This is a genomic window from Pseudomonas sp. NPDC089734 (genome assembly GCF_044748865.1).
GTDB lineage: Bacteria > Pseudomonadota > Gammaproteobacteria > Pseudomonadales > Pseudomonadaceae > Aquipseudomonas.
On record NZ_JBIVGV010000022.1, the window covers coordinates 1 to 57671 of the forward strand.

Below are 57671 nucleotides of genomic sequence, written 5' to 3' on the forward strand. Positions count from 1 at the left end.
CCGGAGTACATGGTGCCGACCCATTTCGTGGTGCTGGACGCGATGCCGCTGACCGGCAACGGCAAGCTGGACCGCAAGGCCCTGCCGAAGCCGGATGCCAGCCAGTTGCAGAACGGCTACGTGGCACCAGAGAGCGAGCTGGAGCAACAACTGGCAGCGATCTGGGCGGACGTGCTGAAGGTCGAGCAGGTCGGTTTGAACGACAACTTCTTCGAGCTGGGTGGTCACTCGCTGCTGGCGACCCAGGTGATTTCCCGCATTCGCCAGCAACTGAATGTCGAGCTGTCGTTGCGTCACCTGTTTGAAGCCCAGAGTCTGGCCAGCTTTGCCCAGGCGGCGGATCAGGGGCAGGGGAGTCAGGCTCCCGGTTTCGTGAAGGCGGACCGCAACCAGCCGTTGGGCCTGTCCTACGCTCAGCAGCGCCAGTGGTTCCTCTGGCAACTGGAGCCGGACAGCACGGCCTACAACATGCCGGCGGCCTTGCGCCTGAGCGGCGCTCTGGATATCGACGCGCTGGAGCAGAGCTTCACGGCCCTGATCGCGCGTCATGAAACCCTGCGCACCACTTTCCGCCAGGACGGTGAGCAGGCGGTGCAGGTCGTGCATCCGGCCTCGGTATTCACGCTGCCTGTCGAGCATGTACCGGCGGGCCAGACACTTGAAGCCTGTGTTCAGCAGGAAGTGCAGCGTGCCTTCAATCTGGAGCAAGGGCCGCTGCTGCGGGTCAAGCTGCTGAATCTGGCCGAAAACGAGCATGTCCTGATCCTGACCCAGCACCATATCGTGTCCGATGGCTGGTCGATGCCGATCATGGTCGACGAACTGGTGCGCCTCTACGAAGGTTACAGCCAGGGGCGCGAGATCGATCTGGGGGAGCTGGCGATTCAATACGCCGATTACGCCCTGTGGCAGCGTACCTGGATGGAAGCCGGCGAGCAGGCCCGACAACTGGCGTACTGGAAAGAGCAACTGGGCGACGAGCAACCGATTCTGGAGTTGCCGACCGATCGTCCGCGCCCCGTGGTGCAGAGTCATGCCGGAGCACGTCTGGGCATAGAGCTGGACAATGCTCTGGTCGACAGCCTGAGAAACGTGGCACGCCAGGAAGGCGTGACGCTGTTCATGCTGTTATTGGCCTCGTTCCAGAGCCTGCTGCATCGTCATTCGGGTCAGAACGATATCCGGGTGGGCGTGCCGATTGCCAACCGCACCCGCGCCGAAACCGAAGGGCTGATCGGGTTCTTCGTCAACACGCAGGTGCTGCGTGCCGAGTTCGATCTGCACACCACGTTCAGTGAGCTGTTGCAGCAGGTCAAACAGACGGCCTTGCAGGCCCAGGCTCATCAGGAGCTGCCGTTCGAGCAACTGGTGGAGGCCTTGCAGCCACAGCGCAGTCTGAGCCACAGCCCGTTGTTCCAGGTGATGTTCAACCACCAGACCCAGAACAGCGCCGACGTTCACGAGCTGTCGGGCCTGAGCATCAGAGGCCTCGAGTCGGACAGCCATGCGGCCCAGTTCGACCTGAGCCTGGGCACGACCGAGCATGCAGAAGGGCTGAGCGCGGGGTTGACCTACGCCACGGCGCTGTTCGACAGCACCACCATCGAACGCATGGCCGATCATTGGCTGACGTTGCTGCGTGCCATCAGTGCCAATGCCCGTCAGCGGGTGGCCGAACTGCCGATGCAGAGCGAGGCCGAGCGCCAGCTGATTCTGCAGGGCTGGAATGACAGCGCGGCGGCTTACCCGAGCGAGCAATGCCTGCCAGCCCTGATCGAGGCTCAGGTTCAGGCCACGCCGGACGCCCCGGCGCTGCTGTTGGGCAACGAACAACTGACCTATCGCCAGCTCAATGCCCGCGCCAATCGCTTGGCCCACAAGCTGCGCGAACTGGGCGTCGGCCCGGATGTGCTGGTGGGCGTTGCGGTTCAGCGCAGCCTGGAACAAGTCATCGGGCTGCTGGCGATTCTCAAGGCAGGCGGTGCCTATGTGCCGCTGGACCCGGATTTTCCTCAGGGCCGCCTGGCTTACATGATTCAGGACAGTGGCCTGCAGTTGCTGCTGACCCAGATCGCTCTGCGCGAACGTCTGCCGATTCCGGATAGCGTCCAGAGCCTCTGTCTGGATCAGGGCGATGAGTGGCTTGCAAGTTACAGCGACAACAACCCGATCAGTCAGGCCCGGCCGGACAATCTGGCTTACGTGATCTACACCTCGGGTTCGACCGGCCTGCCCAAGGGCGTGACCATCGGCCATCGGGCACTGGTCAACTTCCTCGTCAGCATGGCCGACCAGCCGGGGCTGAAGGCCGAAGACAAGGTCTTGTCGCTGACGTCGCTGTCGTTCGATATCGCCGGGCTGGAGCTGTACCTGCCGTTGTTGCGTGGCGCTTCGGTGGTGTTGCTGCGTCCCGATGAAAACAAGGACCCGCAAGCCTTGCTGGCGGTGATCCGGCAACAAGGCGTCAGCGTGATTCAGGCCACGCCTTCGACCTGGCGCATGCTGCTGGACAGCGCGCCGGCAGGTGCCTTGCACGGCAAGACCGTGCTGTGCGGCGGCGAGGCCTTGAGCGTCGAGCTGGCCCAGCGACTGATCGATCAGGCCGGGCATGTCTGGAACGTCTACGGCCCGACGGAAACCACTGTCTGGTCGGCGCGCCACTACCTGACCCGTAGCGACGATATCTGGCTGGGTCGGCCACTGGCCAATACCCGACTGCATGTGGTCAGCGACGCGATCGATGTGTTGCCGATCGGCACGCGGGGCGAGTTGCTGATTGGTGGCGACGGTCTGGCTCGCGGCTATCACCAGCGACCTGCGCTGACCGCCGAACGTTTTATCCCCGATCCGTTCGGGCCGCCCGGTTCGCGCTTGTACCGCACCGGCGACCTGACGCGCTATCACGCCGATGGCGTGATCGAATACGTCGGGCGTCTGGACCATCAGGTGAAGATCCGCGGGTTCCGCATCGAGCTGGGCGAAATCGAAGCCAGGCTCCTGGAACACGCCGATATTCACGAAGGGGTGGTCATCGATATCGACGGTCCGGCCGGCAAGCAACTGGTGGCCTATCTGGTACCGGCAGAGGGTGCTCAGTCCCCGGATGCCCTGCGTGACGAACTCAAGGCGCATCTGCGTGCCGGCCTGCCGGACTACATGGTACCCAGCCACTTTGTCTGGCTGGAGCAGATGCCGCTCACGCCGAACGGCAAGCTGGACCGCAAGGCGCTGCCCAAGCCCGATGCCAGCCAGTTGCAGCGTACCCATGTGGCACCAGTCTCCGAGCAGGAGCGGCAGATCGCCGATATCTGGGCTCAGGTGCTCAAGGTCGAGCGGGTTGGCCTGACCGATGACTTCTTCGAGCTGGGTGGCCACTCGCTGCTGGCGGCTCAGCTCATTTCCAGAATCCATTCAAGCCTGGGGATCGATGTACCCCTGCGCCTTATTTTCGAGAAACCGCAATTGAACGAATTTATCCAGGCATTTGAGCACAGCGGTTTGTCGCTGACCGAGGACGGTTTGTCCGATATCGAGAAAATGATGAACGAAATGGCGGGTATCTGACATGGAAAAGTCTGCAGCAGAACGTATCGCCCAGCGCTTCGTGGGCCTGCCGGTGGAGCAGCGTCGCCAGATCCTCGCCAAGATGAGCGAGACAGGTCAGAGCTTCAGGTTGCTGCCCATCGCCGTGACCCGTCATGACGTGCCGCGCATCCCGCTGTCCTATGCCCAGCAGCGCATGTTGTTCCTCTGGCAACTGGAGCCGGGCAACATCGCCTACAACGTACCGATGGCGGTGCGCCTCAATGGCCCGCTGGATGAGCGCTGCCTGGCCCAGGCCCTCGATCTGTTGGTGCAGCGTCATGAAACCCTGCGTACCCGGTTCGTGTCCGTCGACGGTGAATTCCATCAGGAAATCCTTGAGCAGCCAGCGGTCGCGCTGGAAGTGGCAGCAGCCACCTCCAGCGATGTCGAGGCTCAGGTCAAGGCCGAACTGCAGGCACCTTTCGACCTGCTGAGCGGCACGTTGCTGCGGGTCAAGCTGTTCCGCCTCAACGAGGCCGAGCACGTACTGACCGTGTGCATGCATCACGTGGTGTCTGATGGCTGGTCGGGTGAGCTGCTGATTCGCGAATTCGTCCAGCTTTATCAGACCCAGGTTTCGGGGCAGGCAGCACAATTGCCGCCCCTGGCGATTCAATACGCCGACTACGCCATCTGGCAGCGCGCCTGGCTGGAAGCCGGGGAGGGCGAGCGTCAACTGGAATACTGGAAACAGCAACTGGGCACCGAGCACCCCTTGCTGGAACTGCCGCTGGATCATGAACGTCCGGTCCAGCCGAGCTATCGCGGAGCGGTCGTGCGGGCCGATATGCCGGAAAGACTGTCTGCCCAGCTCAAGACCCTGGCGCGCAACAACGGCCAGACCGTCTTCATGCTGACCCTCGCAGCACTGTCGGTGGTGTTGTCGCGTTACAGCGGCCAGGCCGATATCCGCATCGGTGCGCCGAATGCCGGCCGTACCCGCAGCGAGCTGGAAGGGTTAATCGGTTTCTTCATCAATACCCAGGTGCTGCGCATCCAGGTGGATGAGCGCCAGACCTTCGTCGAGTTGCTGGATCAGGTGAAAAACGTGGTGATGGGCGCGCAGTCCCATCAGGAACTGCCGTTCGAGCATCTGGTGGACGCCCTGGCACCTGAGCGTAACCTGGGTCACAACCCGCTGTTCCAGTTCAAGATCAACCAGCACGTCTATTCGGGCGACGAGGGCGATACCGGTTCTTCCGTCGCCGGGCTGACCGTGGCCGAGTTCCCGATGGGCGGCGGCGATGCGCGTTTCGACCTGGCCTTTGACTTCACCGACACACCATCCGGGCTGCGTGGCTATTTCACCTATGCCACCGACCTGTTCGAGGCTTCGACCATCGAGCGTATTGCCGCATCGCTGCACAGCGTACTGGAGACGCTTGTGGCGCATGCGGACGAGCGTCTGGCCGATCATCCTCTGGCCGTTGCAGCCCCGGTTACACCTCGTGCAGCCGACTTCGTCAGCACCGATTTCCTGAGCCTGTGGCAGAAAGGTCTGCAAACCGGTCAGGGTAAACCGGCGTTGCGTGTGGGCCAGCAACTGCTGAGCTATGAAGAACTGGAACAGCGATCCAACCAGCTCGCCCGTTACCTGCAAGGCGAAGGCATTGCCGCGGGCATGACCGTTGCGCTGTGTCAGGATCGTTCGGTGGAGTGGGTGGTCAGCCTGCTGGCCGTGCTGAAGCTGGGCGCGGTGTACTTGCCGCTGGACACTCAGCAGCCGGCCGAACGCTTGCAGCAATTGAGCAAGGACAGCGCTGCCGTGCTGCTGATCCATGCCCGTGGCGATGACAAGGCCGCGAACCTCGGCGTCTGCCCGGAGCTGGCCTATGACGCCAGCCTGTGGGCCGATGTCGATGCAAGCCCGCTGAACATTCGGGTGCTGCCGGAACAACCGGCCTACATCATCTACACCTCCGGTTCCACCGGGCAGCCCAAGGGCGTGGTCATCAGCCATGGCGCGCTGGCCAACTACCTGCAAGCGGTGCTGGAGCGCCTGTCACTGAGCGCCGGGGCGAGCATGGCCATGGTGTCCACCGTGGCGGCGGACCTGGGGCACACGCTGCTGTTCGGCGCCCTGGCGTCCGGTCGTCAACTGCACCTGTTGTCCCACGAACAGGCGTTCGATCCCGATGGCTTCGCCGCTTACATGGCCGAGCATCGGGTTGACGTGCTGAAGATCGTCCCGAGCCATCTGCAAGGTTTGTTACAGGCCGCGAAGTCGGCCGATGTCTTGCCGGGCCAGTTGCTGATTCTGGGTGGCGAAGCCAGTTCCTGGGCTTTGATCGAGCAGATCAGGAACCTCAAGCCGGGCTGCCGGATCGTCAACCATTACGGCCCGACCGAAACCACGGTCGGTATCCTGACCCATGAAGTGCAGGAAAAACTGGATGCCTGTCGCAGCGTACCGGTGGGGCAGCCGCTGGCCAATGGCAAGGCACGGGTACTGGATGCCTGGCTGAACCCGATGGCCGAGCGTGTCGCCGGTGAGCTGTACCTGGGCGGTCGCGGTCTGGCGCAGGGGTATCTGGGGCGGGCAGCGATGACCGCCGAACGTTTCGTGCCGGACCCTGAGGGCGATGGCGAGCGTCTGTACCGTGCCGGTGACCGGGCGCGTTGGGTGGACGGTGCTCTGGAGTATCTGGGCCGTGCCGACGATCAGGTGAAAATTCGCGGTTACAGGGTCGAGCCAGGCGAAGTCGGCCAGGTCTTGCAAGGTCTGGACGGCGTGGCCGAAGCCGTGGTGCTGGCGCTGCCGCTGGAAAGCGACGAATCGCGCCTGCAACTGGTGGCCTATTGCGTGGCGACGGCAGGCACGACGCTTGAAGTCGAAACACTGCGCGAGCAACTGACCGCCTGCCTGCCGGAGTATCTGGTACCGGCGCAGTTCGTGGTGCTGGAGCGCCTGCCGCTGACCGCCAACGGCAAGCTGGACAAGCGTGCCCTGCCCAAGCCGGGTGTGGTCAAGCAGCGTTACACCGCACCGGTGGGCGAGATCGAGGAAAAACTCGCGGCGGTCTGGGCCGACGTGCTGAAGCTGGAGAAGGTCGGCACCACCGACAACTTCTTCGAGCTGGGCGGCGACTCGATCCTCAGCCTGCAGATCATCGCCCGGGCCAAGCGTCAGGGCCTGAAGCTGAACCCCAAGCAACTGTTCGAGAAACAGACCATCGCCCAGCTGGCGACGGTGGCCAAACTGATCCAGAAGAAACCGGCTACGGTGGTGGAGCAGGTCAGCGGCACCTTGCCGCTGCTGCCGATTCAGGCGCGTTTCTTCGAGATGGAGATTCCCGAGCGCCATCACTGGAACCAGGCCGTGATGCTCAAGCCGACCCGTGCTCTGGAGGCCAGCCATCTGCTGGCGGCCTTGCAGGCCCTGATCGAGCAGCATGACGCCCTGCGCCTGGGCTTTGCCCAGCAGGACGGCCAGTGGCAGGCGACCTTCGGGGCGCTGAACACCCGTGACCTGCTGTGGGAACACGAACTCAATGACCTGTCGCGCCTGACCGAGCTGGCCGACGAGGCGCAACGCAGCCTGGACCTGAAGAACGGCCCGTTGCTGCGTGCGGTGCTGGTCAACCTGCCTCAGGGCGAACAGCGTTTGCTGCTGGTGATCCATCACCTGGTGGTGGACGGCGTGTCATGGCGGGTGCTGCTGGAAGACCTGCAACAGGCCTATGTCGCACTGAACACCGGCAAGGCGTTGGCGCTGCCGGCCAAGACCAGTTCGATCAAATCCTGGGCCGAGCAGTTGCATGCCTACGCCCAAAGCCCGGCGCTGGAGCAGGAACTGGCGTATTGGCAGGCGCAGTTGCAGGACGTCAGCGATGCCTTGCCGAGCGATCATGCGGACGGTGGTCAACAGCAGAAACACGCCACTTCCGTAACCACTCAATTGAGCAGCGAACTGACCCGCCAGTTGTTGCAGGAGGCCCCCGCGGCCTATCGCACCCAGATCAATGACTTGTTGCTGACGGCACTTGCCCGTGTGATCAGCCGCTGGACCGGTCAGCCGGATGCCTTGATCAAGCTGGAAGGTCATGGCCGTGAAGACCTGTTCGATGATGTGGACCTGAGCCGCACCGTGGGATGGTTCAGCAGCCTGTATCCGGTAAGACTCACTCCGCATGCAGCGCTGGCCGATTCGATCATGTCCATCAAGGAGCAACTGCGGGCCATCCCGAACAAGGGGATTGGTTACGGCGTGTTGCGTTACCTCGGTACGGAATCTGCCCGGCAGAGCCTGCAACAACTGGCGCAAGGCAGCATCGTCTTCAACTATCTGGGCCAGTTCGATGGCAGCTTCGATGCCAGTGACGCGCTGTTTGCACCGTCCGGCGAAGGCAGTGGCGCCTCCCAGAGCAGCGAGGCTCCGCTCGCGGCACCGATCAGTATCAATGGTCAGGTTTACAACGGTGAACTGCGCCTGAGCTGGAGTTTCAGTGGCGCCGTTTTCGAGCGTGACACCGTGCAGCGTCTGGCCGACGAATATGCGCAGGAGCTGCAACAACTGATTGCCCACTGCACCACTGAAGGGGGAGCCGGGGTGACGCCGTCCGACTTCCCGCTGGCGGGCTTGAACCAGAAGCAACTGGCTCGCGTGTCGATCAACCCTCGCGATATCGAAGACATCTACCCGCTGTCCCCGATGCAGCAAGGCATGCTGTTCCATACTCTTTTTGAAGAAGAGGCGGGCAACTACATCAACCAGATGCGGGTCGATGTCACGGGGCTGGACGTCGGACGCTTCCAGGCCGCCTGGCAGGCGACCGTGGATGCCCATGAAGTGCTGCGCAGTGGTTTCGTCAGCCATCTGGAGCGCTCGCTGCAAGTGGTGCAGCGCCAGGCTGTCGTGCCATTTGTCGAGCTGGATGCCCGAGGCCAGTCCGAGGCCTGGCTCAATGACTGGGCGCAGGCTGACCGGCAGAAGGGCTTCGACCTGGCTCAAGGTCCGCTGTTGCGTCTGGCGGTCCTGCGCACCGGCGACAACACCCATCATCTGATTTACACCAGCCACCACATTCTGATGGACGGCTGGAGCAGTTCCCGCCTGCTGGGCGAAGTGCTGCAACGCTACAGCGGCCAGCCGATGCCGGCGCAGAACGGTCGTTATCGCGACTACATCGAATGGCTGCAACGCCAGGACGCCCAGGTCAGCGAACGCTTCTGGACTGCCCAGGTGGCCGGGCTGGACGAGCCGACCCGCCTGGTTCAGGCCCTCAAGTCCACGGCAGGCGGCCAGGGCTATGGCGATTATTTCCACCTGATCGATGCGACAGGCACCCAGCGCCTGAGCGACTTTGCCCGCGAGCAGCGGGTGACGCTCAACACCCTGGTGCAGTCGGCGTGGCTGTTGCTGTTGCAGCGTTATACCGGTCAATCCAGCGTGACCTTCGGTGCGACCGTGGCAGGGCGTCCGGCGGACCTGCCGGGTGTCGAGGAACAGCTTGGTCTGTTCATCAACACCTTGCCGGTGATCGCCAGCCCGCGCCCCGAGCAGACGGTGGCCGACTGGGTGCAACAGGTGCAGGCCAAAAACATTGCCCTGCGCGAGCATGAACATACGCCGCTCTATGAAATCCAGCGTCTGGCCGCCACCGCAGGCGAAGCGCTGTTCGACAATATTCTTGTGTTCGAGAACTACCCGGTGTCTGAAGCCTTGCAGCAGGCTTCTCCGGACGGACTGGCTTTCAGCGGCCTGATCAACCAGGAACAGACCCATTATCCGCTGACCTTGGTGGCGAACCTGGGCGAAGCGCTGTCGTTGCGCTTGAGTTATGACCGTCAGCACTTCAATGACGAGGCCGTGACCCAACTGGCCAGCAACTTCCAGCACCTCTTGCAGGCACTGGTTCAGGACCCGACTGCGGCGATTGGCGAGTTGTCCTTGCTGGACGCTGAACAACAGCGGCAGATCCTGCGCGAATGGAATGCCACTGCCGCCGAATTCCCGGGCGATCAGTGCATTCAGGCACTGATCGAAGCTCAGGTGGTGAAAACGCCTGATGCTCCGGCGTTGATCTTCGGCAGCGAACAACTGAGTTATGCGCAACTGAACGCCCGGGCCAATCAACTGGCCCACAAGCTGCGCGAGCAAGGCATTGGCCCGGATGCGTTGGTGGGCATCTGCATCGAACGCAGCCTGGAACTGGTGATCGGCCTGTTGGCGATTCTCAAGGCCGGTGGTGCTTATGTGCCGCTGGATCCGGATTATCCGCAGGATCGTCTGGCCTACATGATGGAGGACAGCGGCATTGATCTGTTGCTGACCCAGACGTCATTGCTGGAGCGCCTGCCGGTGCCTGACCGGGTGCAGAGCCTGTGTCTGGATCAGGAGGGTGACTGGCTGGAGGGTTACAGCCTTGATAACCCGGTCAATCGGACTTATCCGGAAAACCTGGCCTATGTGATCTATACCTCCGGCTCCACAGGTCAACCCAAGGGTGCGGGCAATAGCCATCGGGCTCTGGTCAACCGTCTGCACTGGATGCAGAAGGCCTATGGGCTGGATGCCAGCGATACCGTGCTGCAGAAGACACCGTTCAGTTTCGATGTATCGGTCTGGGAGTTCTTCTGGCCGCTACTGACCGGCGCACGCCTGGCCATGGCCTTGCCGGGAGATCATCGGGATCCGGAGCGTCTGGTGCAGACCATCGCCCAGCACAACGTCACGACCCTGCACTTTGTTCCTTCGATGTTGCAGGCGTTCATGACCCACGAACAGGTGGAGAGTTGCCACAGCCTGCGTCGTGTCGTGTGCAGTGGTGAAGCCTTGCCGGCCGAACTGGCATCGCAGGTTCTCAAGCGTCTGCCACAGGCAGGCCTGTTCAACCTGTATGGCCCGACTGAAGCAGCCATCGACGTGACTCACTGGACCTGCACGCCGGAAGACACCCTGAGTGTGCCGATCGGTCAGCCGATCGATAACCTCAAGACACATATCCTGGATGGCGGCCTGTTGCCTGCGGCGCGTGGTGCCGCGGCCGAGCTTTATCTGGGCGGTGTCGGCCTGGCACGTGGTTATCACAACCGTGCGGCCCTGACGGCCGAGCGCTTCGTTCCCGATCCGTTCGACGAGCAGGGTGGCGGGCGTCTGTATCGTACCGGCGACCTGGCCCGTTACGACGAGGAGGGTGTGATCGACTATGCCGGGCGGATCGACCATCAGGTCAAGATCCGCGGGCTGCGCATCGAACTGGGTGAGATCGAGGCACGGTTGAACGAGCATCCAGATGTGCGCGAGGCGCATGTGATCGATATGGACGGCCCGAGCGGCAAGCAACTGGTGGCCTACTGGGTCGCCAGCGACGCTTCCCGCGATGCCAATGGGCTGCGTGACGCATTGAGGGAGCATCTCAAGGCGGTATTGCCGGATTACATGGTGCCAGCTCATCTGGTACCCGTGCCGGTCATGCCGCTGACGGCCAACGGCAAGCTGGATCGCAAGGCATTGCCCAAGCCCGATGTCAGCCAGTTGCAACAGGGTTATGTCGCACCGCGCACCGATCTGGAAGAGCGTCTGGCCCGTCTCTGGGCGGATGTGCTTAAAGTCGAGCGGGTTGGCCTCAATGACAACTTCTTCGCACTGGGTGGCCATTCGTTGCTGGCGGTCACGCTGGCGGGAAGGATTCGCGAGGAGTTCGAGGTGTCCATCAAGCTGCATGACTTCCTGTTGATGCAGACCCTGGGCGAACTGGCCGATTTCCTGCGTGCAGGCGAGGCGAAGGTCAAGTCGGCGGTGATCCGCATGAACGCTTGCCAGTCCGATCGGGCGCCGTTGTTCTGTCTGCCGCCGGGTGGCGGTGGCACTTACTCCTACTACCCGCTGGCCGGCAGGCTGAGCGAAGAGCGCCCGGTGTACGGTCTGGTCAACAAGGCTTATGTCGTGCCGGGCTGGTTCGACCGGTCATGGGACGAAATGGTCGCTTACTACGTCGAGCAGATCAGGCTCACCCAGCCTGCAGGCCCATACAACCTGCTGGGCTGGTCGCTGGGTGGTGCCTTGGCCATCGATGTTGCCCATCTGTTGGAACGTGACGGCGACACCGTGAACTTCCTGGCGTTGGTGGATTCGATGTTGCCCGCGTCGGCAGGCCTGACCTGGATTGAAGAAGATCCTGAAGTCCGGGCCCGGAATCAGGATCAGAACCTCTTCCAGAGCCTGATCCAGAGTCTGGTGGCATTCGTGCCGGGCCTGGCCCGTGACAGCGTCGTCGCATTGATCGAAAGCGCCAGGGCAACGCTCACGGATGAGCGCGAGATCGCTGACCGGGTCATCGATCAGGTTGCCCTGGATGCCGGTATCGATGCCGAAAAACTGCGCAGTGTGTTCCAGGACATTGCCATTCAGGACGAGATCGAAACCGGCTACAAACTGTTGCATGCCAACGCCGTGTTGGGTGAGTCTTTCACCCTCAAGACGCTGGATGTGAAGGTCGATTGCTGGTGGGCAGGGCAGAGCCGTGAGCAGGATCAGATCCTCAAGGCTCAGGCCGTGGTTCAGGCGCAGTGTTCGGTGAATGGCCTGAGTTGCTCGGTTACGGTGGGTGAGCGTCACGACAATATCGTGATTGCGGATGAGTTTCTGGAAAGCGTCTGTGCGCGCTTGAAAGCGCATCCGTAGATAACGTCCCGGGGCGAGTAGGAGCGAATTCATTCGCGAGAGGCCGGTGAATGTTCATGGCCTTCTTCGCGAATGAATTCGCTCCTACTGTGGTTAAGCCTAGAAATCTCCGCGCAATGTCAGCATGAAGTTGCGCGGATCTCCGTAGTAATTACCCCGGTCAATATCTCCCGTCGCCTTGTAATACTTGCGATCCAGCAGGTTATTGCCGTTGAGGGCTACGCTCCAGTTTTCATCGATCTTCCAGGACGCCCTGGCATCCCAGATTGCGCGGCCGGGGTTTCTGATGGCGACTGTCGATTCGGACTCCGAATAACCACTCTGGGCCGAGACACCGGCCCCCAGCGTCAGGCGGTTCCAGTCACCGGGGAGGGTGTAATTGCCGGTCATGCGGAACAGGTGTCGAGGCGTTTCCGAAGAGATGGATTGCCCGTCGCTGCCACGGGTCATATTGAAGGTGTAGCCTGCCACGGTCTGCAGGCCGGGCAAGGGTTCGCCGCTGGCTTCGATCTCGAATCCCTTGCTGCGACGGATGTTGCCATTGGTATAGCAGGTACCGTAAACATCATTGCTCAGGCATTCGCCCTCATTGGCGGAGTCCTCCACCGCAACGTCCTTTTGCTTGATGTAGAACAGTGCCAGAGAGACGTTCAGGCGCTTGTCGAACAATTCCCCCTTGATCCCTGTTTCATAGTTGGAACCTATGGCGGGATCGAGCAGAGCACCGGATACATCCCGATAACCGCTTTGTGGCAAAAAGATGTCGGTGTAGCTGGCATACAAGGACCAGTTGGCGTCCAGGTCGTAGATCACGCCGGCAAAGGGGGTGAGCTCATGTTCTTCCTTGGCCTTGCGTGTCACGCCTGCGGCCTGGGTCTGGTAGTCATACCAGCTGACGCGTCCACCCAGGACCAGGCTCAGCGACTCCGAAAGATGCAGGCGCAGATTGGTGTAGGTGCCATAGCGTTTGTCGCTGAAGTCGGTAATGGAACTCCAGGCCGGGCGTTGAGGTTCGGCCACCGCATCATGGTCGGGGTTGAAAATATCGATTGCCCGATTGATCGTGACGGTGGCTTGTCGGGAGCGGCGCTCCTGTTCTGACCAGTTGGCACCGAGTGTCAATTGATGTTCCAGGCCGAAGGCGTCGAAATGGCCATCCAGATGGGTATCGATGCCATTGCTTTGCAGAGTGTCCGAGCGGAACAGCGCTCTGGTGATGCGTGAGCCGGTCAGTGTCGTGGGGTCTACGGCCCCCTGGGCATAGGCGACCTTTTGATCGAATGAGCCTGTCGAGTGGGTTGTGGACAGTTTGCCTGTCCAGGTGTCGTTGAAGTGATGCTCCAGCTCGCTGAACACTTCATCGGTCTGTGTCTGGTGACGGTTCCAGTCCTGCGCCAGCGATGTTGAGCGTGACAGGTTTATGGCACTGCCATCGCTGTAGCGGGGCAGGCCGAAGATCGAAAAGCCCTTGATATCGGCGCTCTGGCGGCGCAGGCCCACGGCCAGGGTCGTATTGTCGTCCAGATCGGTTTCGAGAATGCCATAGAGCAACGGTGCCGAGCGCTTGATGTCATCGATGAAGTAGCTGCGGTCGGAGTAGGACGCCACGAAGCGGCCACGAATGCTGCCCGAATCGTTCAGTTTGCTGCTGCCATCCAGATCGACCCGGTAGTTGTCCCAGGTCCCGGCGCGGGTGGTGATGGAGAACTGCGGGATGGCCGTCGGTCGTTTGCGAATCAGGTTCACGGTTCCACCCGGATTGCCCGCGCCGATCAGCAGCCCGGCCGCACCTCTGAGGATTTCCACATGGTCGTAGATCTCCATGTCGGGCGTCATCCAGCCGGTCACGCTGTAGCCCTGGCCCGATACGCCGTCGATGGTGTAGCTCTCGTCTTCCATGGCGAATCCACGGGAGCTGAAGACATGGGAGCCGAAATTGCGTTGTGAAAAGGTAATACCTGTCGCCTGGGCCATCACTTCGTCCAGGCTGTACAGGTTCTTGTCGTTCATCAACTGGCGGGTCACGACACTCACGGATTGAGGAATTTCCCGCAGGGACTGCGCACTTTTGGTGATGCTCACGGCGGAAGAGGTGTAAGACCCCGAGCCTTCGGTGATCAGGCCTGCCGGTGGCGCCTGGATCGACATGGGTTTCAGGCTGAGCGGTTCTGGCACAGCGGTGAGTGTCAGGGTGTTGTTCTGAAGGCTGTAAGGCAGCCTGGCCTGTTCGAGCAGGTATCTGGCGGCCTGTTCGGGCGTGAACCTGCCGTGCAGGGCCTGGCTGGTCTTGCCTTGTATGGCGTCCGGGTTGTACAGCACTTGAAGGTCACCCTGACGGCCCAGTTCGTTCAAGGCGCTGTTCAAGGGTTGTGCCGGGATGTCGAATTCGATTTCCTGAGCTTCGGTGCCTGCGGAGAACGTCAGGATCAGAGTGAAGCCGATCATCCTTATTGCAGGCCCGGACTTGAACGGCAGACGGATCGGCAAGGGATGCCCGGGGCTTGATTGCATGGTGATGGCTCTTTCAATCGGTAACGCAGGGTAAACCATACCGTGGTACGGAGGCACTGCCCGAATCATCCTTTACGGGGCGTTTTTTCAGCGTGGCGTGTCATCTGAGTCGATACGAATGAGGGCGCTGATTATTTAATGAATTCTCTCAATCGAAAGAGGGTGATGACTTGAGAAAGGCGAGTGCCCGTCAATAAAAAAGACCAAGGGTTGCCCCCTGGTCTTCAGGTCTTGCGGCGGATCGGTTCATCCGCAGGCCTTGTACGGGATCAGAAGTCGCCGCGCAGGGTCAGGACGTAGCTACGGGGTTCGCCGTACAGGTTGGAGCGATTCAGCGCCACGGCGGTGGTGTAGTACTTGCGATCAAACAGGTTCTCGGCATTCAGGGCAACGGTCCAGTGCTCATCGATCTTCCAGGCAGCACGTGCATCCCAGACTGCACTGCCTGCAACGCCTAGCTGATTGTTGGAGGGAACGCTGTAGCCGGAGTCCGCAGAGACGCCTGCGCCCAGAGTCAGGCGGTTCCATTCACCCGGCAGGTTGTAGCTGGTGTTCAGGCGCAGCATGTGTTTCGGCGTTTCATAGGCGACCTCCATATCGGAGCTATTTTGCAACCGGTTGAAGGTGTAACCGCCGAAGACCTGTAAGCCAGGCAGCACTTCGCCGCTGGCTTCGATATCGATACCTTTGCTGCGTTTGATACCGCCCTGGATGTAGCAGTAATTGTCGGAGCCTCCGGTGGCGCAATTTTCTCCGCTGGCCAGATCGGTGTAAGCAACGTCTTTCTGCTTGATATAGAACAGGGCCATCGACAGGTTCATGCGCTTGTCAAACAGCTCGCCCTTGATGCCTGTTTCATAGTTGGAACCAACCGCCGGGTCTAGTGGCGCATTGTTGATATCCCTGTAAGAGGCTTGCGGAGTGAAGATATCCGCATAACTGGCATACCACGACCAGCTATCGTTGATGTCGTAAATCAGGCCAGCGAACGGAGTAAATTCTTGAGTCTGTTTGGAGTTATACGGAAGAGACGGACCGTATTTGACATTGTAGTCATACTCGTACCAGCTGAGTCGTCCGCCCAGTACAAGGCTCAACGGTTCGCTCAAGTGAATGCGGGCGTTGGCGTAGAGGCCAGCTCGCTCTTCAGTCGATACATAGTCGGCCGTCCAGGCTGGACGTGCCGGTTTGGCAAATGAGTTGGCGTCGACATCAAAGACATTGACGGCGTTGGTGCCGGGGGCAGGCGTTACAGAGACTGTTTTGCTGTCGGCTCGTTGTTTCGACCAGTCGGCCCCCAGGGTGACCTGATGGGACAGGCCGAAAGCGTCGAAATTGCCTTCCAACTGGTTGTTAAAGCCGATGCTGTTGACTTTATCCCGGCGGAACAAGGTTCTGAGGAAAGTGGAGCCGGTCAGTGTTGTCGGGTTAATGGCTCCTTGTGCATAGGCAATGGCCTGATCGAATCCACCTTCTGAGTAGGTCATCGAGGTCTTGTTGAGCCAGTTATCGTTGAAGCGGTGCGAGACTTCAAAGAAGGCTTCAGTCATGTCGTTTTCGAGGCGGTTCCACTTGGGAGCCAGGTTCGTCGAGCGCGAAAGATCCAGTGACTGCCCAGTGCTATAGCGTGGTAGGCCGTAGATCGAGTAACCGTTGATGACCTTTTCCTGGCGGCGCAGGCTCATGGTCAGGGTGGTGTCGTCGCTCACGTCGGCTTCGAGGATGCCGTAGAGCAGAGGTGTACGGCTGTTACGGTTATCGATATATGAGCCGTTGTCTTCATAGGCCGCAACCATGCGCCCACGTACGCTACCCGAATCATTGAGCTTGCCGCTGCCATCCAGATCGACGCGGTATTGATCCCAGGAGCCGGCGCGGGTGGTGATGGAGAACTTGTTCTCGGCAGTAGGGCGCTTGCGTACCAGGTTGACCGCACCGCCAGGCTGGCCTGCGCCGACCAGCAGGCCGGAGGCTCCGCGCAGCACTTCGACACGGTCATAGATGGCCATGTCCGGCTGCATCCAGCCGGTGATCTGGTAGCCCTGACCGCCCATACCGTCGACCAGGAAGCTTTCCGCCAGCAGCGAGAAACCGCGGGAGGTGTACACGTGACCGCCAAAGTTGCGGTACTGGAAAGTGATGCCTGGTGTGTCTTCCAGCACTTCGCTCAGGCTGGTCAGGTTTTTGTCGTCCATGACCTGACGTGTGACGACAGTAACCGACTGCGGTGTTTCACGCAGCGATTGCGCTGCACCCTTGCTGATGCTGGTCGCTCCAGTGGTGTAGGAGCCAGTACCTTCCGTGGTTGTCCCCAGGTATTGCGAGTCAATTGCGGTCGGGGCCAGGTTGATGGCTGCCGAAGCACTTTGAGCGCTCAGGGTCAGGACGTTGCCTTGCAGGCTGTACGTCAGGCCCGCTCCGGCAAGCAGTTTCCCCGCTGCTTGTGCTGGAGTGAACTTGCCCTGTACGGCACCGCTGGTCTTGCCTTCTACATCCGCCGGGCTGTAGGCCACGCGCAGACCGCCCTGGCTTTCCAGTTGACTCAGAGCGCTGCTCAACGGTTGAGCCGGAATGTTGAACTCGATTTCCTGGGCCTGGACCTGGGCTGCCATGGGCAGGCTCAGTGCAAGGCCGATGGCCGCCATGGCGGGCCTTGGGCGGAACATCCTGCTGATCAGCAGGGCCTTGCTGAGCGGTGTGAGTCGTGACGGTGTGTACATGGATTGGCTCTTTCTAGTTGGTATTGGCAAGGAGATAAAGAGCGTTGTTCAGGTCTGCCGGGGCAAACGATGTTCAACTTATCGGGCGCAAGGCGTGAGGACGGATGCACGCACAGGTTGCTGTAAGAGAGAACGAAAATGTCTCTCGTTTATTTAATGAATTTTTCACATTTGCCCTGAGAAAGATGGCGCAAGGCTATTATCGGTAAGGCCCTTGATGCCGGGGCAAAAAGAAGCCCCGCTCACGGTGCTACCCGGGCGGGGCTGTTCAGTGTCGGGGAATAGGTTTTATTCAGGCCGATACCTGTTCGGGCTGCACCTGCTCCACCTCGATCTTCCCGGCCTGCATGCGCACCAGTTGATCGGCGATCGGGAAATACCGGTCATCGTGGGAGATGACGATGATGGTCTTGCCCTGCTGTTTGAGTTCGGGCAACAGCTCGGTATAGAACACGCGGCGGAAGGCCGGGTCCTGATCCGCTGCCCACTCGTCGAACACCAGTACCTGGCGCTCATCCAGCCAGGCATTGATCAGGGCCAGGCGCTTGCGCTGTCCGGTGGACAGGTCAGTGGTGGTGAAGGCGCCATCGCGGATGCTGACCTTGTGCGCGATGTCCAGGCGTTCCAGGTATTTACCTGCGTCGGCAGGGACCTTGGCTTCGCCCGGAAGCGGTTCGTCGAACAGGTGGTAGTCCGCGAAGATCGTGGTAAACAGTTGGCGATAGTCGTCCAGCTCCTGAGGCATGACGGCCTTGCCATTGAGGCGGATCTCGCCTTGCTGGGGTTTGTACAGGCCCAGCAGCAATTTGATCAGGGTGGTCTTGCCGCAACCGTTTTCGCCGACGATGAACACGATATCGCCCTGCTTGATGCTCAGGTTGACCGGGCCAAGATGGAACGACTCGCTGCCTTCGACAGGGGGGTAGTCATAGCGCAACTGGTGCAGCTCCAGCGTCTGCATGTTGGTCAGTGAGTTGGGGCGGTCGCTGACCAGCAGATGCGGCTCGGGGCTGGAGAATTTCCACGACAGTTCGGCAATACGGCGCATGGCGATCTGGGCGCGGCTGATGCCGGGCAGGGCGGTAATCAGGCGTTCCAGAGGGCCTTTCATGTACAGCATGACCAGCACGAAACCGCCCAGCACGGTTTTTTCGGTGGAGGGCCACAGGGCCTGAAAGGTGATGGCAATGCCGATGACGGCAAAGAACAGCATCGATCCGAAGGTTTCGGCGCTGATGAAGATATTGGCGGCACGCACGTTCGACTTGCAGATACGTTCGGTCGCGCCGTGGATCTGGGCGTCGAGCATGTGCTGGCGACGCTTGCGCTGGATGCGCAGTTCCTTGGCACCTGCGGACAGGGCCTGATAGTGCTTCTGCAACTCGTCCTCGCCGTTACGTGCGGCGATGATGCTGCGGGTTCCGATATGGTGAGCCAGGTACTGTGCGCCGGTGCCCAGCGCAACGGTCAGGACGGTCAGTGCCAGAATCTGCCAGGACAGCAAGGCCAGGTAGGTCAGGCAGCCCAGGGTGACGGTGAACGAAATCACCATCGGTGCCACCGACAGGGCAAAGGTGCTGATGGTATTCACGTCATTGAGCAGCACCGGAATCAGGCGATGCGAGCGATAACGTTCCAGTTGCTCGATGGGGGCGACCAGCACCTTGGCGGCCAGCTCACGGCGCAGGTTGGCGACCACGCGCTGGCCGACATAGTTGGTCGACAGGTTCGAGACGGTGGAGCAGCCCAGGGTCAGGACGCACAGGCCGGCAAACAGCAGGGCAGTCCGGGTGTCGGGGCCGTTCGGCATGTTCATCGCGTTATTGATGGTGGCCAGCAGGGCGGTCACGCTCAGGCCGCTGACAACCCCCAGCACGGTCGAGAGAGCCACCAGCCACCAGAATGGCTTGAGGATCCTCAGGGTTTCCCTGGCGAGGCTTTCTGATTTGAGGGTCATGGTGTCTCTCGTGGTTGTCCGTTGAAGCGGCCCTTGTCTCCGGACGCGGGCCTGAAAGAGGCGTCAGAGTTCGCGTGCGACCCGGAAGCCCAGCCAGTCGCCCCGTACATCGGGCTTGCGGCTGTTGCGGTTGCCGGAGCGCGAGAAGATCGGCGCTTCGGTCCAGTCGTTGCCGCGGATCATTTTCCAGCTGCAATCACCGGCCAGCCAGGCACTGCCATCGGTCGGTGCGCCGTTGTAGTTGCTGGTCTCACAGTCGGCGGTCCATTCATACACGTTGCCGTGGGCGTCATAGATGCCGAAGGCATTGGGGCTGTAGCTGCCGGCCGGTGCCGTGAAGCTGAAACCGTCTTCCGGGCCGTAGGTGTTGGCATGTTTGGCGATGCCGTATTGCTTGCCTTCATCCATGGGGAAGGGGAACGGGCCGGTGCTGCCGCCACGGGCTGCATATTCGCGTTCGGCTTCGCTCACCAGACGGTAGGACTTGCCGGTTTTCTTCGAGAGCCAGGCGGCATAGGCCTTGGCTTCGTTCCAGTCCATGCACACCGCAGGCTGGCGGTCGGTCAGCGGATAGCGCGGCTTGCCGGCCTTGCACTCGCGACCCGGGCGGGTGTCGCCATCGGGCATCTTGTAGCCGGTGCTTTTGAGGTAGGCATTCCACTCGCCGCTCAGCACCTGGAAGTGGCTGATGGCGAACGGCTTGGCGAAGGTGACTTCATGCAGCGGCCCTTCATCCGGCTGGCGGCCCAGTTCGCTTTCCGGTGCGCCCATGGTGAAGGTGCCAGCGGGCAGTACGACCATTTCCGGGCAATCCTTGCAGTCCTTGAACACCTTGCCCGGTTCGGGCGTGGCGGCCATGGCTGCTCCGGGCAGCAGCACGCCCAGCAGTGATGTCAGGGACAGGGTGTACAACATGTTTTTCATAACGGGCCTCAAGGCAGAAAACTGAAAACGGGTGACGGGCATCTGCTGCGGATGCCTGTCATGGGCGTTGGCCGAGAATGGCCAGAAAGCGGTCTATCTCGGACCGGGTATTGAGCAGGCACGGAGCGGTGCGTACCACCGGGCCGATATCGCGATCCACGGCATCGACCACGATGTGGTTCTTCATCAGCCCGGCCGCCACCTCGTCGCAGTTGCGACCCTTGACCCTGAAGAAGCTGAAGCCCGACGACAGTTCTGGAGCCATGGGTGTCACCAGTTCGATGTCCGGCAGTTCTTTCAGGCGTTGTTTGATATAGGTGTTGAGTTCATGGATGCGGGTCTGAACATCGGCCTTGCCCAGTTGTAGGTGCAGCTCGAAGGCCTTGTCCACCGCCCAGCGGTGCTCGAAGGAGTGGAAGCCGCCCGGGGTCATGATCGTGCCGAAGTTGGTGGCCTCCGAAAAACTCGGAATCAATGGCGTGACATCCTTCAATTGTTCCGAGCGGGCACAGATGATGCCGGTGCCTCGCGGGCCGAACAGCCATTTATGGGTTCCAGCAACGAAGAAGTCGCAGTTCATGGACGGGAAATCGACGTTCTCCACACCAAAACCATGCACGCCGTCGATCACATAGAGAATGCGGTCCTTATCGTCGCGGTTGCGGTTCTTTTCTGCGACCAGAGCGCCGATCTCACCGATGGGCAGTTTGACGCCACTGCCCGACTGCACCCAGGTCATGCCCAGTACGCGGGTTTCGGGGCGAATGTTCTGGGCAATGTTGCCGATGATCTCGTCGACCGAAACGGTGCTGGAGTCCTTGAACAGGCGGATCTTGCGGACCTGGGTACCTTCTCTTTTCTTGCGCGAATTGAGGATGTTCCGGGTGCAGAAGTGCTCATGCTCGGTGGTGAGAATCTCCTGATCCGGGCGCACATGAATGCCGCCGTAGATAATGGCAAGGCCTTCGGTGGTGCTGCCGGTCAGGGCGATCTGTCCGGGTTTGGCATTGAGGTACTTGCCGGCCCACTCTCTGACCTTGTCCTCGCGGCGGCTGGTTTCCTGCAGGTCCCAGTCCATGGCCAGACCGGGGTTGCGGTCGATATTGGCCCGGTGTTGTTCAATGGCATCGCGCACCGGCTTGGGGTGCGAGGTGATCAGGAAGTTGGCGAAGTGGATGTAGTCCGGGTCCTGATTGAACAGCCCGCGCAAGATGGCCCATTTGTCCTTGGGGACCAGCTCGTTGGTGGCCGCCATGGCTGCCGGGTTCAGCGTCGCGCCCATGGGCAGGGCGGCAGCCAGGATGCCTGCCTGTTTGAGAAAGGTTCTGCGGTCAGTCATGAGAGGCAATACCTGGAAATTCAGTGATCAAGCCGTAGGCGTTCATGGGTGGGCGACCGGTTTGGCCGCGCTCTGGACTTGCTCCCAGACGCGCAGGAAGTTGCCGCCCCAGAGCTTGGCGATGTCGGCTTCGGCATAGCCGCGTTCGATCAGCTCCGCCGTCACGTTGCGTATTTCGCTGACGTCCTTGAAGCCATCCACGCCGCCGCCATCGTTGAAGTCGGAACTGATGCCCACATGATCGATACCGATCTTTTTCACGGTGTAGTCGATGGCATTGACGAAGTCCTTGACCGTGGCCTTGGGTTCTTCTTCAAGAATGGCGTACAGCTTGCTGGCGTAAGCGCCGAAGCGTTGTTCCGGCCAGACAGTGATGATCGCGTCGCCGGGCATCAGCGCCATTGCCAGGTTCGGCAGCGGTGGCAGGTCGAAGTCCTTGCGCAGCTTGTTGAGCTTGTTCAGGGTCGGCTGGCTCAGGGGGCGCAGGTAGGCGGGGAAGGCCACGACCTGCACAACGCCACCGCTTTGCTTGATGAGTTGCAATTCCTCATCGCTCAGGTTACGCGGGATATCCACCAGCGCCCGTGGGGCAGAGTGCGATGCCACCATGGGCGTGCGGCTCAACTGGCTGACTTGTTCCAGGCCTTTGGTGGACATCTGCGATACGTCGATGATCACGCCCAGATCGTTCAGACGATGCACTGCCTGCTTGCCGATCTCGGACAGGCCGCCCAGCGGGTCCTGGGAATCATTGAAGAACGGCAGCGGGCGCGAGGAATCTGCCCAACTGTTGTTGCCCACGTAGCTGAAGCCGAACATGCGCATGCCGCGTGCCGTCCACTGGTCCAGCAGATTGATGTCATTGCCCAGCGGGTAGGCGTTGAGCATGCTTATGAATATCGCGAACTTGCCTTCGCCGTGCAGGCGACGCATGTCGTCCGGGGTGTAGGCGATCCCGACCTGATTCGGGAAGTCGCGCACCATGCCGGTGATGATCTTGTAACGGACTTCCTGCTGATGACGGGCTTCGTCCACAAAACCGGGCGTCGGACGATGCGGGGCATTGGGGCCGTTCCAGATTTCCGGCCAGCCGAATACCGTCAGTGCAGCCCCCGAGAGGCGTCCACGGCCTGCCTTGACCAGGTCGAATTGTCCTGAGCCGTCCTTGTCCGCTTCATGACGTTCGCTGCCGAACTTCAAGGGCACAGTGATGTGGCTGTCGAAGGAAATGATTCGATCCTGCAGCTCTTCGGCCTGCTTCATCACCTTGACCGGGTAGCCTGACGGCGACCAGTAGTTCCAGGCCAGGAAGCCTGCGCCTGCACTGATGGCCAGAGCCAGGGGCAGGCCGATGAAAAGAGCCTTTTTCCAACGCGGTTTTGTCATTGCCATCTCTTTCAGGTTCGCAGTTCAGAAGCAGGCACAAGGGCCTTTGCTATCTGGGGAGAACGAGTGGATGGCGGAAAAATTTAGCCGCGATGCATGAGCGCGGTCTGGTGCCCTAAATTTCTCCGATGACGCTACGTCCTAGCTTGGATAAAGGCCGTTTCGGGGCGTTAACAGGTAGGGCAATGACGATTTCTCGACGAGGGTTTATAGCGGGCCTGGCGCTGACCGGCGCTGCGGTACCGGCTGCTTATTACGCACATCGCGAACTGACGCGCGTCGAAGAGCCCATTACACCGGGGGAGGCGACAGCCGGTCCGGCCGACACGGCTACACAGCGTGTGGCCGACAAGCTGCGTGGCATATGGAGCATTCGCTTCGAGGGGCGCGATGCCGGGTTGGCAGGTGCGCCGCTCAAGGGCCTGGAAATGTTGCTCGACATTGCGCCGCGTGGTCGTGGCCTACGGGGCTATATCGACACCGCCGAGCGCTTGCGCGGTGAAGACGAACCGCGTTTTCGGGTGATTGGCGACCTGCCGTCCGGAGATGCCTCGAAACTCTATTTCCGGGTCATCGACGGTCATCTTGACGACAGTCCGCAAAGCGATGCGCCGGATTACGAATTCAGCATGATTCTGGACGAGGTCTGGGGCAGTTTCGGCAATGCCGGCAGCGGCACATTGAGCGGGCGCATCGAGCGGCTGGATCGTCCGCTGGCCTTGCCTGAGCTGGAAAACCGTTTCATTGCCACCAAGCATCTGTTCCCCGAGGCACGTGACCGTATCGGCCTGACGCCGCCGTTCCTGGCCTGGCTGGTCTCGAAGGAGCATCGACTGTTTCACCAGCTCTGGCATGCCTCGCGAGACAAATGGCATCGTTTGCCTGAAGACAAGCGCGAAGCCTTGCGGGGCATTGGCTGGCAGCCCGGCCCGCGTGACAAGGAGCGTGATGCCCGTGGCGATCACAAGGATCGCAACGGTTCAGGCATCGACTTTTTTTTCATGCATCGACACATGTTGATTCATGCTCGCCAGATTCAGGATTTGCCTTCCTGGCCGCGCTTTCCCTTGCCGCAACCAGAGCTTGAGCGTGATCGCTTGGGCTTTGCGCGCTACTTCGATAACCACGATGGCTGCTCGCTGCCGCCGCCCTGGCTGGCCAATGGCGATGCGGAATACAGCCAGCTGGTCAGTGATATCAAGAGTGCCGAGACGTTCAGTACGCATTTTCAAGTCTGGGAATCCCAATACCGGGACCCGCGCTTCCTGTCGAAGATGACCCTGGGCCAGTTCGGCTCGCAGGTCGAGCTGGAGCTGCACGACTGGCTGCACATGCGCTGGGCATCCGTTGCGCGGGACCCCTCGAATGGCGAGCCGGTGCCCATGGCGCGGGATTCAGCAGATTTCGCAGCCCGCTGGTTCGAGCCGGAAAACGACTTTCTTGCGGACCCGTTCTCCTCTCATGTGCATCCAGTGTTCTGGAAGTTTCATGGCTGGATCGACGACCGGATCGAGGACTGGTTCCGGGCTCATGAGCGTTTCCATCCGGGTGAAGTCAGCCGCCTTGAAGTCAATGGCGTGCCGTGGTTTGCGCCGGGTCGCTGGGTTGAGGTGAGCGACCCCTGGCTCGGTCCGCAGACCCATGGTTGCAGCACCACGCCGGGCCTGAATGCCGGAACCACCATGGAGATGGACCCGGAAGTCATGAAACTGGCCCTGCGCATTACCTTTGCGGCCGATGACAAACTCGGCAACCTCCTGCGCCGTGTACCGCGTCGACCGTGGTATGCCAGGAATCTGCTGCCGGAAAAGTGGTTTTAACACTCGCTGTAGGAGCGAATTCATTCGCGAATGACCCTTTCGCGGATAAATCCGCTCCTACACGTTTGTTGCGACCTGCATCCGGTGTTTCCTGAGTCGTTTATACGCTCGCTGTAGGAGCGAATTCATTCGCGAATGACGCTTTCGCGGATAAATCCGCTCCTACACGTTTGTTGCGACCTGCATCCGGTGTTTCCTGAGTCGTTTATACACTCGCTGTAGGAGCGAATTCATTCGCGAATGACCTTTTCGCGGATAAATCCGCTCCTACATCACCTGTGACCAGCCACCCCCCAGCGCCTTGTACAGCGCAATACTCGCCTGCATCCTCGACAGTCGAAGCTGAACACTCACGTCCTGAGCCTGATACAGCGTGCGCTGGGTTTCCAGAACTGTCAGCAGGTCTTCGGCCCCGGCCTCGTAACGGCTCTGGGCGATGCGGAAGGCGGTTTGTGCTTCCTTGAGCTCTTCGTCGTGCCAGTACCTTTGCTGATCCAGGCCCTCGATGCTGTTCAGGGCCTTTTCCACGTCGGCGAAGCTGTTGATGATGGCGCTCCGATAGGTTTCCAACAGTTCTTCCTGACGGGCCGTGGCCTTGTCGCGCTCGGCGCTCAATCGCCCGTTATTGAAGATCGGCCCTGTCAAACCGGCTGCCAGACTGCTGAAGGGGGCGCGTAGCCAGTCTTCGGCCCGAACCTGTTCCGTGCCCAGAGTGGCGCTCAGGGTCAGTTTGGGCAGCAGGGCGGCGCGTGCCACCGTGACATCGGCCTGGGCGGCGGCCAGCTCGGCTTCGGCCTTGGCGATGTCAGGACGGCGGGTCAGCAATTCGCTGGGCAGCCCTGTACCGATCTGTGGCCAGCTCAGGCTTTCAAAGTTCTGATTGCCCAGTTTCAACTGCTGTACGGGCTCACCGAGCAGGGCGGCCAGGGTGATCAGTTGTTCATTGGCCAGTTGCTGGATACGTGGCAGTTCACGTTGTTGGGTCGCGACCAGGTTTTTCTGCTGGGCCAGTTCCAGTGCCGTGGCGGAGCCTGAGTCGTAGCGGGTCTGTACCAGGCGCAGGACGTTCTGGGCGTTGGCCAGATTCAGTTCGGCAATATGGCTTTGTTCCCTGGCTGACAGGGTTTGTGCATAGCGATCGGCAACGCTGCTGAGCAGGGTCAGCTCTACCGTCGCCTTGTCGAATTCGCTGGCCTTCAGGCTCTGGAGCGCGCTGTCGCGAGCGGCGGACACACCGCCCCAGAAATCGACTTCATAGCTGGCGGTCAGGCTGCTGGTGAAAGCGTCGGTGTTGTTGTCGTCCGAGGGGTTGGCCTTGCGATCACTGTGGCGCACAAACTTGTTTCGTTCGCCCCGGAAATCGTAGGTGAGTTCGGGAAGCAGCGGTGCTCCGGCAACGATAGCGGTGGCTTGTGCCTGCCGGACTCTGGCCATGGCGGCCGCTATTTCATGGCTGTTCAGGCGGGCCTGTTCGATCAGGCGGTTCAGCTCAGGGCTGCCGAACTGTTGCCACCATTGGGTATCGGTACGTTGCGCAGCGGCGTTCCGGGCGTACGCCCAGCCCGGCGGTGGCTGAATGCCGCTGTCCGGATGCGGGACAGAGGTGTTGCAGGCTGCCAGAAACAGGCAGGTGGTCAGCAGGGTAAGGGTTGGTTTCATCGAGAAATCATTCGCTGGTAAGGGCGGCAACCGGATCGAGCCGGGCAGCTTTGCGGGCAGGCATAAAACCGAAGACCACGCCGGTCACCAGTGCACAGGCAAAGGCACCGGCCACGGCGAACAGGGAAAATGCCACGGCGACCTTGCTGAGCAGCAGCACGCCGCCCATGCCGAGTGCCAGCACGATCCCGGCCACTCCGCCCACGACCGAGAGCATCACGGCTTCGGTGAGGAACTGGCGAAGGATGTCGCCCTGGCGTGCGCCCGTGGCCATGCGGATGCCGATTTCCCGAGTACGCTCGCGTACTGTCATCAGCATGATGTTCATCACGCCGATCCCGCCCACCAGCAGCGAGATGGCGGCAATCGAGCCCAGCATCAGCGACAGGGTGTTCTGGGTCCGGGCCTCGGCCTGGATCATCGCGGCATTGTTGGTCAATTCATAATCGTTCTTGCCGTTGTGCAGGCGTTGCATCAGATCATTGATGGCCTTTTCAGCCTCCTTGACCTTGCCGGCATCCTTGGTGGCAATGGCGATGTACTCCGGGTTCTGGGTGCCGAACAGACGAATGCTGGCCGAGGAGTAAGGAATGGCAATACGGTTGTCGCTGTCCAGGTCGCCGGAGCTTGCGCCTTTTTCCTGAAGGACGCCCACGACCTGGAAGGGCACGTTCTCGATCAGGATGTACTGGCCGATAGGGTCCGGAATGTCCTTGAGCAGCTTTTGCCGGACCTTGTGCCCAATCACCGCGACGGCGGCTGCGTTTCTTTCGTCGGCCTCGGTGAAATAGCTGCCTTCGACGACCGGCCAGTTGAAAATGGCCGGAAAGTGCGTGTCGTTGCCGCCCACATAGCTGGAATGATCGGCGTTGCCGAAACGGACTCCCGCCTGTCCGCCATTGACCGGCATGATCATCTTCACTTCGGGCAGTTCGCCCAGGGCGGCGACCTCCTCCAGGGTGATGATGCCTTTGGCGGTGCGCGGATTGGGAGCCTTGCCGTTGAGGTAAATGATGTTGGAGCCGAAGGAGGACATCTGCGCCATGACCTGGCGCTTGCTGCCTTCGCCCACGGCCAGCATGACCACCACCGAAGCAACGCCGATCACGATGCCCAGCAAGGTCAGGGCGGTACGGAAACGGTTGATCCACATGACCCGCCAGGCGGCCTGAATGGCGTCGAGCAATTCACCTTTCCAGGCGCCATTGCCGGTGCTGCCTTCGCTCAATCGCTGGCGCAGGTCGACGGCCTGCAGGGCGGCCGGATTGGTGGTGTTCTGAACATGAGGGTCGCTGGAGGCTGTGTCGCTGACGATCAGACCGTCGCTGATTTCAATGACGCGCTTGGCGCGGGCGGCGACTTCCCGGTCGTGGGTGATCAGGATGACCACGTGTCCCTGACTGGCCAGTTCGTCCAGCAGGGTCATGACTTCCGCACCGCTGTGGCTGTCCAGTGCACCGGTGGGTTCGTCGGCGAGAATGATATGGCCGCCGTTCATCAGGGCACGGGCGATGGACACCCGTTGTTGTTGGCCGCCGGAGAGTTGGTGCGGACGGTTGCCAGTGCGTGAGGCCAGCCCCAGCCGGTCGAGCAGGGCGGCGGCGCGGGCATGGCGTTCAGCGGCGGGTGTGCCGGCGTAGATGGCCGGCATTTCGACGTTCTCCTGGGCCGAGCCGGACGGAATCAGGTGATAGCCCTGAAACACGAAACCAAAGGCCTCACGTCGTAGCCAGGCAAGTTCGTCGGTATCCAGATTCGCCACATCTTCACCGGCGAACAGGTAATGCCCCGAACTTGGGCGGTCGAGGCAACCGAGAATATTCATCAGGGTCGACTTGCCCGAGCCGGAGGCACCGACGATGGCCACGAATTCTCCGGCATGGATCGACAGGTCGATTCCGCGCAGGACGTTGACTACCGGGCTGTCGCCACCCCCGTAGGATTTGCGGATATCCCGCAGGTCGATCAGCGGCGTCTGCATTCAGCCTCCGCTGCCGGTGGACGGGCCGATCAGCAAGTGGTCGCCTTCATCCAGTCCTTCAAGGATCTGCACACGCAGGCGGTCGCTGATGCCGGTGCGCACCTGACGGCTTTGCACGTCGCCATTGGGGGTAATGACCTGCGCGACCTGTACGTCGGCCTGTGGCCCGCTTTTCAGAGCGGCGATAGGGGCGGTCAGGGTGTTTTGGGCGCTGTTGGCGACAAAGAATATCTGTGCGGTCATTTCCGCCATCAGTGCCTGGTCGGCGTTATCGACATCCAGCAGCACGGTGTAGAGCACGACCCGGCCACTGCCGCTCTTGCCGGAACTGCTTGGGCTGCCACCGCCCTGATTGGCTTGCTCCAGCGGCTTGGGCGGTACCGGAAGAATTTGCCGGACCGTGCTGTTCCAGCGCCGAGTGCCACCGCTCAGGGTGGTGAAGTAAGCATTCATGCCGGGTTTGACGTGGCCGATATCGGCCTCGGAAACTTCGGCCCAGACGGTCATGGGCGAAAGCCGGGCGATGCGCAGGATCAGAGGGGTCTGCTGCTGGGCATTGAGGGTCTGGCCTTCCCGGGCGTCCAGCGCGACAACGGTGCCTGTCATCGGCGCGTAGATGCGGGTGTAACCCAGTGCGGCTTCGTCACTGCGCAGGCTGGCCTGTGCTTCAAGGATCTGCGCCTTGAACATGTCGACCCGTGCCTGGGTGGCACGAAACTCGGACTCGGCCGCTTGCACATCCTCCGCACGGGTCGCGCCACCGGCGGCAAGGCTTCTCTGGCGTTGCTGTTTCTGCTGCGCCAGCTCATGCAGGGCACGCTGCTCCTGCAACTGGGCCTTGAGGTTTTCAATGGCGTAGCGTGCGGCGTCTAATTTGGCTTTTTGTGTGGAAGGATCGATCTCGACCAGCAATTGGCCTTCCTTGACCTGATCGCCGACCTGCACATGAATCTTCATGATCTGCCCGGTCGCCTGGGAGCCCACATCCACATAGCTGCGCGGTTGCAGAGTGCCCAGCGCAGTCACGCTGCTCTGGATATCGTTGCGGGTAACGGTAGCGGTAGCGGCATTGCTGTTGCCATTGGGTATGATTTGCCAGGCACAGACCGCGATGACCGGGAACATGCACAGCGCCAGAAGGACGGCGCGTCGAGGGTGTCTAGAGCGTTTCATGCAGGGTTCCTGCTTGGGAAAGTCAGGCTGTCGTCAGGAGACGGCCAGGAGAACTGTCCAATAGACGAGGAGCAGGAGGGGGAATTTAGCGGTACAGGATATTGTTGTTTGTGAGTACCGTTTGGATAGCGGTACCCAATGTTGGTAGGGCAAGACTATTTATGCATGCAGATCAAAACGGGTTTGCCAGCATCAGGGATGTGTGTGCTTTGAGGGTCCCCGGTGGTAATGGTTTGCTCTTTCTAGGGAAGCAAATCTTTTAACGCACTTTGTATGGCTGTGTAGATGACGGCGATAAATGCGGTTTGCGTAATTGCTAAAGCAAGAGCCACTTCCAGATAGCCAAGTTTATTATGTCGCCATGTAGCTGCGGCAAGCATCGGGATTCGATTTGAAAATGATTTTTTTTGACGGGTGATTTTATCCGTGAGCTTTTTGAGCTTGGGAGGGGATGTCAGCATCGAGTCAATGAATAGGGTCATATTGGCCAAAAAGGCGCCGCCAAATACAAGCATGCAGGATAGAAATGGAAGCGTTCGCATGACGCCTTCATAGCTTAAATCATATTTGTTCAGGTCCAGTTTTGACGCAAAGATTAAGGTCAGTGTCAGAAACAAAACCTGTGGCGTCAGATTTCTTAAGAATTCAAGCAGTGCCTTTCTGTTGTTTCCAAAAAACATTGTTGCTCCATTACGTGAAAGGCTCGCATATTTAAAGCTGCGCGCTTTTTTCATTGTTTTATACGGGGAATAAAAAGGGAAGCCAGGCAACGCCTGACCTCCCTTTCAGTCACAACAAACGCCTTACAGCACTTGTTTGATCGCGTCACATACCGCGTCGATGTTCTTCTGGTTCAGTGCGGCCACACAGATACGACCGGTATCCAGCGCGTAGACACCGAACTCGCTGCGTAGGCGCTGGGCCTGTTCGGCGGTCAGGCCCGAGTAGGAGAACATGCCGCATTGACGGCCGACGAAGCTGAAGTCCTGGCCGGCCGGGTTGTTGGCCAGGCGCTCGACCATGGCTTTGCGCATGCCGTGGATGCGTACGCGCATTTCGCCCAGTTCTTCTTCCCACATGGCGCGCAGCGCAGGGTCGTTGAGGACCGCGGCGGAGATGATTGCGCCATGGGTCGGCGGGTTGGAATAGTTGGTTCGGATCACACGCTTGACCTGGGACAGGACGCGGGCGGTCTCTTCCTTGGACTCGGTGATGATCGACAGGGCGCCGACACGCTCGCCGTACAGCGACAGGGATTTGGAGAACGAGCTGGAGGCGAAGAAGGTCAGGCCCGAGTCAGCGAACAGACGTACGGCTGCGGCGTCTTCGTCGATGCCTTTGCCGAAGCCCTGATAAGCCATGTCCAGGAAGGGAACGTGGCCCTTGGCCTTGACCACTTCCAGCACCTTTTTCCAGTCGTCCAGGGTCAGGTCGACGCCGGTCGGGTTGTGGCAGCAGGCGTGCAGTACGACGATGGAGCCGTTCGGCAGGTTTTGCAGGTCTTCCAGCATGCCGGCACGGTTCACGTCGTGGGTCGGAGCATCGTAGTAGCGATAGTCCTGAACCGGGAAGCCTGCGGCTTCAAACAGTGCGCGGTGGTTTTCCCAGCTTGGGTCGCTGATGGCGACGACAGCGTTGGGCAGCAGACGCTTGAGGAAGTCGGCACCGATCTTCAGAGCGCCAGTACCACCGACGGATTGGGTGGTCAGCACGCGGCCCGAGGCGATCAGCGGCGAGTCGGCACCCAGCAGCAGTTTCTGTACGGCCAGGTCGTAGGCCGAGATGCCGTCGATAGGCAGGTAACCGCGTGGAGCGTGTTGAGCCACGCGAATCTTCTCGGCTTCGGCCACTGCGCGCAGCAGCGGAATGCGCCCGTCTTCGTCACAGTAGACGCCCACGCCAAGGTTGACCTTGGTGGTGCGGGTGTCGGCGTTGAATGCTTCGTTGATACCCAGGATCGGATCGCGGGGCGCCATTTCGACAGCGGAGAACAGGCTCATTGTTTGCGGCAGCTCTGAATGAAGAGTGAAGGGGGAGTGCAGTGCAGGCTCCGACAGAATGCGCCAGAGCGGTGCACGAACGGGGACCTAGTATAAAGAGCATCCTGCAAGGGATCGACAGGCCGGGTCGGGTTTTTTCAAGGTTTTTCCGGTTATTTGCAGAACGTTCGTCTTATTGAAACCTCAATGCTTTAACGCATGATGCAATCCATGGCTTGAAAGCCGAGTATATGGCTCCATTTATAGTGCATCACTTCAGGCACTGCACGTCTCTCCCGGCGGGATCAGGCGTTGGCGGTGATTTCGTTATTGCGTGTATGCCGTGCGCAGACGAACCCTTTGCGCAGACGAATCAAGAGGTCAGTCATGTCCGAGTTTCAGCTCGTCACCCGTTTTGAGCCAGCCGGCGATCAGCCCGAGGCCATTCGCCTGATGGTGGAGGGGATCGAGGCCGGGCTGGCACACCAGACCTTGCTGGGGGTGACCGGTTCGGGCAAGACGTTCAGCATCGCCAACGTGATTGCCCAGGTGCAGCGCCCGACGCTGGTGCTGGCACCGAACAAGACCCTGGCGGCCCAGTTGTACGGCGAGTTCAAGACGTTTTTCCCCAACAATGCGGTGGAATACTTCGTTTCCTACTACGACTACTACCAGCCCGAAGCCTATGTGCCGTCCTCGGACACCTTCATCGAGAAGGATGCGTCGATCAACGACCATATCGAGCAGATGCGCCTTTCTGCGACCAAGGCTCTGCTGGAGCGCAAGGATGCGATCATCGTCACGACGGTGTCCTGCATCTACGGTCTGGGCAGCCCGGAAACCTATCTGCGCATGGTTCTGCACATCGACCGTGGCGACAAGCTCGATCAACGGGCCTTGCTGCGTCGTCTGGCCGACTTGCAGTACACCCGCAACGACATGGATTTTGCCCGGGCGACGTTTCGGGTTCGGGGCGATGTCATCGATATCTACCCGGCCGAATCGGATCTGGAGGCTATCCGCGTCGAACTGTTCGACGATGAAGTGGAAAGCCTGTCGGCATTCGATCCGCTGACAGGAGAGGTGATTCGCAAGCTGCCGCGCTTTACCTTCTATCCGAAAAGCCACTACGTCACGCCCCGTGAGACGCTGCTCGAAGCGATGGAAGGCATCAAGGTCGAGCTTCAGGAACGTCTGGAATACCTGCGCAACAACAATAAGCTGGTGGAACTCCAGCGCCTGGAGCAGCGCACCCGTTTCGATCTGGAAATGATGCTGGAGCTGGGTTATTGCAACGGTATCGAGAACTACTCTCGCTACCTCTCGGGTCGCCCCGCAGGCGCGCCGCCGCCCACGCTGTACGATTACCTGCCGCCCGATGCCTTGCTGGTCATCGACGAATCCCACGTCAGCGTGCCGCAGGTCGGCGCGATGTACAAAGGCGACCGCTCGCGCAAGGAAACCCTGGTGGAATATGGTTTCCGGCTGCCGTCGGCGCTGGATAACCGGCCCATGCGCTTCGATGAGTGGGAGGCGGTCAGCCCGCAGACCATTTTCGTTTCGGCCACGCCCGGGCCTTATGAGGCCGATCATGCGGGGCGTGTCATCGAGCAGGTGGTGCGTCCTACCGGGCTGGTAGACCCTGAAGTCGAGATCCGCCCGGCACTGACCCAGGTCGATGACCTGCTCTCTGAAATCACCAAGCGGGTTGCACTGGAAGAGCGGGTGCTGGTCACGACCCTGACCAAGCGCATGGCCGAGGACCTGACCGACTACCTGGGCGACCATGGTGTGCGGGTGCGTTATCTGCATTCCGACATCGACACGGTCGAGCGGGTCGAGATCATCCGTGACCTGCGGCTGGGGGCTTTTGATGTGCTGGTGGGGATCAACCTGCTGCGTGAGGGCCTGGACATGCCGGAGGTGTCGCTGGTGGCGATCCTCGATGCCGACAAGGAAGGCTTCCTGCGCTCCGAGCGCTCGCTAATCCAGACCATTGGCCGGGCGGCGCGTAACCTCAATGGCCGGGCAATTCTCTATGCCGACCGGATCACCGGCTCCATGGAGCGGGCCATCGGCGAGACCGAGCGGCGTCGTGAAAAACAGATCGCCCACAACCTGGCCCATGGCATCACGCCCAAGGGCGTGGTCAAGGACGTGGCCGATATCCTGGAAGGTGCCACGGTGCCCGGCTCGCGCAGCAAGAAGCGCAAGGGCATGGCCAAGGCTGCCGAAGAGAATGCCCGTTACGAAAACGAGCTGCGCTCACCCAGCGAAATCACCAAGCGTATTCGCCAGCTCGAAGAGAAGATGTACCAGTTGGCCCGCGATCTGGAATTCGAGGCGGCGGCACAGATGCGCGACGAAATCGCCAAATTGCGCGAGCGCTTGCTGACGGTCTGATTTTGGCTGTTCGCGAATGAATTCGCTCCTGCCGGACCTGTAGGAGCGAATTCATTCGCGAAGCATGCCCCCATGCTGGAGCCATCAGTGCTCAGCCTGTTAATATTCCGGGCTTGATCGATCTATTTCGGAATTTTTCATGACCACCGTTCGTACTCGCATCGCGCCATCACCTACGGGTGATCCCCACGTTGGCACGGCTTACATCGCGCTCTTCAACTACTGCTTTGCAAAGCAGCACGGTGGTGAGTTCATCCTGCGTATCGAAGACACCGATCAGTTGCGTTCGACCCGCGAGTCCGAACAGCAGATTTTCGACGCGCTGCGCTGGCTGGGTATCGAGTGGAGCGAAGGTCCGGACGTCGGAGGCCCGCACGGCCCGTACCGGCAGAGCGAGCGGGGCGATATCTACCAGAAATATGTTCAGCAACTGGTCGATCTTGGTCATGCCTTCCCGTGTTTCTGCACCGCCGAAGAGCTGGATCAGATGCGTGCCGAGCAAATGGCCAAAGGCGAGACGCCGCGCTATGACGGCCGTGCCTTGCTGCTTTCCAAGGAAGAAGTGCAGCGCCGTCTGGATGCAGGCGAGCCGCACGTTATCCGCATGAAAGTGCCGACCGAAGGCGTCTGTGTGGTGCCGGACATGCTGCGTGGCGAAGTGGAGATCCCGTGGGATCGCATGGACATGCAGGTGCTGATGAAGACCGATGGTCTGCCGACCTACTTCCTGGCCAACGTGGTCGATGACCACCTGATGGGCATTACCCACGTCCTGCGTGGCGAGGAGTGGCTGCCGTCTGCGCCGAAGCTGATCCTGCTCTACGAATACTTCGGCTGGGACAAACCGCAACTGTGCTACATGCCGCTGCTGCGTAACCCCGACAAGAGCAAGCTGTCCAAGCGCAAGAACCCGACCTCGGTGACCTTCTACGAGCGCATGGGCTTCATGCCTGAGGCCATGCTCAACTACCTGGGCCGCATGGGCTGGTCGATGCCGGACGAGCGCGAGAAATTCTCGTTGCAGGAAATGGTCGATAACTTCGACCTCTCCCGTGTCTCCCTGGGTGGCCCGATATTCGATATCGAGAAGCTGTCCTGGCTCAACGGTCAGTGGCTGCGCGAATTGCCGGTCGAAGAGTTCGCCGCTCGCGTGCAGAACTGGGCCTTGAATCCCGAATACATGATGAAGATCGCGCCGCACGTTCAGGGGCGGGTCGAAACCTTCAGCCAGATCGCACCATTGGCCAGTTTCTTCTTTGCGGGGGGCGTCACGCCCGATGCGAAGCTGTTCGAGCACAAGAAGCTCTCGGGTGATCAGGTTCGTCAACTGATGCAGTTGATCCTCTGGAAGCTCGAATCGCTGCGCCAGTGGGAGAAAGACCCGATTACGGCCTGCATTCAGGCAGTGGTCGATCATCTGGAGCTGAAGCTGCGCGATGCCATGCCGCTGATGTTTGCGGCGATTACCGGGCAGGCCAGTTCGGTTTCAGTGCTCGATGCGATGGAAATCCTCGGGCCGGACCTGACTCGTTTCCGCTTGCGTCAGGCCATCGATCTGCTGGGTGGCGTTTCCAAGAAGGAAAACAAGGAGTGGGAAAAGCTGCTGGGCGCCATTGCCTGATGCGGTAGACGATCACGGTATGCTCGCAGCATGGGCATACCGTGGCTGATGTGACCCCCGTTTTACGGGGGTGGGGCGGTAAGTGTTTGTTATGTCGATAAAAAATTTTCAAAAATGTTGAAAATAAATTTGACAGGTCAGCGACCCACGCTTAATATGCGCCCCGTCCACTGATGTGGGGCTATAGCTCAGCTGGGAGAGCGCTTGCATGGCATGCAAGAGGTCAGCGGTTCGATCCCGCTTAGCTCCACCAAACAAAGAGTTTCAAGGTCGGCTACATTGCCTTGAAACAGTACGATGACCGGAACCAGCGCCGGTCATGTACGAAGAAGGTTTTGTCCCCTTCGTCTAGTGGCCTAGGACACCGCCCTTTCACGGCGGTAACAGGGGTTCGAGTCCCCTAGGGGACGCCAGTTTCAAAGAGTGATGTCGCAAGGCTGATCTCCGCCGCGAGGCGATAAATCTGGGGCTATAGCTCAGCTGGGAGAGCGCCTGCATGGCATGCAGGAGGTCAGCGGTTCGATCCCGCTTAGCTCCACCAATTTTGCCAGGGTTCGCTGATAGCGAATCTGCTCGAAGGTTTTGCGTCCCCTTCGTCTAGTGGCCTAGGACACCGCCCTTTCACGGCGGTAACAGGGGTTCGAGTCCCCTAGGGGACGCCACGATTTCTCGCTCTGCGAGACCAAGGGTCATTCGATTATTGAATGGCCCTTTTGTTTTTTGGGCGTTTTTATTTTTGCCCGCTCCTGTGCAATTTCTCATTCCCTTCTCGACCACTCGTCTGCCTTCGGCAAGCGGGTGGCGTTGTGCTTGTCATTCGGAATGATGCGAATAATATTATCTGCGTAATTTTCGGAGGTCGGCATGGCAGACAAAAAAGCGCAAACCCGTGAACGCATTCTGGATGCTGCCAGTGCCGCATTGATTGGCCGTGGCCCCGAGCAACCGAGCGTCAATGAGATCATGGGAGCTGCAGGGCTGACGGTGGGTGGTTTCTATGCTCACTTTGAAAGCAAGGAAGCGCTGATGCTGGAGGCCTTCGATCGTTTGCTGAGGCAGCGAAGGGCGGCCATGGCGCAAATGGATGAGCAGTTGCCTTGTCAGGAGCGACGCGCATTGATGGCGGCGTTCTACCTGTCACGCAAGCATCGTGATACCAGCGAGCAGGCTTGCCCGCTGCCTTCGACGGTAGGGGACATACCGCGCTTGCCCGAGGGCTTCCAGGCGGTATTGGCCGAGCATCTCGAATTGATGGTGGCGCAGCTGTCATCGTGCCCTGAAGAGTCCGACAAGGTGCTGGCCGATGTCGCTTTGATGGTGGGTGGACTGGTGCTGGCGCGTGCGCTGGGTACCGGAGATTTGTCCGATCGCGTGTTGCGTGCAGCCAAATCGGCTGTGGTTTAGCCAGACCCGGTTACACTGCCCGCAGGAGCGAATTCATTCGCGAACAGGCCGGTGCACTTCGCATCCCTTCGCGGATGAAGCTGCTCCTGCGGGTTGAATGTTTTTCGGACAACGGGAGCGAACATGGTCTGGGATCGGGCAACGCCTTTTGTGATCGACCTCAATGTAGCGGCAGACGATATCGACGGTCTGGGGCATGCCAATAATGCGGTGTATGTCACCTGGCTGGAGCGCTGCGCCTGGCGGCACTCGCAGCATCTGGGGCTGGATTTGAGTGAGTATCGGCGTCTGGACCGAGCGATGGCGGTAGTCCGGCATGAAATCGATTATCTGGCCAGTGCCTATGAAGATGACGAGCTGCAACTGGCAACCTGGATTGTCGATTGGGATCAGCGGCTGAAAATGACTCGCCGTTTTCAACTCAGGCGTGCCGTGGACGGTGTAACGCTATTGCGTGCCCAGACCACCTTTGTCTGTATCGAGCTGTCCAGCGGCAAGCCCAGGCGCATGCCGGCCGAGTTCATCGAAGGCTATGGCGCGGCCATGTCCGGCAGCGTTCCCAATCCTGACGTTGGGCAGTAAACTGCCGGACTTTTTTTCGAGTGTGATCCATGCAAATTGCTCTGGCGCCCATGGAGGGGTTGGTCGACGACATCCTGCGTAATGTGCTGACCCGCGTCGGCGGCATCGACTGGTGCGTGACCGAGTTCATCCGGGTGACCGAGCGGGTCATGCCTGCCGCTTACTTCTACAAGCTCGCTTCAGAACTGCACACCGATGCGAAGACGGCGGCGGGCGTGCCGCTGCATGTGCAACTGCTGGGGTCTGATCCGGTCTGTCTGGCGGAAAACGCGGCATTTGCCTGCGAGCTCGGCGCGCCGGTGATGGACCTGAACTTCGGCTGTCCGGCCAAGACCGTCAATCGCTCCCGTGGCGGGGCGATTCTGCTCAGGGAACCTGAACTGCTGCACTCCATTGTCAGCCATGTGCGACGCGCCGTGCCCAAGGCGATTCCGGTCACTGCCAAGATGCGTCTGGGGTATGAGAATACCGACGGTGCACTGGATTGCGCCCGTGCGCTGGTGGATGGCGGGGCCGAGCGAATCGTGGTGCATGCCCGGACCAAGGTCGATGGCTACAAGCCGCCGGCGCATTGGGAGTGGATTGCGAAGATCCAGGACGTGGTCAAGGTGCCGGTGGTTGCCAATGGCGAGATCTGGACGGTCGATGACTGGCGGCGTTGCAAGGAAATCTGCGGTGCGCGTGACATCATGATTGGCCGCGGGCTGGTCGCACGCCCCGATCTTGCCCGGCAGATCGCTGCGGCGCATGCGGGCGAAGAGGTTGTCGAGATGACCTGGGCCGGGCTGCAACCTCTCTTGCACACGTTCTGGAAGGATTGCATGGCCAAAATGACCCCGGTTCAGGCACCGGGGCGTCTCAAGCAGTGGCTGGTGCTGTTGACCAAAAGCTATCCGGAGGCGGTCGTCATGTTCGATACCCTGCGTCGGGAAACGGACTGCGAGCGCATCAGTGCCCTGATTGGCTTTTCGAGTGATGAACAGAGCGAGGCAGGAAACCGGCCCCTCAACTGAGGCTGGTTTCCCCCTCGGGTCTTCATTCCTGTGTCAGCAGGGCATGGGTATGGCTTTCAGGCTGGTCTTGACGGCTGTGCAGCAAGGCCTCGAACTCTTTCACTTTCAAGGGTTCGCTGAACAGGTAGCCCTGATAGCAATGGCAGCCCTGTTGTTCGAGAAAGGCCAGTTGTTCGGGGGTTTCGACACCTTCGGCGATGATCGCCAGATTGAGGCTCTGGGCCATGGCGATGATGGCGCGGATGATCTCCGCATCATTGGGGTCGGTCGCCGCGTCATGGACGAACGACTGGTCGATCTTGAGCACATCCACGGGCAGGCGCTTGAGGTAGGTCAGGGATGAATACCCGGTGCCGAAATCGTCCATGGCAAAGCTGACGCCCAGTTTTTTCAGGCGAAGCATCTTGGCAATGGTGTCGTCCAGATTCTGGATGACGATGCCTTCGGTGACTTCCAGCTTGAGCATGGTGGCGGGCAGCTGATAGCGCCGCAGGCAGCGTTCCACCTGTTCGACGACATCGGTCTGGCGGAACTGTCGGGGGCTGATGTTGACCCCCAGCAGGAACCCGTTTCTGGGGATCAACCCTTGTTGGAGCAATTGACCTCCGACCTTGCAGGCCTCTTCGAGCGCCCAGCCGCCGATTTCCAGGATCATCCCGCTTTCTTCGAGTATCTGAATGAACTGGGTGGGTGTCAGCATGCCGTAATCGGGGTGTTGCCAGCGTAGCAGGGCTTCCGCGCCAATGATCTCACCGGTCAGGCTGTTGACCTGGGCCTGGTAGTGCAGGTGCAGCTCGTTGCGGGTCAGTGCCATGCGCAGGTCGTTCTCCATGCGCAGGCGCTGGCTGGCGGCTTTCTGCATGGAACGATGGAAAAGCTGGGCGGCATTGCGCCCCGAGTCCTTGGCGCGATACAGCGCAATGTCGGCTCGCTTGAGGATGTCGGCAGGGTTCGAGCCGTGATCGGGGATCAGGGCGATGCCGATGCTGGGTGTCACTTGCAGGCGCTGCCTGTCGATGAACATCGGTTCTGCCAGCAGCTTGCGCAGGTTGTCGGCCAGTTCCTGCACCTGAACGGCGACTTCATGCCGTGTGCCCTCCAGGCCGCCGATCAGGACCACGAACTCGTCGCCGCCCAGGCGTGCGACGGTGTCTTCAAGGCGGACGCTGGCCTCGAGGCGGGCGGTCACGATCGTCAACACGCAGTCGCCCATCGGATGCCCGAGGGAGTCATTGATGTGCTTGAAATGGTCCAGGTCGAGAAACAGCAGGGCGCCGCGCAGGTTGTCCTGTTTGAGCCGGGTGAGTTGCTCGCTGAGCCGCTCCATCAGCATGGCGCGGTTGGGCAGGTTGGTCAGTGGGTCATGATAGGCCAGGTGCTGGACCTGGGCCTGGGCGTGTTTCAGTTCGCCAATGTCGCGGGCGGTCACCAGCAGGCAGGCGGTGCCGTCCAGAGTAATGGACTCTGCCGATACATCGATGACGAGTGGCGTGCCGTTCTTGTGGCGGCCATTCATCTCCATATGGTGGATGCGACCTTCTGTGCGCAATTGATCGATCAATTGCTGACGCTGTTCCGGATCGACCCAGATACCGGCGTCCTGGGCCGTACGGCCCAGCACTTCCTGGCTGGTGAAGCCGGTCAGTCGGCAGAAGCCGTCGTTGACCTCGACATAATGGCCGGACTCCATCTCGGTGATGGTGATCGAGTCCGGGCTTGAGTGAAAGGCCTTGGCGAATTTCTCTTCGGTGGCCAGCAGCGCGGAGCGTGCGTGCTGCTGGGTGATGTCCAGCAGTGTTCCCGACAGTTTCAAGGGAGCACCGTTGCTGTCCCGGTAGAGGCGGGCACGGCTTTCCAGCAGGCGCGGAGCGCCGTTTTTCAATTGCAGGCGATAGGTGATCTGAAAAAGATCGCTTCCGTTGTCCAGCATGGCCTTGTAAGTCCGGCGCATGCGGTTGTGCTCTTCCACCGGAACGTCATTGAAGAAGGTCTGCAGGGTGTCATGAAAGCTCTGGGGCTGCAGGCCATGCAACTGCGCGGCTTGCGACGAGATGTACAGCATGTTGCTGGGGATGTGCCAGTCCCAGGTGCCCATCTGTGCGGACCCCAGCGCCAGTTCCAGACGGTCTCGAAGCTCCTTGAGCGTCTGTTCCGGGCTGATGGGGGTCAGGTCCGGGGTGGATGCCTGATCGGATACCAACAAGGAAGAACTATCGACTGGGATGGGCATGAGATCACGAGCCTTCAATGAATACAGCCAGTAAAACGATCGATGTGCATCATGCAACCCGTATATCAGGGTTCTGGTGTTCTGTCTCGGAAATAAACTACTGGCCTGTTGATATTGTCAGGTCTGGGCGTCGAGCAGTGCCATGAACGCCTTCGCGGCGTTTGAAAGCGTACGTTCCGTGTGCAGGATGTAGCCTAGCTGGCGATTGAGTTGTATGCCCGACAGAGGGATGCGTGCCACCTGTTCATCGAGCATGGTGCGGGGCAATACGCTCCAGGCCAGACCGATGGAGACCATCATTTTGATGGTTTCCATATAGTTGGTGCTCATGGCGATATTGGGCTTGAGGCCCTGGGCTTCGCACAACCCGCTGACAATGTGGTGGGTAAAGGTGTTTGCGCCGGGAAAGACGGCCGGGTAGAGCACGATGTCTTCCAGTTTCATGGGGCCGCTGTTGGTCAGCGGGTGCTCCGGGGCTGCGACGAAGTCCAGAGGGTCGTCCCAGACCGGCACGGCGCGCACCAGCGAGTGAGGGTGAGGTGCAAGGGTGATGACCGCCAGCTCCGCACGGCCATGAAGGATTTCTTCATAGGCCACTTCCGAATCCAGAAACTGAATGTCCAGTGCCACGTCGGGATAGGCGCGGGTGTACTCCCGCAGCAGGGGGGGCAAGCGATGCAGGCCGATGTGATGACTGGTCGCCAGTGTCAAACGACCGCTGACTTCGCCGGTGAGGTTGGTCAGTGCCCGTCGGGTGTCATCCAGCACATTGAGGATCTGGTAGGCGCGAGGCAGAAGGGCGCGGCCGGCCTCGGTCAGGCTGACTTCCCGTCCCAGGCGGTCGAACAGCCGCACATTCAATTGTTGTTCAAGCCCTGCGATGCGTTTGCTGATGGCGGGCTGGGTCAGATGCAGCTGTTCGCCTGCGCCGGAGAAGCTGCCGGTTTCGGCGATGGCGATAAAGGCATTGAGGTTGGCGAGGTCCATTGTCGGATTCCAGTTGGTTATCCAAAGCATGAAAATTATGAATTTGAGTTATTTAAGCATATTTCATAGCATTGTCCGCACAAGCCAAGGGGTCATCGATGTCCGATTGCCCAAGGCATAGAAAGAAGCTGATGAGGAAGTACGTCCGATGGCCGGCAAAACGCTCTACGACAAGCTCTGGGATTCGCATTTGGTCAAACAGCGCGACGACGGTTCTGCGCTGATCTACATCGACCGTCATATCATTCACGAAGTGACTTCGCCGCAGGCCTTTGAAGGGCTTCGTCTGGCCGGTCGCAAGCCATGGCGGATCGATTCCATCATCGCGACCCCGGACCACAACGTTCCGACCACACCGGAGCGCAAGGGCGGTATCGGCGCCATCGAAGATCAGGTGTCGCGCCTGCAGGTCCAGACCCTGGACGACAACTGCGACGAATACGGCATTACCGAATTCAAGATGAACGACCCGCGCCAGGGCATCGTTCACGTGGTCGGCCCTGAGCAGGGCGCTACCTTGCCGGGCATGAGCGTCGTCTGTGGCGACTCCCACACCTCGACTCACGGTGCGTTCGGCGCGCTGGCCCACGGTATCGGCACGTCCGAGGTCGAGCACGTGCTGGCGACCCAGTGTCTGGTCGCGAAAAAAATGAAGAACATGCTGGTTTCGGTCGAAGGCAAGCTGCCCTTTGGCGTGACTGCCAAGGACATCGTCCTGGCGGTGATCGGCAAGATCGGTACTGCGGGCGGCAACGGCTATGCCATCGAGTTCGCGGGTAGCGCGATTCGTGATCTGTCCATCGAAGGGCGCATGACCATCTGCAACATGTCCATCGAAGCGGGCGCTCGCGTCGGTATGGTCGCCACCGACGAAAAGACCGTCGAGTACGTCAAGGGCCGTCCTTTCTCGCCCAAAGGCGCAGAGTGGGACCTGGCTGTCGAAGCCTGGAAAGACCTGGTTTCCGACCCTGATGCGGTGTTCGACACTGTGGTTGAACTGGACGCTGCCCAGATCAAGCCGCAAGTCAGCTGGGGCACATCCCCTGAAATGGTGCTGGCCGTCGACCAGAACGTACCCGATCCTGCTCTGGAAGCGGATCTGGTCAAGCGTGGCTCCATCGAGCGTGCCTTGAAATACATGGGCCTCAAGGCCAATCAGCCGATCACCGACATTCAGCTGGACCGTGTATTCATCGGCTCCTGCACCAACTCGCGGATCGAAGACCTGCGTGCTGCCGCGGACGTTGCCAAGGGCCGCAAGGTGGCTGCAACCGTCAAGCAGGCCATCGTGGTTCCGGGCTCGGGTCTCATCAAGGAACTGGCCGAGAAGGAAGGTCTGGACAAGATCTTCATCGAAGCCGGCTTTGAGTGGCGTGAACCGGGCTGTTCGATGTGCCTGGCCATGAACCCGGATCGCCTGGGTTCCGGTGAGCACTGTGCCTCTACCTCGAACCGTAACTTCGAGGGGCGTCAAGGCGCCGGTGGCCGTACGCACCTGGTCAGCCCGGCGATGGCGGCAGCGGCAGCGGTCAACGGTCGTTTTATCGATGTCCGTGACTTGATCCAGCAATAAGGAGCCCAGCATGAAAGCGTTTACCCAGCACAACGGCCTTGTCGCTCCTCTGGATCGTGCCAACGTCGACACCGACCAGATCATCCCGAAGCAGTTTCTCAAGTCGATCAAGCGCACGGGTTTTGGCCCGAACCTGTTCGATGAGTGGCGCTATCTGGATGTGGGTCAGCCTTATCAGGACAACTCCAAGCGTCCGCAGAACCCTGATTTCGTGCTCAACCATGCCCGTTATCAAGGTGCCAGCGTACTGCTGGCCCGTGAAAACTTCGGTTGCGGCTCCAGCCGCGAGCACGCGCCATGGGCGCTGGAAGAGTACGGTTTCTGCGCCATCATCGCGCCGAGCTATGCCGACATCTTCTTCAACAACAGCTTCAAGAACGGCCTGTTGCCGATCATTCTTTCCGAAGATGAAGTGGATCAACTGTTCCAGCAGGTCGAGGCCAGCCCGGGCTATCAGTTGAACATCGACCTTCAGGCGCAGACCGTGACCCGTCCTGACGGCAAGGTCCTGAGCTTCGAGATCGATGCGTTCCGCAAGCACTGCCTGCTCAACGGTCTGGACGATATCGGCCTGACCCTGGTGGACAGCGATGCCATCGCTGCTTTCGAGAGCAAGCACCGCGCCAGTCAGCCCTGGTTGTTCCGGGGCTGATCGCCAATGTGAGTGAGTTCGCTCCCCACGGTAGGAGCGAATTCATTCGCGAACAACCCGCCAGGCAAGGAAACCCACATGACAAGCTCCGCCCACACTCAAGTCGTACAGCGTCAGTTCGGTGAACAGGCAGCCGCTTATCTGAGCAGTGCCGTGCATGCTCAAGGCGTCGAGTTCGGGCTATTGCAGGCCGAAGTGGCCGGACGTAGCGATGCGAAGGTGCTGGATCTAGGGTGCGGAGCGGGGCATGTGAGCTTTCATGTCGCTCCGTCGGTCGGTGAAGTGGTAGCTTACGACCTTTCTCAGCAGATGCTGGATGTGGTCGGCGCAGCCGCCGCCGAAAAGGGGCTTGGCAACATCCGCACCGTTCGTGGCGCGGCCGAGCGCCTGCCTTTCGAGGATGGCGAGTTCGACTTTGTGTTCAGCCGCTACTCGGCTCACCACTGGAGCGATCTGGCCCTGGCGTTGCGTGAAGTGCGCCGGGTTCTGAAGCCGGGCGGTGTGGCAGCCTTCATCGATGTGATGTCGCCGGGCAGCCCGTTGCTGGATACGTACCTGCAAACGGTGGAAGTGCTGCGCGACACCAGCCATGTGCGGGATTATTCGGCTGCCGAGTGGTTGCATCAGGTCAGCGACGCCGGGTTGTTCACGCGCAGCCATACGCGTCAGCGTTTGCGTCTGGAATACACCTCATGGGTCGAGCGCATGCGTACGCCACAGGCGTTGCGGGTTGCCATCCGCGAGTTGCAGCAGGCGATGGGCGCTGAAGTGCGCGAGTATTTCGAGATTGCCGAAGAGGGCTCGTTCAGCACCGATGTACTGGTGCTCTGGGCTCATCGATAAGTTTTTTGCCGTATCAAGCGTTATATACAGGTGCTGTTCGAGGCACCGATGCACAAAATTGAGGATGTTATGAGCAAGCAGATTCTGATTCTCCCAGGTGATGGCATTGGTCCTGAAATCATGACCGAAGCGGTCAAGGTGCTGGAAGTGGCCAATGAGAAGTATCAATTGGGCTTCGAGCTGACCCACGACGTGATCGGCGGTGCTGCCATCGACAAGCATGGCGTGCCACTGGCTGACGAAACCCTGGACCGTGCCCGCGCAGCCGATGCCGTACTGCTGGGTGCCGTCGGTGGTCCGAAATGGGACACGATCGAGCGTGACATCCGTCCTGAGCGCGGTCTGTTGAAGATCCGTTCGCAACTGGGTCTGTTCGGCAACCTGCGTCCGGCGATTCTTTACCCGCAACTGGCCGATGCTTCGAGCCTGAAGCCGGAAATCGTCGCGGGCCTGGACATTCTCATCGTCCGTGAGCTGACCGGCGGCATCTACTTCGGCGCGCCACGCGGCACTCGCGAGCTGGAAAACGGCGAGCGCCAGTCCTACGACACGCTGCCGTACAGCGAGAGCGAAATCCGTCGTATTGCCCGTGTCGGTTTCGACATGGCCATGGTTCGCGGCAAGAAGCTGTGCTCGGTGGACAAGGCCAACGTACTGGCTTCCAGCCAGTTGTGGCGTGAAGTGGTCGAGCAGGTTGCCAAGGATTACCCTGAGGTCGAGCTGAGCCACATGTACGTCGATAACGCTGCCATGCAACTGGTGCGTGCGCCCAAGCAGTTCGACGTGATCGTGACCGACAACATGTTCGGTGACATTCTGTCGGACGAAGCTTCCATGCTGACCGGCTCCATCGGCATGCTGCCGTCGGCCTCGCTGGATGCCAACAACAAGGGCATGTATGAGCCTTGCCACGGTTCTGCACCGGATATCGCCGGTCAGGGCATTGCCAACCCGCTGGCGACCATCCTGTCGGTTTCGATGATGCTGCGTTACAGCTTCAACCTGACCGCTGCTGCCGATGCCATCGAACAGGCTGTCAGTCTGGTTCTGGATCAGGGCCTGCGTACCGGCGACATCTGGTCGGCCGGAAATGTCAAGGTTGGTACAAAGGAAATGGGCGATGCAGTAGTCGCCGCGCTGCGGAATCTGTAATCTCTCTGGCCCGCTGCCTGCTGTAGATGACGCAGGGCAGCGGTCCCACTTTTATTCAAGGTGTAGTTGCGATGAAACGTGTAGGTCTTATCGGTTGGCGTGGCATGGTTGGTTCCGTGCTCATGCAGCGGATGCGGGAAGAGCAGGACTTCGATCTCATTGAGCCGGTGTTCTTCACTACCTCCAATGTCGGTGGTCAGGCTCCGTCGGTAGGCAAGGATGTTGCGCCTCTGAAGGATGCTTACAGCATTGACGAACTGAAAACCCTCGACGTAATCCTGACGTGCCAGGGCGGCGACTACACCAACGAGGTGTTCCCCAAGCTGCGTGAGGCAGGCTGGCAGGGTTACTGGATCGATGCGGCTTCCAGCCTGCGCATGCAGGACGATGCCGTGATCATTCTGGACCCGGTGAACCGCAAGGTCATCGACCAGCAGCTGGACGCTGGCACCAAGAACTACATCGGCGGCAACTGCACCGTCAGCCTGATGCTGATGGGCCTGGGCGGTCTGTTCGAGGCCGGTCTGGTCGAGTGGATGAACGTCATGACGTATCAGGCGGCTTCCGGTGCCGGTGCGCAGAACATGCGCGAGCTGATCAAGCAGATGGGCACTGTCCATTCGTCGGTTGCCGATGACCTGGCCAACCCGGCCAGCGCCATCCTCGACATCGACCGCAAGGTGGCCGAGGCCATGCGCGGCGAAGCCTTCCCGACCGAAAACTTCGGTGTACCGCTGGCAGGCAGCCTGATCCCGTGGATCGACAAGGAACTGCCGAACGGCCAGAGCCGCGAAGAGTGGAAAGGCCAGGCCGAGACCAACAAGATTCTGGGTCGCTTCAAGAGCCCGATTCCGGTCGACGGTATCTGCGTGCGCATCGGCGCCATGCGTTGCCACAGTCAGGCCCTGACCATCAAGCTGAACAAGGATGTGCCGATTGCGGACATCGAAGGTTTGATCAGCCAGCACAACCCTTGGGTCAAGTTGGTCCCGAACCATCGCGAAGCCAGCATCCAGGAGCTGAGCCCGACTGCCGTGACCGGCACCATGAGCATTCCGGTCGGTCGTCTGCGCAAGCTGAACATGGGTTCGCAATACCTGGGCGCCTTTACCGTAGGCGACCAGTTGCTGTGGGGCGCGGCCGAACCGCTGCGTCGCATGCTGCGGATTCTGCTGGAGCGTTGATTCGCTGAAGCCGTACAAGAAAACGCCCCTCGTCAGGGGCGTTTTTTTATGGGCGCGATTCAGGGAGGCGATTCGTCGGGTCATGTGCGGGGCCGGTCCTGCTGATGCCTTTGTGCCTTATTGCTTGCCCGGTGTGATGCCAGCAGCCTGGATGCAGCGGTATGCCGCTGCAGAACCATCCATCGATCCTGTGGGGTTTATCCCGCAGTAGCGTATTCAGCGAATGGGCAAGATTATTTAATCCCTATATATGGGATGTAAAATTACATATTGAGATTTGTTGGTCGATGGGCTTATAGTCCGCTCGCACTCACTTTTAAAAAAACAACAGGTGAAGCGATGAAGGCGCAATTGATCGCGCTCGACTGGGGGACAACCTCACTTCGTGCTTATCGACTTGGCGAGCAAGGCCAGGTTCTGGAACAGCGCTCCTTGAGCACGGGCATCATGCAATTGCCGAGTACGCCTCGATTGATCGCGGGTGCTCTGTGCTGCGATGGATTCGAACTGGCCTTTGATCAGGCCTGTGGCGACTGGCTCGACGCGCAGCCGGATCTGCCGGTGATTGCCTGCGGCATGGTGGGCAGCGCTCAGGGATGGCGTGAAGCCACGTATCGGGAAACCCCGGCCAGCGTCAGTGAGCTGAGCGCTGCCTTGCAGGTGGTGCGCAGCGTGCGGGGCGTGGATGTTCATATCATTCCGGGCGTGTTGCAGCGCTCAACCCTGCCCAATGTGATGCGTGGCGAAGAAACCCAGATCCTCGGCGTTCTGGCTTCGCTTGGCGAAGCGGGCGCCAGTCGCCCCTTGCTGATCGGCCTTCCCGGCAGCCATTCCAAGTGGGCGCATGTGGTCGAAGGATGCATTGTCCATTTCGACACCTTCATGACCGGTGAGGTCTATGCCGCCCTGTGCGCCAAGACCATTCTCGGACGCACCATGCAGCATGGCGAGTCCTTCGATACCCCGGCATTCGACCGAGGACTGTCCAGCGCGCTTTCGGCGGAAGGTGCTGCCGGTCTGCTTTCCACCATTTTCAGCACTCGCACGCTGGGGCTGACCGGGCAGCTCGATGCCAGCGCGCAGCCTGACTATCTGTCCGGGCTGCTGATCGGTCACGAACTGGATGCCCTGGCGAAGATTCAGAAACGCACTCATGCACAACTGCCTGCCGTGATTCTCATCGGCAGCGAACCGCTTTGCGCGCGTTATGCCCGTGGCCTTGCCGCATGCGGTTTCCAACAGGTGACGCTGGCCGAACAGGCCACCGAGCGAGGCTTGTGGCAGGTGGCTGCCCAGGCCGGTTTGCTCGCGTCCGCGTAATCAAAAGACTCCCGAGAGGTGTGAAATGCTCAAGCAAGCCCTGGCGAAAAACGGTCTGGTCGCGATTCTTCGAGGACTTCGACCGCAAGAGGCGCCTGCCATTGGCGAGGTTTTGTATCAGGCCGGCTTTCGCGTGATCGAGGTGCCTCTCAACTCGCCGCAGCCCTATGACAGCATTCGTCTGCTGCGTCAGAGCCTGCCCTCCGATTGCCTGATTGGAGCCGGAACCGTGCTGACGCCGGAGCAGGTCGATCAGGTCAAGGAGGCGGGCGGTCAGGTCATTGTCATGCCCCACAGCGATGCGAAGGTGCTACGAGCGGCCAAGGCTGCCGGGCTGTTTCTGTCGCCAGGCGTCGCAACGCCGACCGAGGCCTTTGCCGCTCTGGCCGAAGGGGCCGATGTGCTCAAGCTGTTTCCGGCCGAGCAAATGTCACCGGCCGTGGTCAAGGCCTGGCTGGCGGTGCTGCCGGCAGGAACGGTGCTGTTGCCGGTGGGCGGTATCACGCCGGACAACATGAAGGTCTTTCTCGAGGCCGGTGTCAAAGGCTTTGGCCTGGGCTCCGGGCTGTTCAAACCGGGCATGAGCGTCGCGGACGTCGAGCAGCGCGCACGGGCCTATGTCAGCGCATGGCATGCACTGACCTCCAACTGACCGGCGCATCTGGCGCTTCTTCCCATACCAATAAGAGACATTGCACACATGAAGATCACCAAGCTCACGACCTTTATCGTTCCACCCCGCTGGTGCTTTCTGAAAGTCGAAACCGATGACGGCGTCGTCGGCTGGGGCGAGCCGGTTGTCGAAGGCCGCGCCCATACCGTTGCCGCCGCTGTGGAGGAGCTTTCCGATTACCTGATCGGCAAGGACCCGCGCAATATCGAAGACATCTGGACGGTGCTGTATCGCGGCGGTTTCTACCGGGGCGGGGCGGAGCACATGAGTGCGCTGGCAGGGATCGACCAGGCATTGTGGGATATCAAGGGCAAGGCGCTGGGTGTATCGGTCAGTGATCTGCTGGGTGGTCAGGTGCGTGACAAGATCCGGGTCTATTCCTGGATCGGTGGCGACCGGCCTGCCGATACCGCGCGTGCGGCGAAGGAAGCGGTGGCGCGCGGTTTCACGGCAGTGAAAATGAACGGCACCGAAGAGCTGCAATTTCTCGACACCTTCGACAAGGTCGACCTGGCACTGGCCAACGTTGCCGCCGTACGCGATGCCGTCGGCCCGAATGTCGGCATCGGTGTGGATTTTCACGGCCGGGTCCACAAACCCATGGCCAAGGTGCTGATGAAAGAGCTGGACCCCTACAAGCTGATGTTCATCGAAGAGCCTGTGCTCAGCGAGAACTACGAAGCGCTCAAGGAACTGGCACCGTTGACCAGCACCCCCATTGCTCTGGGCGAGCGGCTGTTCTCGCGCTGGGACTTCAAGCGCGTCTTGAGCGAAGGCTACGTCGATATCATCCAGCCGGATGCCTCCCACGCGGGCGGCATCACCGAAACCCGCAAGATTGCCAACATGGCCGAGGCCTATGACGTGGCGCTGGCGCTGCATTGCCCATTGGGGCCGATTGCACTGGCTGCTTGCCTGCAACTGGATGCGGCCTGTTACAACGCCTTCATTCAGGAGCAGAGCCTGGGCATCCACTACAACGAAAGCAACGACCTGCTGGATTACGTGAAGCACCCCGAGGTGTTCGATTACGACAAGGGCATGGTGAAGATTCCCAACGGGCCGGGCCTGGGGATCGAGATCAATGAAGAGTACGTCAAGGAGCGTGCGGCCATCGGCCATCGCTGGCGCAACCCGATCTGGCGACATGCCGACGGCAGTTTCGCCGAATGGTGACAGTGATCACGCCCGCGCCCTGCGCGGGCGTGATCAGGCATTGCTGAACACTCAGTCCTCACATAATTCCAACAAGAGGCCATCTTCATGCAAACCCGCACACTCGAAGGGGCGGCGTCCCTGGCGACGCCTACCCGCAAGCGTTTCTTCATCATGGTGCTGCTGTTCATCACCGTGGTCATCAACTATCTGGATCGCAGCAACCTCTCGATTGCCGCACCGGCCCTGACCCGCGATCTGGGCATCGATCCCGTTCAGGTCGGCCTGATCTTCTCCGCCTTCGGCTGGACTTACGCAGCCATGCAGCTTCCGGGTGGCTGGCTGGTGGATCGTGTCCCGCCGCGCATTCTCTATACCGTCGCGCTGCTTCTGTGGTCGCTGGCCACTGTCATGCTCGGTTTTGCTGCCAGTTTCATTGCCCTGTTCGTGCTGCGCATGGCCGTGGGCGCGCTTGAAGCTCCGGCTTACCCGATCAACAGCCGGGTCGTGACGTCCTGGTTTCCCGAGCGGGAGCGGGCGACTGCCATTGGCTTCTACACCTCGGGGCAGTTTGTCGGCCTGGCGTTCCTGACTCCGGTACTGGCCTGGCTGCAGGTGCGTTACGGCTGGCATATGGTGTTTGTCGTCACCGGAGGTGTCGGCGTGATCTGGGCGGCAATCTGGTACCTGGTCTATCGCGAGCCACGGGATTTCAAGGGCATCAACCAGGAGGAAATCGACCTGATCCGCGAAGGCGGTGGTCTGGTGGATATCCAGGTCGATGCCGAGAAAGAGAAGCGTGGATTCCGCTGGCAGGACCTGGGCATTGTGCTTAGCAAGCGCAAGCTGTGGGGCATTTATCTGGGGCAGTTCTGCCTCAACTCGACCCTCTGGTTCTTCCTGACCTGGTTTCCCACCTATCTGGTCAAATACCGGGGCATGGACTTCATCAAGTCCGGCCTGCTGGCTTCGCTGCCTTTCCTGGCGGCCTTTGTCGGGGTTCTGTGTTCGGGGTTTTTCTCGGACTGGCTGATCCGTCGTGGTCACAGTGTCGGTCTGGCCCGCAAGCTGCCGATCATTTCCGGCCTGTTGATCTCGACGTCCATCATCGGGGCCAACTATGTGGAGTCCACGCCGCTGGTGATCGCCTTCCTGGCCCTGGCCTTCTTCGGTAACGGCCTGGCATCGATCACCTGGTCGCTGGTCTCGACCCTGGCCCCGGCCCGTCTGCTGGGCCTGACCGGTGGCACCTTCAACTTCATCGGCAATCTGGCGGCCATTGCGACCCCGATCGTGATCGGCTTTCTGGCGTCGGGTGATTCCTTTGCGCCTGCCATCACGTATATCGCCGGTCTGGCATTGATTGGCGCTTTGTCCTACATCCTGTTGGTGGGCAAAGTGGAGCGTATCGAGCTGTGATGGCTGGTATGCAGAAGAGCGGGCGACGATAATGCCGCCAGCTTTCTGATCGGATAAGGGTTGATATGCACAATGATCCACTCGCACCTGTAAACGCCACGGCCAGGGAGGTTGCCCCGACCGGGACCCAGACCTTGTTGCGCGGTCTGGCGGTGGTACAGGCCGTGGCCAGTGGTGCCAGGGACCTGAAAGCGATTTCGGCCCTGATTGGCACCACGCGCAGCACGACCCACCGTCTGGTCAGTTGCCTGGTCGAGGAGCGTTACCTGCGGGTCTTGCCTCAGGTCGGTTATCTGCTGGGACCCCGGTTGATCGAGCTGGGGTTTCAGGCTCGGGAAGAAGTGCCGCTGGCGATTCTGGCCCGGCCTTATCTGGACGAATTATCGGAACTGACCGGCGATACGGTGCATCTGGCGATCCGCGACGGGGACGAGGTGCTTTATCTGCACAAGAATCCGGGGCGCAATGGCCCGGAGATGCGCTCTCGCGTAGGACACCGCATGCCGTTGGTGCGTACGGGCATCGGCAAGGCGCTGCTGCTGGACAGTCCTGAGGACGAGTGGCGCAGGTTGTATGAAGTCAGCTTGCCGGTGGCTGGCAAGAATCCCCTGTGGCCTGCCCATGAGCCGCAGACCTGGGAGCAATTGCGTTTGCGTCGGCAAGAGTATGTGCAGGGCGGCTATGCATTCGATCTGGAAGATAACGAACCGTCGATTCGTTGTGTCGCTGCGCCGGTTCGTGATGCGGGTAAACAGATCGTTGCCGGTATCAGTATTGCCAGCACCGTACCGTACATGCCGCTGGAGAAAATGGCCGAGCTGGTACCGATGATCAAGCAAGCGGCTACCCGACTGTCGGCGGAGCTGGGCGGATAGTCATTTTTATACTGTGTGGGAGCGGATTTATCCGCGAAGTCTTTTCGCGAATGAATTCGCTCCCACACAGATATTCAGGCTTTCAGCGTCGCCATATCGATCACGAAGCGGTATTTCACGTCGCCCGCCAGCATGCGCTCGTAGGCCTGGTTGATATTGCGGATGTCCAGCATCTCGATATCGCAGGTAATGTTGTTTTCGGCACAGAAATCCAGGACTTCCTGGGTTTCTGCGATCCCGCCGATCAGCGAACCGGCGATGACGCGGCGTTTCATGACCAGATTGGCTGCGTGTACCGGTGGATCCACCGGCTCGATCAGGCCGACCAGAATGTGCACGCCGTCGAAGCTCAGGGTTTCCAGGTAGGGGTTCAGGTCGTGCTGCACAGGGATAGTGTCCAGCAGGAAATCGAAGCGACCTGCGGCGGCTTTCATCTGCTCGGCATCGGTGGAGACGATCACATGATCGGCGCCTTGGCGACGGGCTTCCTGGGCTTTTGACGCCGAGCGGGTGAAGAGGGTGACTTCCGCGCCCATGGCCTTGGCGAATTTGATGCCCATGTGGCCCAGACCGCCCATTCCCAGAACGCCGACTTTGTCGCCCGCCTTGACGCCGTAGTGCTTGAGCGGCGAATAAGTGGTGATACCTGCGCAGAGAATCGGTGCAGCGGCTGCCAGGTCGAGTTTTTCCGGGATGCGGACGACGAAGTCTTCGCGGACCACAATGCTGCTGGAGTAACCGCCCATGGTGTTGCTGCCGTCCACACGGTCAGGTGTGGCATAAGTCATGGTCGGGCCTTCGAGGCAATATTGCTCCAGATCTGCCTGACAGGCCGGGCACTGTTGGCAGGAGTCGACCATGCAGCCGACGCCTACGAGGTCGCCCACCTTGTATTGGCTGGCACTTGGGCCGGTGGCCGTGACCCTGCCGACGATTTCGTGGCCCGGCATCAGTGGGTAGACAGCAATGCCCCACTCGTTGCGTGCCTGGTGAATGTCGGAGTGGCATACCCCGCAGTAAAGGATTTCAATGGCCACGTCGTTGCTGCGCAGGCTGCGACGTTCAAAGGTCATGGGGGCGAGGGGAGCGGTTGCTGACTGGGCGGCGTAACCGATGGCTGTGTACATGGTGTTCCTCGCGGATCAGGATGAAAGTTGAGCGCCATTTTCCGTGGACTGGCCTGTCATGACCACTCACATTCCTCCGTGAGTCATGCCTATTCCTCCGGAGATGGATGGGCAAGTTTTGCGGGGGAGGGCATATCTGCGATGATGCGCATGTCCGATTCTCTGCCCGGTGCTCCATGTCGTTACCTCATCATTCCGATGCGAATGCCACCCTTGTCTCCCTCATAAAGCCGCTGGCCACGCGTCCCGGATTCGTGCCGACGCTGTTGCCGGAAGTCAACGTGGTCTCGCTTTATGAGTATGTCGCCAGTAGCCCGCAGATTTACGAACCAAGCCTGATGATCATTGCCCAGGGCGGCAAGCTGGCCAGTCTGGGGGCGCGCACGCTGGACTACGGTGCGGGGCATTATCTGGTGCAGGCGCTTTCCGTGCCGTTCATGTGTGAAACCTTTGCCACGCCGCAAGCGCCTCTGTTTGGCGTTTCGGTGGCCATTGACCGGGTCATGTTGGGCGAGCTGGTGCAACTGATGGGGCCGGTGCCTGATCACACCGTCAAGGCTCAAACACCTGAATCCATGACCTCAGCGGTGCTGGATGCGTCGATGCGCGAGAGTGTGGAGCGGCTGCTGCGCTGCCTGCATGATCCGCTGGATGGCCATGTCATGGGGCAATCACGTTTGCGTGAAGTGCTTTATGCCGCATTGCGTGGCCCGCAGGCAGGCGTGCTGCGGGCGCTGGTTGCGCAGCAGAGCCACTTCGCTCGTGTCGCGGCTTCTCTGGCGTATCTGCACAGCCATTACGCCGAGCCACTGAATATCGACATTCTGGCGCGTCAGGCGAACATGAGCGCTTCGACCTTCCATGAGCACTTCAAACGCAGCACCTTGTTATCACCGGTGCAATACCTCAAGCGTCTGCGTCTGCTCAAGGCGCAGCATATGCTGATCGCGCAGGGGATGGGAGTGGCTCAGGTTGCGCACAATGTGGGCTACCAGAGCACATCGCAATTCAGTCGCGAATACAAACGCTACTTCGGGCGCAGTCCCGGCGAAGAGAGCAGCTTCCTGCGCATCCCGGCCTGAATCCCGCGCACAAAAAAGCCCGGCACGCCGGGCTTTCTCTTGCTACTTGCCGCTAAAGGCTGCAGCGTTCCCTACATATTCGGGTAAGTCGGCCCGCCAGCACCTTCCGGTGTCACCCAGGTGATGTTCTGCGCAGGGTCCTTGATGTCACAGGTCTTGCAGTGAACGCAGTTCTGGGCGTTGATCTGGAAGCGTTTTTCGCCGTCTTCCTGAGTGATCACTTCATAGACGCCAGCCGGGCAGTAACGTTGAGCCGGCTCATCATACAGTGGCAGGTTGCTGGTGAGCGGGATGCTCGGGTCGGCCAGCTTCAGGTGGCAAGGTTGCTCCTCTTCATGGTTGGTGCTGGAGAGGAATACCGAGCTGAGTTTGTCGAAACTGAGCTTGCCGTCCGGTTTCGGGTAGTCGATCTTCTTCGAGTCGGCAGCCAGCTTGAGGCAGGCGTAATCCGGTTTGGTGTCGCGCAGGGTGAACGGGATCTTGCCGCCGAAGATGTTCTGGTCGATGAAGTTGAACGCGCCGCCCATCAGAGCGCCGAACTTGTGCAGCGCCGGGCCGAAGTTGCGGCTGGCGAACAGCTCGTCATGCAGCCAGCTGGCCTTGAAGGCGTCGACATAGGTGCTCAGCACATCGCCGCCTTCCTTGCCGGCGAACAGGGCGTCAGCCACCGATTCCGCAGCCAGCATGCCGGACTTCATGGCTGTATGGCTGCCCTTGATCTTGGCGAAGTTCAGGGTGCCCAGGTCGCAGCCGATCAGGGCGCCACCGGGGAAAACCATTTTCGGCAGGGAATTCAGGCCGCCTTTGCAGATGGCACGGGCGCCGTAGCTGATGCGCTTGCCGCCTTCCAGGTACTGCTTGATGACCGGGTGATGCTTGTAGCGCTGGAATTCGTCGAACGGCGACAGGTAAGGGTTGCTGTAGGAGAGGTCGACGATCAGGCCGACCACCACCTGATTGTTTTCCAGGTGATACAGGAAGGAGCCGCCCATGTTTTCGTCGTCCAGCGGCCAGCCGGCGGTGTGGACCACCAGGCCCTGCTCGTGTTTCGCCGGATCGACTTCCCAGATTTCCTTGAGGCCGATGCCGTAGTGCTGGGCATCGGCTTCGCTGTCGAGGTTGAAGCGCTTGATCAACTGCTTGCCGATATGACCACGGCAGCCTTCGGCAAACAGGGTGTATTTGCCGCGCAGTTCCATGCCCGGTGTGTACAGGCCTTCTTTCGGATTGCCTTCGCGGTCAACGCCCAGATCGCCGGTGATGATGCCGCGTACCACGCCGTTTTCGTCGATCAAGGCTTCCTGTGCAGCAAACCCCGGGTAGATTTCGACGCCCAGGTTTTCGGCCTGTTGCGCGAGCCAGCGGCACAGGTTACCCAGGGAGATGATGTAGTTGCCCTGGTTGTGCATGGTCTTGGGCACGAAAAAGTCCGGGATTTTCACGGCGTTTTCGGCGCTGCGCAGCATGTAGATGTCATCACGCTTGACGGGCGTGTTGAGGGGAGCCTCGAGCTCCTGCCAGTTCGGGAAGAGTTCGTTCAGGGCACGAGGTTCGAATACCGCGCCGGACAGGATGTGGGCGCCGACTTCGGAGCCTTTCTCCACCACGCAGACGCTGATTTCCTGACCTGCCTCGGCGGCCTTCTGTTTAAGGCGGCATGCGGCAGAAAGCCCGGAGGGACCGGCTCCGACGATGACGACGTCGAATTCCATATATTCGCGTTCCACTGGCTATCTCCTACTCTCAAGGCTCACGGTGTTTTTTTATATGAAGCGTACAAAACGGACGTTGGAAGGCTTGGCATGCCTGCTCGTCTTTATATAGGGAGCGCATTATATCTACACCACTATGCAGGTCCAATACAAACGTTCGTTTGAATTGGCCGCAGGCCAGATAAATCAATGATGCCAGACTCATGACTGGCCGATCTGTCGTATTGACCAGAAAAGGCGTTGCGGTCAAGATACGGGCGGTTTTGCGCTCGCCGTAGGCTGAAACGAGGTTCAACGAAGCCTCCAAAAAGGCATCAGGGGAGTGCAGTGCAGGTCGCCAGACCATTTCGCGCGGCGCATTTTACACACCCGGCGGTAAATTGATGGGTGTGATCTGGCCTTATTACGCTTTTCTGGCGGTTGTTTCAGCAGACAACCCCGGGCCTGCACGAAAGCGATTGCTTGTTGAGGACACATATCGATCGTCTGGTCATGCCGGGCGACTTTCTTTTCACCGGAGAGTAACGAGGAATCCATGAAGGTTCTTGTAGCTGTCAAACGAGTGGTCGACTACAACGTCAAGGTTCGCGTCAAGGCGGACAACTCCGGCGTCGATCTTGCCAACGTCAAAATGTCCATGAACCCTTTCTGCGAAATCGCTGTTGAAGAAGCCGTACGCCTGAAGGAAAAAGGCGTGGCGAGCGAGATCGTCGTCGTTACCATCGGCCCGTCCACTGCCCAGGAGCAACTGCGTACTGCTCTGGCACTGGGTGCTGACCGTGCGGTGCTTGTCGAGTCAGCCGAAGAGCTGACTTCCCTGGCCGTCGCCAAGCTGCTCAAGGCTGTGGTCGACAAGGAACAGCCACAGCTGGTGATCCTGGGTAAACAGGCCATCGACAGCGATAACAATCAGACTGGCCAGATGCTGGCTGCTCTGAGCGGCTACCCGCAGGGCACTTTCGCTTCCAGGGTTGAAGTGTCGGGCGACAAGGTTGCCGTGACCC

Annotated in this window: 35 protein-coding genes and 4 tRNA genes (1 of these 39 running past the window's edge); 24 read left to right on the forward strand and 15 right to left on the reverse strand. The window is 60.1% G+C overall.

Features of this window, described 5'->3' with window-relative positions:
• The coding region (locus tag ACIPY9_RS21940; RefSeq protein WP_400706447.1) for an amino acid adenylation domain-containing protein at positions 1-3564 on the forward strand (3564 nt) is incomplete at its 5' end.
• Position 3565: 1 nt separating this feature from the next.
• Entirely contained in the window at positions 3566-12211 is an 8646-nt protein-coding gene (locus tag ACIPY9_RS21945; protein WP_400706450.1) for an amino acid adenylation domain-containing protein, read from the forward strand.
• A gap of 99 nt (positions 12212-12310) precedes the next feature.
• Here the strand turns inward: ACIPY9_RS21945 and ACIPY9_RS21950 are convergent, their stop codons facing one another.
• The 6 genes from ACIPY9_RS21950 to pvdM form a co-directional block, all read right to left on the reverse strand.
• Positions 12311-14656 carry a TonB-dependent siderophore receptor gene (locus tag ACIPY9_RS21950; RefSeq protein WP_400706593.1) on the reverse strand — a complete coding sequence of 782 codons (2346 nt, stop codon included), beginning with the start codon at positions 14654-14656 and terminating at the stop codon, positions 12311-12313.
• Positions 14657-14991: 335 nt separating this feature from the next.
• On the reverse strand, positions 14992-17442 hold the full coding sequence (locus ACIPY9_RS21955) for a TonB-dependent siderophore receptor (protein ID WP_400706453.1): 2451 nt from the start codon (positions 17440-17442) through the stop codon (positions 14992-14994).
• 292 nt (positions 17443-17734) lie between these two features.
• Complete coding sequence (locus tag ACIPY9_RS21960; RefSeq protein WP_400706456.1) at positions 17735-19399, reverse strand: cyclic peptide export ABC transporter; 1665 nt, start codon at positions 19397-19399, stop codon at positions 17735-17737.
• A 63-nt stretch (positions 19400-19462) separates the two neighbouring features.
• Positions 19463-20323 carry a formylglycine-generating enzyme family protein gene (locus ACIPY9_RS21965; protein ID WP_400706459.1) on the reverse strand — a complete coding sequence of 287 codons (861 nt, stop codon included), beginning with the start codon at positions 20321-20323 and terminating at the stop codon, positions 19463-19465.
• Positions 20324-20381: 58 nt separating this feature from the next.
• Positions 20382-21662 (reverse strand): aminotransferase class V-fold PLP-dependent enzyme, encoded by a 1281-nt coding sequence (locus ACIPY9_RS21970; RefSeq protein ID WP_400706462.1) that lies wholly within the window; start codon positions 21660-21662, stop codon positions 20382-20384.
• Between the two features lie 42 nt (positions 21663-21704).
• Entirely contained in the window at positions 21705-23048 is a 1344-nt protein-coding gene (gene pvdM / locus ACIPY9_RS21975) for a pyoverdine-tailoring dipeptidase-like protein PvdM (RefSeq protein WP_400706465.1), read from the reverse strand.
• A gap of 185 nt (positions 23049-23233) precedes the next feature.
• Between pvdM and ACIPY9_RS21980 the strand changes: the two genes are divergently transcribed.
• A complete protein-coding gene (locus ACIPY9_RS21980) occupies positions 23234-24868 on the forward strand; it encodes a PvdJ/PvdD/PvdP-like protein (protein WP_400706468.1) in 1635 nt (544 codons plus the stop codon).
• A 267-nt stretch (positions 24869-25135) separates the two neighbouring features.
• Here the strand turns inward: ACIPY9_RS21980 and ACIPY9_RS21985 are convergent, their stop codons facing one another.
• The 5 genes from ACIPY9_RS21985 to ACIPY9_RS22005 form a co-directional block, all read right to left on the reverse strand.
• Complete coding sequence (locus ACIPY9_RS21985) at positions 25136-26527, reverse strand: efflux transporter outer membrane subunit (protein WP_400706471.1); 1392 nt, start codon at positions 26525-26527, stop codon at positions 25136-25138.
• 7 nt (positions 26528-26534) lie between these two features.
• A complete protein-coding gene (locus ACIPY9_RS21990) occupies positions 26535-28508 on the reverse strand; it encodes a MacB family efflux pump subunit (protein ID WP_400706474.1) in 1974 nt (657 codons plus the stop codon).
• Positions 28509-29681, reverse strand: coding sequence for an efflux RND transporter periplasmic adaptor subunit (locus ACIPY9_RS21995; protein WP_400706477.1), 1173 nt, complete (start codon positions 29679-29681; stop codon positions 28509-28511). It lies immediately after the preceding gene.
• Positions 29682-29923: 242 nt separating this feature from the next.
• Positions 29924-30451 (reverse strand): hypothetical protein, encoded by a 528-nt coding sequence (locus tag ACIPY9_RS22000; RefSeq protein ID WP_400706480.1) that lies wholly within the window; start codon positions 30449-30451, stop codon positions 29924-29926.
• 33 nt (positions 30452-30484) lie between these two features.
• Positions 30485-31681: an amino acid aminotransferase gene (locus tag ACIPY9_RS22005; RefSeq protein ID WP_400706483.1), complete on the reverse strand. Its 1197-nt coding sequence runs from the start codon at positions 31679-31681 to the stop codon at positions 30485-30487.
• Between the two features lie 366 nt (positions 31682-32047).
• On the opposite strand from ACIPY9_RS22005, the gene uvrB reads away from it, so the two are divergent.
• The 9 genes from uvrB to ACIPY9_RS22050 all read left to right on the forward strand — a co-directional run bounded on the left by uvrB (position 32048) and on the right by ACIPY9_RS22050 (position 38683).
• Positions 32048-34063, forward strand: a complete 2016-nt coding sequence (gene uvrB, locus ACIPY9_RS22010; RefSeq protein ID WP_400706486.1) for an excinuclease ABC subunit UvrB — start codon at positions 32048-32050, stop codon at positions 34061-34063.
• Positions 34064-34202: 139 nt separating this feature from the next.
• The gene (gene gltX, locus ACIPY9_RS22015) at positions 34203-35684 is read left to right on the forward strand and encodes a glutamate--tRNA ligase (RefSeq protein ID WP_400706489.1); all 1482 of its coding nucleotides are present in this window, start codon (positions 34203-34205) and stop codon (positions 35682-35684) included.
• 177 nt (positions 35685-35861) lie between these two features.
• Positions 35862-35937 (forward strand) — tRNA-Ala (locus ACIPY9_RS22020).
• A gap of 84 nt (positions 35938-36021) precedes the next feature.
• Positions 36022-36097: transfer RNA gene (locus ACIPY9_RS22025), tRNA-Glu, on the forward strand.
• A gap of 52 nt (positions 36098-36149) precedes the next feature.
• A tRNA-Ala gene (locus ACIPY9_RS22030) sits at positions 36150-36225 on the forward strand.
• Positions 36226-36270: 45 nt separating this feature from the next.
• Positions 36271-36346: transfer RNA gene (locus ACIPY9_RS22035), tRNA-Glu, on the forward strand.
• Positions 36347-36548: 202 nt separating this feature from the next.
• A complete protein-coding gene (locus ACIPY9_RS22040; protein ID WP_400706492.1) occupies positions 36549-37088 on the forward strand; it encodes a TetR/AcrR family transcriptional regulator in 540 nt (179 codons plus the stop codon).
• Positions 37089-37211: 123 nt separating this feature from the next.
• Entirely contained in the window at positions 37212-37670 is a 459-nt protein-coding gene (locus ACIPY9_RS22045) for an acyl-CoA thioesterase (RefSeq protein ID WP_400706495.1), read from the forward strand.
• 29 nt (positions 37671-37699) lie between these two features.
• Complete coding sequence (locus ACIPY9_RS22050) at positions 37700-38683, forward strand: tRNA dihydrouridine synthase (protein ID WP_400706498.1); 984 nt, start codon at positions 37700-37702, stop codon at positions 38681-38683.
• Between the two features lie 22 nt (positions 38684-38705).
• On the opposite strand, the gene ACIPY9_RS22055 is transcribed toward ACIPY9_RS22050, so the two are convergent.
• Together ACIPY9_RS22055 and ACIPY9_RS22060 are read right to left on the reverse strand one after the other, a co-directional pair.
• Positions 38706-40913: a putative bifunctional diguanylate cyclase/phosphodiesterase gene (locus ACIPY9_RS22055; protein ID WP_400706501.1), complete on the reverse strand. Its 2208-nt coding sequence runs from the start codon at positions 40911-40913 to the stop codon at positions 38706-38708.
• Positions 40914-41030: 117 nt separating this feature from the next.
• Positions 41031-41900 carry a LysR family transcriptional regulator gene (locus ACIPY9_RS22060; protein WP_400706504.1) on the reverse strand — a complete coding sequence of 290 codons (870 nt, stop codon included), beginning with the start codon at positions 41898-41900 and terminating at the stop codon, positions 41031-41033.
• 148 nt (positions 41901-42048) lie between these two features.
• On the opposite strand from ACIPY9_RS22060, the gene leuC reads away from it, so the two are divergent.
• From leuC to ACIPY9_RS22110, 10 genes are all read left to right on the forward strand, one after another.
• Positions 42049-43473: a 3-isopropylmalate dehydratase large subunit gene (gene leuC, locus ACIPY9_RS22065; protein ID WP_400706507.1), complete on the forward strand. Its 1425-nt coding sequence runs from the start codon at positions 42049-42051 to the stop codon at positions 43471-43473.
• Between the two features lie 10 nt (positions 43474-43483).
• Positions 43484-44125 (forward strand): 3-isopropylmalate dehydratase small subunit, encoded by a 642-nt coding sequence (gene leuD, locus ACIPY9_RS22070; RefSeq protein WP_400706509.1) that lies wholly within the window; start codon positions 43484-43486, stop codon positions 44123-44125.
• A 78-nt stretch (positions 44126-44203) separates the two neighbouring features.
• Entirely contained in the window at positions 44204-44968 is a 765-nt protein-coding gene (locus tag ACIPY9_RS22075) for a class I SAM-dependent methyltransferase (protein ID WP_400706512.1), read from the forward strand.
• A gap of 69 nt (positions 44969-45037) precedes the next feature.
• Complete coding sequence (gene leuB, locus ACIPY9_RS22080; RefSeq protein WP_400706515.1) at positions 45038-46120, forward strand: 3-isopropylmalate dehydrogenase; 1083 nt, start codon at positions 45038-45040, stop codon at positions 46118-46120.
• 71 nt (positions 46121-46191) lie between these two features.
• Complete coding sequence (gene asd / locus ACIPY9_RS22085; RefSeq protein ID WP_400706518.1) at positions 46192-47304, forward strand: aspartate-semialdehyde dehydrogenase; 1113 nt, start codon at positions 46192-46194, stop codon at positions 47302-47304.
• A gap of 339 nt (positions 47305-47643) precedes the next feature.
• Complete coding sequence (locus ACIPY9_RS22090) at positions 47644-48624, forward strand: 2-dehydro-3-deoxygalactonokinase (RefSeq protein WP_400706521.1); 981 nt, start codon at positions 47644-47646, stop codon at positions 48622-48624.
• A gap of 25 nt (positions 48625-48649) precedes the next feature.
• Positions 48650-49276, forward strand: coding sequence for a 2-dehydro-3-deoxy-6-phosphogalactonate aldolase (locus ACIPY9_RS22095; RefSeq protein ID WP_400706524.1), 627 nt, complete (start codon positions 48650-48652; stop codon positions 49274-49276).
• Positions 49277-49324: 48 nt separating this feature from the next.
• Positions 49325-50473 carry a galactonate dehydratase gene (gene dgoD, locus ACIPY9_RS22100; protein WP_400706527.1) on the forward strand — a complete coding sequence of 383 codons (1149 nt, stop codon included), beginning with the start codon at positions 49325-49327 and terminating at the stop codon, positions 50471-50473.
• Positions 50474-50560: 87 nt separating this feature from the next.
• Entirely contained in the window at positions 50561-51871 is a 1311-nt protein-coding gene (locus tag ACIPY9_RS22105) for an MFS transporter (protein WP_400706530.1), read from the forward strand.
• A gap of 65 nt (positions 51872-51936) precedes the next feature.
• A complete protein-coding gene (locus tag ACIPY9_RS22110) occupies positions 51937-52746 on the forward strand; it encodes an IclR family transcriptional regulator (protein ID WP_400706533.1) in 810 nt (269 codons plus the stop codon).
• 74 nt (positions 52747-52820) lie between these two features.
• On the opposite strand, the gene ACIPY9_RS22115 is transcribed toward ACIPY9_RS22110, so the two are convergent.
• Positions 52821-53873 (reverse strand): NAD(P)-dependent alcohol dehydrogenase, encoded by a 1053-nt coding sequence (locus ACIPY9_RS22115; RefSeq protein ID WP_400706536.1) that lies wholly within the window; start codon positions 53871-53873, stop codon positions 52821-52823.
• Between the two features lie 176 nt (positions 53874-54049).
• Here ACIPY9_RS22115 and ACIPY9_RS22120 point away from each other — a divergent pair, with 176 nt between their 5' ends.
• On the forward strand, positions 54050-54955 hold the full coding sequence (locus ACIPY9_RS22120) for an AraC family transcriptional regulator N-terminal domain-containing protein (protein ID WP_400706539.1): 906 nt from the start codon (positions 54050-54052) through the stop codon (positions 54953-54955).
• 71 nt (positions 54956-55026) lie between these two features.
• Here the strand turns inward: ACIPY9_RS22120 and ACIPY9_RS22125 are convergent, their stop codons facing one another.
• Positions 55027-56682: an electron transfer flavoprotein-ubiquinone oxidoreductase gene (locus ACIPY9_RS22125; protein WP_400706542.1), complete on the reverse strand. Its 1656-nt coding sequence runs from the start codon at positions 56680-56682 to the stop codon at positions 55027-55029.
• Between the two features lie 520 nt (positions 56683-57202).
• On the opposite strand from ACIPY9_RS22125, the gene ACIPY9_RS22130 reads away from it, so the two are divergent.
• On the forward strand, positions 57203-57671 hold the 5' portion of the coding sequence (locus tag ACIPY9_RS22130; RefSeq protein WP_400706545.1) for an electron transfer flavoprotein subunit beta/FixA family protein. Its footprint extends 281 nt past the window's final position; only the first 469 of its 750 coding nucleotides appear in the window; it begins with the start codon at positions 57203-57205; its stop codon lies beyond the right edge, outside the window.

Coding starts and splice junctions, on each gene's coding strand:
- ACIPY9_RS21945 (WP_400706450.1), top strand. CDS start 3,566: ATGGAAAAGTCTGCAGCAGAACGTATCGCCCAGCGCTTCGTGGGCCTG.
- ACIPY9_RS21950 (WP_400706593.1), bottom strand. CDS start 14,656: ATGATCGGCTTCACTCTGATCCTGACGTTCTCCGCAGGCACCGAAGCT.
- ACIPY9_RS21955 (WP_400706453.1), bottom strand. CDS start 17,442: ATGTACACACCGTCACGACTCACACCGCTCAGCAAGGCCCTGCTGATC.
- ACIPY9_RS21960 (WP_400706456.1), bottom strand. CDS start 19,399: ATGACCCTCAAATCAGAAAGCCTCGCCAGGGAAACCCTGAGGATCCTC.
- ACIPY9_RS21965 (WP_400706459.1), bottom strand. CDS start 20,323: ATGAAAAACATGTTGTACACCCTGTCCCTGACATCACTGCTGGGCGTG.
- ACIPY9_RS21970 (WP_400706462.1), bottom strand. CDS start 21,662: ATGACTGACCGCAGAACCTTTCTCAAACAGGCAGGCATCCTGGCTGCC.
- pvdM (WP_400706465.1), bottom strand. CDS start 23,048: ATGACAAAACCGCGTTGGAAAAAGGCTCTTTTCATCGGCCTGCCCCTG.
- ACIPY9_RS21980 (WP_400706468.1), top strand. CDS start 23,234: ATGACGATTTCTCGACGAGGGTTTATAGCGGGCCTGGCGCTGACCGGC.
- ACIPY9_RS21985 (WP_400706471.1), bottom strand. CDS start 26,527: ATGAAACCAACCCTTACCCTGCTGACCACCTGCCTGTTTCTGGCAGCC.
- ACIPY9_RS21990 (WP_400706474.1), bottom strand. CDS start 28,508: ATGCAGACGCCGCTGATCGACCTGCGGGATATCCGCAAATCCTACGGG.
- ACIPY9_RS21995 (WP_400706477.1), bottom strand. CDS start 29,681: ATGAAACGCTCTAGACACCCTCGACGCGCCGTCCTTCTGGCGCTGTGC.
- ACIPY9_RS22005 (WP_400706483.1), bottom strand. CDS start 31,681: ATGAGCCTGTTCTCCGCTGTCGAAATGGCGCCCCGCGATCCGATCCTG.
- uvrB (WP_400706486.1), top strand. CDS start 32,048: ATGTCCGAGTTTCAGCTCGTCACCCGTTTTGAGCCAGCCGGCGATCAG.
- gltX (WP_400706489.1), top strand. CDS start 34,203: ATGACCACCGTTCGTACTCGCATCGCGCCATCACCTACGGGTGATCCC.
- ACIPY9_RS22040 (WP_400706492.1), top strand. CDS start 36,549: ATGGCAGACAAAAAAGCGCAAACCCGTGAACGCATTCTGGATGCTGCC.
- ACIPY9_RS22045 (WP_400706495.1), top strand. CDS start 37,212: ATGGTCTGGGATCGGGCAACGCCTTTTGTGATCGACCTCAATGTAGCG.
- ACIPY9_RS22050 (WP_400706498.1), top strand. CDS start 37,700: ATGCAAATTGCTCTGGCGCCCATGGAGGGGTTGGTCGACGACATCCTG.
- ACIPY9_RS22055 (WP_400706501.1), bottom strand. CDS start 40,913: ATGCCCATCCCAGTCGATAGTTCTTCCTTGTTGGTATCCGATCAGGCA.
- ACIPY9_RS22060 (WP_400706504.1), bottom strand. CDS start 41,900: ATGGACCTCGCCAACCTCAATGCCTTTATCGCCATCGCCGAAACCGGC.
- leuC (WP_400706507.1), top strand. CDS start 42,049: ATGGCCGGCAAAACGCTCTACGACAAGCTCTGGGATTCGCATTTGGTC.
- leuD (WP_400706509.1), top strand. CDS start 43,484: ATGAAAGCGTTTACCCAGCACAACGGCCTTGTCGCTCCTCTGGATCGT.
- ACIPY9_RS22075 (WP_400706512.1), top strand. CDS start 44,204: ATGACAAGCTCCGCCCACACTCAAGTCGTACAGCGTCAGTTCGGTGAA.
- leuB (WP_400706515.1), top strand. CDS start 45,038: ATGAGCAAGCAGATTCTGATTCTCCCAGGTGATGGCATTGGTCCTGAA.
- asd (WP_400706518.1), top strand. CDS start 46,192: ATGAAACGTGTAGGTCTTATCGGTTGGCGTGGCATGGTTGGTTCCGTG.
- ACIPY9_RS22090 (WP_400706521.1), top strand. CDS start 47,644: ATGAAGGCGCAATTGATCGCGCTCGACTGGGGGACAACCTCACTTCGT.
- ACIPY9_RS22095 (WP_400706524.1), top strand. CDS start 48,650: ATGCTCAAGCAAGCCCTGGCGAAAAACGGTCTGGTCGCGATTCTTCGA.
- dgoD (WP_400706527.1), top strand. CDS start 49,325: ATGAAGATCACCAAGCTCACGACCTTTATCGTTCCACCCCGCTGGTGC.
- ACIPY9_RS22105 (WP_400706530.1), top strand. CDS start 50,561: ATGCAAACCCGCACACTCGAAGGGGCGGCGTCCCTGGCGACGCCTACC.
- ACIPY9_RS22110 (WP_400706533.1), top strand. CDS start 51,937: ATGCACAATGATCCACTCGCACCTGTAAACGCCACGGCCAGGGAGGTT.
- ACIPY9_RS22115 (WP_400706536.1), bottom strand. CDS start 53,873: ATGTACACAGCCATCGGTTACGCCGCCCAGTCAGCAACCGCTCCCCTC.
- ACIPY9_RS22120 (WP_400706539.1), top strand. CDS start 54,050: ATGTCGTTACCTCATCATTCCGATGCGAATGCCACCCTTGTCTCCCTC.